Raw genomic sequence first — 56,803 nt, 5'->3', positions numbered from 1 at the left:
CCGTTGCGGCTCCGCTACCAGTACGGACAGAAAACGCCCTGGGCGAAACGCAATACCGGGGAAGGAGCGCAATGCCGTACCGGGACTGACCGCAAGGGTAACGGTATTTGTGCCACGACTTATCAGCAAGGGCATACGCCAGCCCCGCTTAGCTGAGGAAAACATTATGCAGCGTTATATCCGGATCGATCCTGAAGATAACGTCGCCGTCGCGCTGGCTGACCTGGCGGAAGGCGAGGCGCTGGAAGCAAACCGGCACGTAATCGTGTTGCAACAGCCTGTCGCGCGTGGGCACAAGTTCGCCCTTTTACCGCTGGCTGTGGATGAGCCGGTTATAAAATATGGCCTGCCTGTTGGGCATGCCACCCAGGCGATCGCCGCAGGGGAAGGGGTCCATTCTCATAACCTCTGTACCAATCTTGGGGACGTAAATGCCTATCGCTATCGGCCGGATTTCGTCACGCTGCCAAAACCGGCTGGCGATCGCGAAGTGCAGATTTACCGCCGCCGTGACGGCAGGCCCGCCATTCGTAACGAACTCTGGCTCCTGCCAACGGTTGGCTGCGTCAACGGTATAGCAAGGCAAATGGTGGCCCGCTTTATGGCAGAAAGCGAGGGCGCGACAGATATTGACGGCGTTTTCCTCTTCACCCATCCGTATGGCTGCTCGCAGCTGGGAGAAGACCATCTCAATACGCGCACCCTGCTGCAAAATATGGTGCGCCATCCAAATGCCGGCGCGGTACTGGTGATAGGTTTGGGCTGCGAAAACAATCAGATCGATGCTTTTCGCGAGACGCTGGGCGAAGTCGATGCCGATCGCGTCGGCTTTATGACGCTACAGCAGCACGATGATGAAGTAGAAGCCGGGCTGGCTCAACTGCGTCGCCTGTATAAAGCGATGCGCAACGATCGCCGCGAGGCTGGACGGCTAAGCGAGCTGACGTTTGGCCTGGAATGCGGCGGCTCGGATGGCCTTTCCGGCATTACCGCTAACCCCTTGCTGGGGCGTTTCTCAGACGAGGTGATAGCCAACGGCGGCACCACCGTGCTGACGGAAGTGCCTGAAATGTTTGGCGCCGAACAGACCCTGATGAACCGCTGTCGGGACGAAGCAACCTTTCGCAAAACTGTCGATATGATTAACGATTTCAAGCGTTATTTCCTGCAGCACCACCAGCCCGTTTTTGAAAACCCTTCGCCGGGCAACAAAGCGGGCGGCATCACTACCCTGGAGGAAAAGTCGCTGGGCTGCACGCAGAAAGCGGGTCGGAGCCAGGTGGTGGACGTGCTGAAATATGGCGAGCGCGTACGCAAGCCGGGGCTGAATTTACTCAGCGCGCCGGGCAATGATGCCGTGGCGACCAGCGCGCTGGCGGCGGCGGGCTGTCATATGGTGCTGTTCAGTACCGGCAGGGGCACGCCCTACGGCGGCTTTGTGCCCACCGTTAAGCTGGCGACCAACAGCGAACTGGCGGCGAAGAAACCGCACTGGATCGATTTTGATGCCGGGCCTTTGCTTCAGGGCGTGGAGATGACGACGCTACTGGAAAAATTTATCGATCTGCTGGTAGAAATCGCCTGCGGCCGTCAGACCAGAAACGAGCTGAATGATTTTCGCGAACTGGCGATTTTTAAAAGCGGGGTGACTTTATAGCGGGCGCGTAACGCTGCGCGACAGGGCGAGAAACCCCACCCGTTCGGCAGGGCAGGATTTCTCGCTGAGCAGGGCGCCATCTTTTGACGGCGCCGCCGGTTAAGCTTTTTGTTCTACCCGACGCTCTTCGGCCATGCAGGCCGCGGCGGTAAACAGAATATCGGCGGAAGAATTCAGCGCCGTTTCGGCGGAGTCCTGCAGAACGCCGATAATAAAGCCTACGGCTACCACCTGCATCGCCACATCGTTAGGGATGCCGAACATATTGCAGGCGACGGGGATCAGCAGCAGCGAACCGCCCGCCACGCCGGACGCGCCGCAGGCGCAGATGGAGGCCACAAGGCTAAGCAGGATCGAGGTGCCGATATCTACATGGATGCCCAGCGTATTCACCGCCGCCAGCGTCAGCACGGTAATGGTGATGGACGCGCCCGCCATACTGATATTGGCGCCCACGGGGATCGAGACGGAATAGGTGTCTTCATCCAGATTAAGCTTCTTCGCCAGCGCCATATTTACCGGGATATTGGCCGCCGAACTGCGGGTAAAGAAGGCGGTGACGCCGCTTTCCCGCAGGCAGGTAAAGACCAGCGGGTAAGGATTACGGCGGATCTTCCAGTAGACCAGGATGGGGTTGATAACCAGCGCCATCAGCAGCATACAGCCCAACAGCAGGGCAAGCAGATGCGCGTACTGCCACAGCGCCGAAAAGCCGGTAGAGGCCAGAATCGACGCCACAAGGCCGAAAATACCGACAGGAGCGAAGCGGATCACGATACGCACCAGATAAGTCACGGCGTCGGAGGCATCATTCAGGAAAGCGCGCGTGGTGTCGCTGCTGTGGCGGAAAGCGAAGCCCAGGCCAATCGCCCACACCAGGATGCCGATATAGTTGGCATGCATCAGCGCGTCGATCGGGTTGGAAACCATGCTCATCAACAGGCCGTTTAAGACGGCCAGGATACCGGACGGCGGCGTGATTTCATTATTGGCGGCGCTCAGCGTCAGCGTCTGCGGCAGCAAATGGCTGAACGCCACAGCCAGCACGGCGGCAAAAAACGTGCTCAGCAAATACAGTATCACGATAGGGCGGATAGAGGTTTTCTGGCCCTGCTTGTGGTTGGCGATAGAGGAGATCACCAGCACCATGACCAGCAGCGGCGCTACGGCTTTCAGCGCGCTGACAAACAGTGAGCCGAACAGGCTGACGGAAAGCGCGCTCTCTTTGGAAAACCACGCCAGCGCCACGCCAGCGACCAGACCGATCAAGATCTGCGTAACCAGGCCTGCCTGCATCAGACGCTGCAACAGGCCGGGACGATTCTTTTCATTACTCATATAAAAACCAGCTGTAAAAGTGATGGAATGCGCCTCAGCGTCGTGTGCGCTGAACTGACGGCATCGGTGTGTTTGCGCAGGCAGTATAAGGAAATGTGTTGGCAGGGGAAGCGAAAAGTGGCCCGACGGCGGCGGAATATTCTGCCGTCGGGCCTGGCTGTTACGTCAGGGTAAAAGTTATTTCCGCAGCGCTAAACGATCGTTGCGGCGGTTAACCAAAGCGTTAATCAGCAGCGTAATGGCCAGGATACCGCCGACGATGCTCAGCGAAACCGCCACCGGAATATGATAGAAATCGACGATCAGCATCTTGATACCGATAAAAATCAGCACGATCGCCAGACCATATTTCAGCATAGAGAAGCGTTCCGCCACGTTAGCCAGCAGGAAGTACATCGCGCGCAGGCCAAGAATAGCGAACAGGTTAGAGGTCAGGACGATAAAGGGATCGGTAGTAACGGCAAAAATAGCCGGAATGCTGTCCACGGCGAAAATAACGTCGCTCAGCTCGACCATAATCAGCACCAGCAGCAGCGGCGTGGCGTAGAGCAGGCCGTTGCGGCGCACAAAGAACTTTTCGCCTTCCAGGTTATCGGTCATGCGCAGATGGCCACGCAGCCAGCGCACCACCGGCTTATCGCCTACCGCGCCTTCATCGCCGCCTGCCATCGCCATTTTGACGCCGGTAAACAGCAGAAACGCGCCGAACAGGTAGAGGATCCAGCTGAATTCCGACACCAGCCAGCTGCCGGCGAAAATCATGATGGTACGCAGCACGATGGCGCCCAGCACGCCGTAAATCAGCACGCGGCGCTGAAGCGCAGCAGGAACAGAGAAGTAGCTGAACAGCATCAGCCAGACGAAAACGTTATCGACGGCCAGCGCTTTTTCCAGCACGTAACCGGTCAGAAAGGCGAGGGATTGCGTATGGGCGATCTGCGGCCCGACGGTTTCTTTCAGATACCACCACAGCCCGGCGGCGAACAGCAGCGAGAGGCTAATCCAGACCAGCGACCAGAAGGCGGCCTGCTTCATCGACATGGTTTGCGCGCCGCGCCGCCCCTGCATCAGCAGATCGATGGCCAGCATAATCACCACCACGACAGCAAAGCTGCCCCAAAGTAACGGCGTGCCTACAGTATTCATAGTTTTGTCCTGTCAAAAATAAAATGGCCAACGTCGGAAGACGTCAGCCACACTATTTTTGCTGTGAGCAAACCTCGCCTTCCGGCAAGGTCTCACTTACAGTCAGCTTGCTGACTGCCCGGCAACCGGGCGCTTACGCACCGTAATGACGATTGACCGACGAAGAAGTTACTCCCCTTTGCAGCAGTGAAGATAGTGGCCGCGAGCACATTGGTCAATCTTACGCAGAAATATTTAGCAATATTTACACGACGGCCAGCGCATCGGCAGGAAAAACCACGCCGGTCTGACGACGGATCTCCGTCAGCAACGCCGCCGTGATGCGCGTCACGGTCAGGCCCGGATGGTCTACAGCGTGTTCCTCCACCAGCCGGACAAAGGTTTCCGCTTCGTACAGTAACGTATTGATGTGCTGAGGCTGGCTGAGATCCTGCGGCTTCGCGCCGCGCGGTATGAAATGGATCTGCTGGCAGTCGGCCAGCTGCCCGATAACCAACGATCCCGCTTCGCCCTGGATTTCGCCGGGCAGATCGGACTGGCTGACTTTGGAGTGCAGCAGCGTCACGTCGAAACCGTCGTAGCTCATAACCACCGTACCGTGGGCGTCGACGCCGCTCTCCAGTAGCGAAGCCGTGGCGACCACGCGCGCCGGCTCGCCCCACAGGCTGACCGCCGCTGCCAGGCAGTAGTAGCCGATATCCATTATCGAGCCGTTTGACCAGGCCGGATTAAACGTATTCGGGTTCTCTCCCTCCAGATAGCGCTGATAGCGTGATGAATACTGGCAGTAGCGAAACAGCGCCTTGCGCAGCTTGCCGACCTTCGGCAGCGCCTGGCGCAAAATGTGAAAGTTCGGCAGGCTGGCGGTTTTAAACGCTTCGAACAGTACTACCTGATTAGCGCGCGCGCAGGCGATCATCGCTTCCGCTTCGCGAAGGTTAGAGGCAAGCGGCTTCTCGCAAATCACGTGCTTCTTGTGCTGTAAAAACAGCAGCGCCTGCTGACAGTGCAGCGCGTTGGGGCTGGCGATATAAACGGCGTCTACCGCCTCCGACTGCGCCAGCCGATCGAGAGAGGTAAAAAAATGCTCAACGGGATAGTCGCGGCTGAAGGCCTGAGCCTGCTCCAGCGTGCGTGAATAAATGGCGGTAAGCTTCATTTTCCCGGTTTCGTGCGCGGCGTCGACAAACTGACGCGTAATCCAGTTGGTTCCAATAACAGCGAAGCGGATCATAATTTTTCCCGAACGGTTGATTCATTGAGCCGGGCGCCGTGCGCGCCGTAACCTTATCTACCAGCGTAGCAGGCAAAAAAGCGCGGCGGGCGCGCTGACTATTTGATTTTTAACGCTGCCTCTCTCACGATAAGAGCAGGTTAACGGCGGCGAGGTCAAAAAATTCATGTCCACAGGCAGTAAACATGCACTTAACTGGACCAGCCTGCTGGTCGCTATTCCTGTGGGGCTGGCGGCTTCGCTGGTGACGCTGGGTTTCCGCTTGCTGATAGAAGGCATCAATCTGCTGATGTTCGGCAGCCGTCAGGATGTGACCCAGGCTATCGGCGTCTGGCCCTGGTATACGTGGCCGCTGATTGTCGGCGGCGGCGGGGTACTGGCCGGATTTTTTCTGCGCTACGCCACCGCTATTGAACAGAAAGCGACGGTTCGCACCGATTATCTGGAAGTGATCAACGCCAGGCTGGACGCGGTGCCGACCAAAACCTCGCTGTTTCGCGCGCTCTCTTCCATCGCCAGCATCAGCAGCGGCGCGTCCATTGGTAAGGAGGGGCCGATGGTGCAGCTTTCGGCGCTGGTGGGCAGCCTGATGGGCCGCTTCTGCTTCAAAAATCTGCCGCTGAAGAACACGGACGTCGTGGCGATGGCCGCGGCAGCCGGGCTCTCTTCCGTTTATCATGCGCCGCTTGCCTCGGCTATCTTTGTGGCGGAAATCGCGTTCGGCATTTCCGCCTTACAGCGGCTGATCCCGCTGATTATCTCGGCTGGCGTGGCCGTGCTGACCATGTCCGCGCTGGGCTATCGTTCCGCCATCTACCCTTTTGCCCACGCGCAGTTTGCGCTGACGCCGGAAAACATGCTGCTGACGGTGCTGATTGGCCTGCTGGCGGGCCTGGCCGGCTGGACGCTGATTTGGCTGATCGCGCAGAGCCGTAAGCGCTTTAGCCGCGTTAAAAGCCTGCCGCTGCGGCTGGGGCTGGGTGGCGTGATGGTGGGCGTGCTGGCTATCGGCAGCACTAAGGTGCTCGGCAACGGCTATGAGGTGATTGTGGAGATCATGGCCGGCAGCTTTATGCTAAAAGGGCTGATTGCGCTGCTGCTGTTAAAGATGCTGGCCACGGCTATTTCGGTTGGCTCCAACGCTGTCGGCGGGCTGTTTACGCCATCGCTGCTGACCGGCGCGCTGTTGGGCGTGGTGGTTGCCAGCCTGGCCGCGCTGGCCGGGCTGCCGGTGGATAACGTCGTCATTTTCGCCGCTGTGGGCATGGGCGCGGTGCTGGCCTCGGTCAGCCAGGCGCCGCTGATGGCGATGCTGATGGTGCTGGAAATGACGCTAAACAGCAGCCTGCTGTTTCCAACCATGATCGCCTGCGTGCTGGCTTTTATGGTGGTGTACCGTCTGCAATCCAGCAGCACCTATCCGGTTATTCAGCGCCATTTCAGCCGTTCGGACGCCAAGTTCGATTTTGACAACGGCATTATCTCGCAGTTTATCGTTTCCGGCGCGGCGCTACAGCCGCAGGATCCCGTCGGCAAGGCGCTGGCGGTGAGCTCGCTGAAGCGCGAACGTTTCGTCTATGTGATTAACGAAACCGGTCAGTTTATGGGCGCGGTGTCGATCCACGATATTTCGCGCAAGGTGCTGGATAAGGAGATTACGCTGAACTCGCCGATAAGCTGCGTAACGGACGAGAATTTCCCTTATATTTTTGAGAATCAAACCATTACGGAAGGTTGGGAAGCCTTCGCCAGGGTGACGCTGGAGCGTCTGCCGGTGCTGAATAATCCTGTCGAGCGCAAGTTTCTGGGCGCGCTTACCAAAACCAGCCTGATCCAGAAAGCAAAGGACTTTTTATAATGCGACAGCAGGTCGCGGCGAGCACGGAGGCACGTCGCGGCGGCGCTAGCTTTCTCTGCCGCGCAGCGCCTGTTCGGTCAGCCACAGGCGCGTATCAAATTCCAGCTGGTGATACTGTGGCTCCATATGGCAGCAAAGCTGATAAAACGCCTTGTTATGATCTTTCTCTTTAATGTGCGCCAGCTCGTGTACCACGATCATGCGTAAAAATGCCTCCGGCGCCTGTTTAAAAATGGTCGCCACGCGGATTTCCGCCTTCGCCTTCAGCTTGCCGCCCTGCACGCGGGAAATGGCGGTGTGCAGCCCCAGCGCGTGTTTCATTACCTTGATTTTGCTGTCGTAAATCACTTTATTCAGCGGCGGCGCGTTACGCAGGGCCTGATTTTTCAGCGTCAGCGCGTAGTCATATAACGCTTTGTCGCTGGTGATGGCGTGCGTGTCGGGATAGCGTTTTTGCAGCACTTCGCCCAGGCGCTGCTGATCGATTAGCTGCTGCACCTGAGTCAGCAATGACTCCGGATAACCTTGTAAATAGAGTAAAGACACAGGCGCTCCCACATAAATAATGGTCGAAAGCCGGATTTTATCATGCGGACGCCGCGCCGGGGGATCTTTGCGCCGACGGCGTGTGACGTTGCAAGCCTTAAGTCCTTTTCGCATACTGTCGGTTTAGTGAATGATTCGGAGTCATCATGATCGATTACAGAGAGCTGTTCAGCGCGGGCGCGGGCTTTGAGGCTTTTGCCAAAACCGGCCTGGCTGGCGAAATTGCCGCCGTCAAAGAGGCGCGCGCGAAGCTGAACTCGGAAGAGTATGTTTCCAGCGAGCTGAAGGAGCAGGTAAAACAGGTGCGCGGCGCTTATTATCTGCTGACCGCAGCGGAATTGTGGTGTCCGGACTGCCAGCGCAACGTGACCGCGATGCAGTTTATCAGCGAGCTACAGCCGACCATCTCCCAGGCGATTATCAGCAAAAGCCGGGCGGAACGTACGCTGCTGCCCGCGCTGGCGCTGGATAAGGTGCGGATCCCTTTTACCGTGGTGCTGGATGAGAAGTTTGAGCCGATCGGCACTTTTGTGGAAAGACCGGAAAAAGCGATCCACGGCGGTGAAGCCGAGCTACAGGCCTATCGGGAAGGTCGGCTGTTAAACGCAACCATTGAGGACATTCTCGCTATTATTCATCAGCATCAGGCAACCCGCGGCTGACGGCAGCCGCAGGCAGCGCGGATCCGTCAGGAAAAAATCAGCAATTTCAGGCGATAACAAAGTCAGCGCGGCACGGTGGCGACAAAAGAAGAAAAGGTGACAGCGGTCGCAACTCTCGCCTGAACAAGAAAAACATTTACTGTCGGCGCATTTTAGGGGATAACTCGCGGGAATTTTTATCCAGCCGGAGATCCCATGAGCCAATTCGAACTGAGCCACCGCACGCTGACGCTGCACCGTTTTCCCCAGATGCGTGAAGAAAGCCCGTTACAGGCGTGGGACGCCGCCGATGAATATTTGCTGCAACAGGTTGCGGACAAGCCTGCCAACGGCACGACGCTGATCTTTAACGACACCTTTGGCGCGCTGGCCTGTGCGCTGGTGGGCGAAGAACTTTTTAGCATCAGCGACTCGTGGATCAGCCAGCAGGCGACGCGGCAGAACCTGCTGGAAAACGGCATGGACGAAGGCGACGTGCATTTTCTGGACAGCCTGGCCGCGCTGCCCGCCAGCCCGGCCCGCGTGCTTATAAAAATCCCTAAATCCCTTGCGCTGCTGGAGCAACAGCTGCGCGCGCTGCGCCATGTGGTAACGCCGGAAACGCAGGTTATCGCGGCGGGTAAAGCAAAAGATATTCATACCTCGACGCTACAGCTGTTCGAGCGCGTGCTGGGGAAAACCACCACGTCGCTGGCGGTAAAAAAAGCGCGGCTGATCTACTGTACGCCAGCGCTGCCGGAACTGGCCGCAGGCGCGGAAACCTACAGCTGGCCGCTGGACGGCACGCCTTACCACATTCATAACCACGCCAACGTGTTTGCCCGCAGCGGGCTGGACGTCGGCGCGCGTTTCTTTATGGCGCATCTGCCGGATAATATCGACGGTGAAATTGTCGATCTGGGCTGCGGCAACGGCGTAATCGGCCTGATGGCGCTGGAGCAGAATCCCACGGCGGAAGTGCATTTCGTTGATGAATCCTGGATGGCGGTTGCCAGCAGCCGGATGAACGTGGAGGTTAACCGCCCGCAGGACATGGCGCGCAGCCACTTTGCGGTCAATAACTCGCTGGCCGGTTTCCCTTCCGATCGCCTGCATGCGGTGCTTTGCAATCCGCCTTTCCATCAGCAGAACACGCTGACCGATCATATTGCCTGGCAGATGTTCCGCGATGCGCGCCGCTGTCTGCAATACGGCGGCGAGCTGCGCATCGTCGGCAACCGTCATCTCGACTACTATCGCAAAATGAAGAAGCTGTTCGGCAACTGCACCACCGTCGCCTCTAACCAAAAGTTTGTGATCCTGCGTTCGGTAAAACTGCGTTAACGCCGCCTGATCCAGGCATATCGCTGCTGATAGCCATGCTGAAAATGGCCGTTGCGGCGATAGCTCGCCTGTTCTTCCGCCATACAATAGGTGCAGATGCCGCTCAGCTCGATTTGCGCTTCCGGCACGCCTGCGCGCATCGCCATGCGTTTCGCCAGCAGCGGCAGATCGAACCAGACGCCCTGCGTGGTGCCAATCGCCTGCGCTCTTACCGCCTGCGGATTGCGATATTGCCGCGTGGAGTACGCCAGCAACGGCCGCAGGTCGTGCGGGTTTTCCTGACGCATAGCCGCGATGCGATCCTCGCCCAGTTCATAACAGCACGGCCCAATCGACGGGCCAACGGCAAGATACAGGCTGTCCGGCGTTGCACCGCGCTCGCAAAGCCGATGGATAGCCTGAATGAGCACGCCTTTTAGCGCGCCGTTCAGCCCGGCATGAACGGCGGCGACCTGCTTCTGCCGCACGTCGGCGATCAGCACCGGCAGGCAGTCGGCGGTATAGACCGCAACGGGGTACAAATCTGTGGCAATCAGGCCGTCGGCCTCGTGGCTTTTCACCGGCAGCGCTTCGCTGCTCAGCAGGACATTAGCCGTGTGGCGCTGACGATTCATGATGCTTTCCGGCGGCGGCGGCTCGCCAGCGGGCTGAAAAGCATGATCGAGCCAGGCAAGAGAAGAGAGCAGGGTGGAATGGTAAGCGTGCGGCATCGGGCGACCTTTTTAACGGATGTCCTGAGTCCTGACAGCTTAACCTGGCGATGTGAACGGCGGATAACTTTTGTTGCCGCCGCCGGGAAAAGCTTCGCCGCGCTGGTGTGGCTAAATCGTTAATGCCAGCCGCGTGCCCTGGGCGATAGCGCGCCGTGCATCCAGCTCTAACGCGCGATCCGCGCCGCCGATAATGTGCACCGGACGGTCGCCCAGCGCTTCCGCCAGACGACGATCGGACTGCTGGCCCGCGCAGATCACCACGTTATCCACCGCCAGCAGAACCGGCTCGCCCTGATGCAGAATATGCAGGCCGTCATCGTCAATTTTCAGATACTGCACGTCGCCCCACATCTTGACCTGACGCATCTGTAGGCTGGCGCGATGGATCCAGCCGGTGGTTTTGCCAAGGCTGGCGCCGGGTTTGCCTGGCCTGCGCTGAAGCAGCCAGATTTGGCGCTCGCTCTGCGGCGGCTGCGGCGTTGTCAGGCCACCAGGCTGTTGCAGCGTGCGGTCAATGCCCCATTCCTGACAGAAAGCGGCGATGTTCTGACTGGTTGGCTCGCCGTGCTGGGTCAGATACTCGGCAATATCAAAACCAATACCGCCCGCACCGATAATCGCCACGCGCTTGCCCACCGGTTTTTTATCGCGCAGCACCGCCAGATAGCTCAGCACGCTGGGATGGTCGATACCGGGGATTTCCGGCGTGCGCGGCGATACGCCGGTTGCCAGCACCACCTGGTCATATCCGGCCAGATCTTCTGCCGTGACGGCATGATTAAGCCGCAGCGTAACGTTATTCAGCATCAGCTGGCGCGTGTAATAGCGTAGCGTCTCGCTGAACTCCTCTTTGCCCGGAATTTGCCTGGCAAGCGTAAACTGACCACCGATAACGGCTGCCCGATCGAACAGCGTGACGCGATGTCCTCGTGCGGCAGCATTTACCGCAAAAGCCAGTCCGGCCGGCCCGGCACCGACTACGGCCAGGTTTTGCGGCTTTGCCGCGGGCGCGATCGCCATTTCGGTTTCGTGGCAGGCACGCGGATTAACGAGGCAGGAGGTCAGCTTGCCTGCAAATATCTGATCCAGGCACGCCTGGTTGCAGCCGATGCAGGTATTGATTTCATCGCTGCGGCCTTCCTGCGCCTTACGTACAAAGGCCGCATCGGCCAGGAAAGGACGCGCCATCGACACCATATCGGCGCAGCCTTCATCCAGCAAAGCCTGCGCCACGTCCGGATGATTGATGCGGTTAGTGGTAATCAGCGGCACGGTCAGGTGCTGCTTCAGCTGCTTTGTCACCCAGCCGAAAGCGCCGCGCGGAACGGAGGTGGCAATAGTGGGAATGCGCGCCTCGTGCCAGCCTATGCCGGTATTAATCAGCGTCGCGCCCGCTTTTTCTATGGCTTGTGCCAGCCGCACCGTCTGCGGTAGCGTGTTGCCCTGTTCCACCAGGTCGAGCATCGACAGGCGATAGATAATGATAAACGCCTCGCCGACCGCCTGACGAACCGCCCGCACGATTTCCAGCGCGAACCGCATGCGCCGCTGCTCGTCGCCGCCCCATTCGTCGTCGCGCTGATTGGTTCTGGCAGCCAGAAATTGGTTAATCAGGTAGCCTTCTGAACCCATGATTTCCACGCCGTCGTAGCCTGCCTGTTTCGCCAGTGCGGCACAGCGCGCAAAATCAGCGATAAGCGTCAGGATGCTCTCATGACTCAGCACGGCTGGCTTAAAGGGATTGATTGGCGCCTGTAATGCGGACGGCGCAACCAGGCCTGGCTGATAGCTGTAACGACCAGCATGTAAAATCTGCAGCGCAATCTTGCCGCCGGCCTGATGCACGGCTTCGGTGACTACGCGGTGGTGCGCAAGCTGGTCAGGATGGTTGAGGACGGAAGCGCCAGCCGTGACCACGCCTTCCGCCGAGGGAGAAATCCCGCCGGTAACAATCAGCGCCACGCCTGCGGCCGCGCGTTCCGCATAAAAAGCCGCCAGGCGGCGCGGGCCGTCGGGATGCTCCTCCAGCCCGGTATGCATCGATCCCATCAGCACACGGTTTTTTAACTGGGTGAACCCTAAATCCAAAGGCGAAAAAAGTGAGCGGCTCATAGTTGCGATCGTCAAAGTGGTCGGATGAGTTCCACTGTAGCGGCGGCGCCCTGTTTCCGAAAGCGGTGCAGATAAAATTGTGATGTATGCCCGGCTAATTGGATAAAACGGAAGTGGGTGGACCTGGTGTAGTCGTTGGAATGGGTAGAGTGGTTGGACTTGGTGTAGTCGTTGGACCTGGTAGAGTGGTTGGACTTGGTGGACTTGGTGGACTTGGTGGACTTGGTGGACTTGATAGATTTGGTATGGTCGCTGGACTTGGTGGAGTCGTTGGAATTGATGGCTTTGGTGCGGTCGTTAGAGTTAACGGAATCGGTAGATTCGGTAGATTCGGTGGAGGCTGAACTCAGCCGTTGCGCCATCATCGCTGAAGCTTTTAACCTTCAGGTACTTTCATCCTTCTTTTCGTACCAAGTGCATATTATTAAAAACTAAAATTTTACATTTTATAGCGGACCTTTTTATAACGTTCGGATCGCTGTTATTTGATTGACCCCACAGCTGAGTGTTGGCTCCCCGGACGCCGTTGCAGGAATTGCCGAGCCGTCACGCAACTCTGCGTTTTGCCGGTGGGATAACAAGGGAAAAGGGGTAAACTGCGCGGCGGGTGCTCTGGATCTTTCGGTCCCGGGCATGGCAAGGGACAGAAAGAGAAAGGCCCCACCCGATATTATCAAAGTGAGGCCAACCCTTATGTCCAACAACATAAAGGTAGCCTTTTACCCGCTGAAAAGCAACGGAGAAGGAAGCCAATGAAGGCAGCAAAGTTACTCTTTTTGAGCCTGCTCATCTTCTGTGTAACGGTACTGATATTTACATGGATAACGCGCGGCTCGCTGTGTGAACTGCATATCAGACAGGGAGGAACGGAGGTTGTCGCCAGCCTGGCTTACGAATCCGGAAGGTAAGGCGACCCGGCGGCGGGCGTAGTCCCGCCGCCTGTTGCGGCATGATCCACGAGCACCCTTCTTTTTGTACGTTACTCTTTTTTTTAGGGCCATAAATATTGATAAATGGACTTGCGGATTATATTTGTGGCGGCTCTGTTTTAACGGTCAGTACGGTATTTTTTGATCGACCCCACGATCGGGAATGCGATCCGTTGACGCCGTTGCAGGAATTGCCGAGCCGTCACGCAACTCTGCGCTTTGCCGGTGGGATAACAAAGGGAAAGGGGTAAACTGCGCGGCGGGTGCTCTGGATCTTTCGGTCCCGGGCATAGCAAAGGACAGAAAGAGAAAGGCCCCACCCGATATTATCAAAGTGAGGCCAACCCTTATGTCAGACAACATGAAGGTAGCCTTTTACCCGCTGGAAAGCAACGGAGAAGGAAGCTCAGGAGAGGGATGTGTGTCAGGTTGCCTGATTGCCATCAGCATCTCGTTATACCACTGCTGCAAAGAGAGTTTTTTTACGGCACTAAAGCCATATGCGGAAAAAAGCGTGGATAAAAGGGCCGGACGTACGGCCTCACCTTTGTACTGGTATTGCAAAACCAGCACAGCCCTCTATGCTGCGTTAGCAAATTCTTGCTTCAGAGAGCATAAAATGAGATTTCCCGGCCTGACCAAAGGATTTTTTCTCTTAATCCTGCTTATCGTGACCGTCGCTTTTTTCGAGGTGCTGCAACCTTATTATTCTGCTGTGTTGTGGGCAGCGATCCTGGCGGTCATTTTCCATCCGATGAAAAACAAAATCCGCCAGTGGATGGGAGAAAGAAACGGCGCCGCCTCCCTGGTGACCGTGGCGATTATCTGTCTGATCGTTATTACGCCGCTGGCGCTGATCCTCTCGTCGCTGGCGGTTGAGTTCAACATCGTTTACAGCAAAATTCAGGCTAACAGCACGCCGCTACCGACAATGATGACGAATACGGTGCACCATCTTCCGCAATGGGCACAAAATTACCTGGCCGATCATCAGCTGAATACCGTGGGCGGCATTCAGCAGAAGCTTTCTCAGGTTGCGTTGCGGGGCAGCCAGTATCTGGCCGGCAGCGTGTTCCTGATCGGGAAAAGCAGCCTGAGCTTTGCTTTAGGCTTCGGTATCATGCTTTACCTGCTGTTTTTCCTGCTGAAAGACGGCTCCTGGCTGGTCAACATTATTCTGAAATCGCTGCCGCTTTCACGCTATGCAAAACACCATCTGCTGGCGAAGTTCGCTGCGGTGGCCCGCGCCACGGTAAAAGGCACGGTCGTGGTAGCGGTGGTGCAGGGCGCGCTTGGTGGCTTCGCCTTCTACGTGACCGGCATTGATGCCAGCCTGCTGTGGGGCGCGCTGATTGCTTTCCTGTCGCTGGTGCCGGCCGTAGGTTCGGCTATTGTCTGGGTGCCCGCCGCCATCTTCTTTTTCTCTACCGGATTAATTTGGAAAGGCATTTTCCTGGTCGCTTTCTTTGTGGTGATTGTAGGCCTGGTGGATAACTTCCTGCGGCCGTTGCTGGTAGGCAAAGACACTAAGATGCCGGATTATCTGATCCTCATTTCTACGTTAGGCGGAATGGAAATCTACGGCATCAACGGTTTTGTCATTGGCCCGCTGATTGCCGCAATGTTTATTGCCTGCTGGAACCTGCTTTCCGGACGCGATCATGAAGGCAACAGCGAAGAGCTGGACCCAGAGTTTATTGAGGAAGGCAAAACACCGCCCGCCAGCTGATTAAATGCGGCCCTGCGGGGCCGCTTTCATTTCTGCGCTTCTTCAGGCAGCTCACGATAAAATCCCATCCCTATCAGCCTGCCGAACAAAAATGGCAGGAAAGGGCGACGACGCAGCCAAAGCTCCATACGACCGGGCGGCTTGCGTCGAGGCTTTTTCCCCGCCTTGCTAATCATTATTTGCAGCGACTGCGTAGCCCAGGTAGCGAAAGCGCGCCGCCGCTGGACTTTCTCCAGGTCTTTCAAAGTCAGTGAACCCTTTCTCAAAGGTCCTGACAGAAGATTAGCGGTCGCTACGGCATCCTGGATCGCCAGGTTGACCCCCACGCCGCCGATGGGCGACATGGCGTGCGCGGCATCCCCAATACACAGCAGGCCAGGTTTGGCCCACTGCTGCAAACGGTCGATGCGGATCTCCAGCAGCTTAACCCGATCCCAGTCGGCAATTTCCAGCTGGAGTCGCTCAAGGGAAAATGGCGAAGCGCTGGCAACCTGCTGCAGAAAAGCGGAAAGTCCGGTTTCCTGCAAAGCAGTAAAGCTGCCCTGGGTAATCGAATAGCCGCACTGCCAGTAGTCGCCGCGATCAATCATTATAAAATGGTTCTTAGGCCCACGATGGCCCGGCGACCATTCAGGATCGTCGGCTTGTTTAGCCACCTTCATCCACAGAACATCCCGTGGCGAACCGAAACGCTGCACTTCCAGGCCAGCGAGCGCCCGAATAACGGAATGGCGGCCATCGCAGCCAATAACAAGATCGCTGCGGAATTCGCGCGCTTCGCCTTCCACTGTCGCCTTAACGCCTTTGATCTGACCCTGCTCTTCAATTAATGCGTCAACCTTCGCGTTCTGGATCAGCTGAAAACCGGGCAGCTGTAAGGCTTTAGCGTGCAGGAAGTTCAGAAAATCCCACTGCGGCATAAAAGCGATATATTTACAGCGGGTAGGCAGACGAGTGAAGTCCGCCATCGTAGCCGGCTGGCCATCGATCTCGCCGTAGAGCTTTTCTGCTTTTTGGTGCGGCAGCGCCAGAAACTCATCCAGAAAGCCCAGCCGCCAGATAATTTCCAGCGTAGAGGGATGGATGGTATCGCCACGAAAATCCCGTAAAAAATCCCCGTGTTTTTCCAGTACCGTCACAGGAATGCCGTTGCGCGCCAGCAGATAACCTAGCATCAGCCCGGCCGGGCCGGCGCCGACGATGCAGCAGGAAGAAGGGGTAGAGGTATTCATTCAGGACCGTCCGGCTAACTCAATAAATGATAATTGTTATCATTGGTCAGGAAGAAGATCAAACGACATCGGGCCGGACAGCACTAATGTTTCATATTGGTGCTGGCAAAGCTGCGCTGCGGCAGGCCGATACAGGCGGCCGGTTTAGCATAGTCCGGCGGGTTTTAGCGCTATGAGAAAAGGCGTGATTTTTTATTATTAACAGGCTAACCCTTACTTCACTTAATTAGAAATAAGAGCAGTTTTGTAGCGTTTCATCAGCGGTGAGCTTTATTCATATTGAATTACATATAAATTAAAACCTGCATATCGCAGGTTTTAATTTTTTTATTTCACAATACGATAGATTTATTCCGCCGACAACTATATTTAAAATGTCGGGCCGGTTGATTCACTTTTTTTTGCATTATGCTTTTTTTTATTTAGAAAAGGCGCTTCGATAAATCGCCATGAAAGCCATGCGAGCACTAATGAAAGTACACAGGAGAGCAAAAATCTCTCAGGGCCATTTTCAATCCCGAATTTTTCCAGCCTTTTGCCAATGCCAGCATTCATGAGAGTATGAACAAGGTAAAGAGAGAATGATATATCACCTAATCGAACCAAAAAAGAAGGTGTAAATTTTCCAATTTTTTTCTCTGATCCAATTGTAAATATCATGATTAACAGATAAATCCACCCCGAACTTAGAAGGCCATGACTAATAAATCGTCCATCACAGAACATGACAAAAGCTAACGCTAACGAGCATATAAGCAATATGCTCATTATGGTACCGTTAAGACGTTTAATTATCGGGTAAGTATGGCCTACAAGCATTCCGGCAAGAAAAAGAAATATTATTGGATTAGTAATAAGGCCAAAAAATGCTGAATCAGTATGGTAACCTTCTGCTGAAAATGAAAACCCTTTCTCTGCCATTATTGGTAACCCGACTAATGTGAGAGAGAAGTATAAACATGTAGTTAGCCAGCGAAAAGGCGTTATCATTAAAATACCTATAATTAAGTAAAAGTATATTTCATAATTTAGGCTCCACCGAATACCATACATTCCACTATCATCAACATAGAATGGCGCATGGTCAGGATATATTGGTTGGAAAAACAAAGCGCTAATAAAGTTTTGAGTTTTATCCGGGTAGTGGAATGTACTCATTGCGCCAGATAAAAAGAATGTAATTAGAAAAATAATATAGTAAGCGGGAGCTATTCTTAATGCACGTCGCTTCAGGAAATTAAAGGATCCTGTAAAGTCAGGTGCGCTTTTTTTGCCGTCAAGGTAATGACAAAACCACTTATCAGAAAAAAAAGGTCAACGCCTGTAGCTCCCCAGCCAAATAGTTTGTCACCCATGCCTGGCCAGACATCATTGATATTCCAACGGAAATGGAAAAACATGACGCTCAAGGCTGCCAGCCCTCGGAGTGCCTGTAGGCCTTTCAATGTATCTGAATTCATAATAATTACTCTGATGTTTAAGCACAATGCCTGGAATGTGTTAGCAGCTTGTCCTTATATCATCAAGAGTCAGTTGACTCTAGTGGAAGGAGGGGAAAGGTGAGATATGGATCGTCATAACTGGCGTTTGTGCTGCTAAGTTAACCGTATGATGCCTGACAGATGATGCGTTATGTCAATTGACCTGCTTCCAGGATTAGATACAACCTTCAGTTAGTAAGGTCGGTTAGTTTTCCTTCATATTTCTTGTTTCGCCAGCCCGCTGAAAATTCAGCCGCGGCCTGGTAATTTAGCGATGAATGTGGACGACACTCGTTATAATCCTGCCGCCAGTCATTAATCTTTTTCCTGGCGTGAACTATATCGCTGAAGCGGTGCTTATTCAGTGAGTTATCTCTAAATCGCCCGTTAAAACTCTCAATAAAACCGTTCTGGGTCGGCTTGCCCGGCTGTATAAGCCGCAGCTCTACGCCTTGCTCAAAAGCCTATTGATCCAGTAAGCGTGAGTACATTGTGCTGCATGTATTTCCTCTCTTTTGTGATAATTTCGACCATGCTCGGGCATGGTTGCTATGGCTTAATGCTGTTACATGAGAATCTATGAATAAAGACGATTTTGCATGATAAGAAAAACGGGATTTTTGTGCCTGCATTCTGCAAAAGCAAAAACCTATCGCCATTTCATCGCCACTCACAAAGCACAAACAAAAAAGCCACCCTCGAAAGGTGGCTTAATGCCCTGATTTAACAGGAAAATTCTGGTGGCCCCTGCTGGACTTGAACCAGCGACCAAGCGATTATGAGTCGCCTGCTCTAACCACTGAGCTAAGGGGCCTGTGGCGCGGGATTATAAAGTAACTTGCGGATGCAATCCAGCTATCCACCACTGTTTGTCTGTTTTTTAGGCATCAGGTTAAATGTAGAAATGATTGAATAACAAACTATTATCCTGTCACCTGTCACCTGTCACCTGTCACCTGTCACCTGCCACCTGCCACCTGCCACCTGCCACCTGCCACCTGCCACCTGCCACCTGCCACCTGCCACCAGCATCCTGCGCCTGGCTATTCCATTTTCTTCTCTGAATCGGGTTGTTTTTGGTTCAGCAACCTGGCTAATCTGTTCTTTATCCTGTCCGGCAAGCCGTCAACAAAAGCGCGGGCCGTTATGTTCATCCCTTACAGAGACTGACCGTGGCCGATAATCTTTCCTCATCTGAACGCCGTCGGCTAAAAATGGCGGCCTTAATAACCCGGCTGGCGCCAGGCAATGGTTACACCCAATCGGCTTTGGAAGAAGTGCGGCTGCTGCGTTCTGATGTGCCGCTGGAGAGAACGCCGGTGCTGTATGAGCCTTCCATCGTTATCGTCTGCCAGGGACGCAAGCGGGGTTTCCTGGGCGACAACGTTTATATCTACGATGCTCAGCAGTTTCTGGTGGTGGCGGTGCCGTTGCCTTTTATCAGCCAGACAGAGGCCTCAAAGGAAGAACCGATGCTGGCCGTGGCGCTGCGCCTGGATTTACAGGTGCTCGCGGATTTGCTGGTTACGCTGCAACTGCCGTTTGCGGCGGAGGTGGAGCCGGTAAGTATGCTGTCCACGCCGCTTGATGAGCGTCTGGGAGACAGCGTGTTACGCCTGCTTGAAGCGTTGCAGTCGCCGCAGGAGACTCAGGTTCTTGCGCCAGGGCTGCTGCGTGAAATTTACTATCGCGTACTGGTCAGCGAGCAGGGCGCTGCGCTGCGGGCCGCATTAACGAATCAGGGATACTTTGCGCAAATCGCGCGCGCGTTACAGATAATGCAAACCCGCTATCAGCAGCATATGGAAGTAGCCGACCTGGCACGTGAAGTGGGAATGAGCAGCGCGAATTTCCATGCGCGATTTAAGGCCGTCACGCAAAGTTCGCCAATGCAGTATCTCAAGTCTTTGCGCCTGCATCAGGCCAGGCTGTTGATGGTGCGACAGGGATTTTCTGCCGTCGCGGCTTCGGCAGAGACGGGCTATGAAAGCCCGTCGCAGTTCAGCCGGGAGTTTAAGCGCTTTTTTGGCCGAAGCCCGCAGCAGGAGGCGCAGTATATGCAGGAAATATTACGGCTGGAGCCGGCTTGCAGCCTGGCCGGGTCATATCAGTAAGGACTGGCGGTAGGGCGGATCACCAGCTCGCTGACATCCACTTCATCAGGCTGAGCAATAACCCAGGCGATAGCACGGGCGACAGCGTCGGCATCAAGCGCCACGCGCCGAAACGCGTTCATCGCCTCACGAGCGGATGCGTCACTGATCGTCTCCGCCAGTTCAGACGTCACCACGCCAGGGGAAACAACCGTCACCCGTAATTTATCCGTTTCCTGCCGCAGCCCGTCGGAGATCGCCCGTACGGCGAATTTCGTCGCGCAATAAACCGCAGCGGTAGGGGAAACGCTCAAACCGCCAATGGAAGAAATATTGATAATATGGCCGTGCTGCTGCTGTTCCATTACCGGTTGGGCCGCGGCGATGCCGTGCAGGACGCCACGGATATTCACGTCGATCATCTGATTCCACTCATCCACCTTGCGCGCCGACAGGGGCGAAAGCGGCATCACGCCAGCGTTATTAATCATGACGTCCAGCCCGCCAAAATGCTGCTGCGCCGCAGCGACAAAAGCTTCAACTTGTTCCGGGCGGGTAACGTCCAGCGCCATTGAATGCGCTTCGCCGCCTGCCTCGCGGATCTCCTCGACCAGCGCCGTCAGGCGATCCACACGTCGGGCGCCCAGCATGACGCGAGCGCCTTTAGCAGCCAGCAAGCGAGCGGTTGCTTCGCCAATACCGCTGCTGGCACCAGTAATAGCAACGATTTTATTTTTCAGTTCAGACACGGAAACCTCCAATAAGAGAACGGCTGAACGGCATCTCCGTCAGCAGTCATCAGCGTAAGCGGGTTGCCGCGCAGGAAAAATAGCCGTGGCTCTTTAAAGCTTGCCCGATCCTCTGAAACTACGCGTCCGCCGGAATAAAAGGCGGATGGTAAATGGCGGTGCTCCAGTGGCGGCTGCTGGCGTGCTTCTCGGCCAGCCAGCCCTGTTTACGCAGCTGTCGGGCGATCAGTTTATTCATAATGCCGTGCCCGGCCAGCAGCACGTTGCCGCGTGCCGACAGCGCAATCAGCTTTGCGGCTGCCTGCTGCGCCCGCTGTTCCGCCTGCTGATAAGACTCCACCGTTCCGGCATAGCCACCCAGCCACATCAGGCGCAATGCCAACAGCCAGAAGCCCGGAGGAAGATGGGGATAGCCCAGCCGCATCACGGGCAGGGAAACCTCGCTGAACAACGGATCGACGTCAGCCGCTTCCAGCCCCAGCTTCTCCAGCGAGGAGCGTGCGCGGGGCAGCGGGCTGGCTACAATATAGTCCGCCGTGGCGGCAACCTGGCGGCATCTGTCCGGCGGCATATCCTCTACCTGCGACATATCGTACGCCTCGCACCACGCTGCCATAGCCAGCGCGGGCAGACGACCGCCCTGAGGATGATCGGGTTTACCATGGCGCATCAGGATAATAGTCATCGGTTTCCTCAAAGGTAACGTTAAGAACGGCAGCGCGCTGAAAAACCCGGGCCTGCCGATCGTTAACCTGTCATCCGACTGCAATCTGCCAGCGATAGAGTGCAGCCGCTGATGCCAGCGCGAAAAAGCGCAATAATTGTACTTAAGTAAACGCTTTGCATGGTTTTTTGGCAAAAAGCCGCATGCGTAAATTTTAACGTAAATTAACTTTATGATTTAAAACAAATTATATCATCTTTTTTTTTGATGAATGTGAAGAAAGGCTAATTTGTTTCGTCAGGTGGCTTGATTTATCTACGCGCGTAGATACAATGGTGGCGCGTTGAAAATTCACGGTGACGAGGCTTGTTTGTCCAGTGAAGGTCAAATTTACTTTACGTTTTAAACGACTGATACCTTAAATCAGCGGACGCAAAGTAAACAAAACGAAGTCCAACACCAGGGAACCCGTTACTGACCTTTAATCATGGCTCAGCAAAAGCACGTCCTCACTGGCGGATCGCCCACGTAGCAGGTAGCCAGGGAAGGCGATACAGACCTCCTCATATCAGGGAATTTTTCATGTTGACACAAAGCACCCGGCAGGACGCTGTTTCCGCAGCGGATGCGCGTCTGACCACGCCGGAAGGGCGTAAGGATTTCTGGCGGGCGACCTTCTCCTGCTGGCTCGGCACCGCGATGGAATATGCGGACTTCGCGCTTTACGGCCTGGCGGCCGGCATCATTTTCGGCGACGTATTCTTCCCCAACGCCACGCCCACCATGGCGCTGCTGTCGAGCTTTGCCACCTGGTCAGTCGGCTTTATTGCCCGTCCCATCGGCGCACTCTTTTTTGGCTGGCTGGGCGATCGCAAAGGCCGCAAGATAGTGATGGTCACCACCATCATCCTGATGGGCCTCTCTACCACCCTTATTGGCCTCATTCCCGGCTATGCCACTATCGGCTTCTGGGCGCCGGTCTGCCTGGTGATTTTACGCTTTACCCAGGGGTTTGGCGCCGGGGCGGAACTCTCCGGCGGCACGGTGATGCTGGGAGAATATGCGCCAGCCAAAAAGCGTGGTCTGGTCTCCTCGATTATCGCGCTGGGATCGAACAGCGGTACGCTGATCGCTTCGCTGGTCTGGCTGGCCGTGGTGCAGATGGATCAGGCGCAGCTGCAGGCGTGGGGCTGGCGCATTCCCTTTCTGTGCAGCTCGCTGATTGCGCTGCTGGCGCTGTGGATCCGTCGTCACCTGAAAGAAACGCCGGTATTCGAGCGTAAAAACGCAGAGATGCAGGCGGCGCGCGAAGGCAAGCTGGTGATGTATCAGCCCGCCGCTGACCGCAGTTTCTGGCAGCGCAGCCGCTCGTTTCTGGTGATGCTGGGCCTGCGCATCGGCGAAAACGGCCCCTCCTATCTGGCGCAGGGCTTTATGATCGGCTACGTGGTGAAGGTGCTGGCGGTGGATAAATCGGTGGCGACCTCGGCGGTATTTATCGCCTCGCTGCTGGGATTCCTGATTATTCCTTTTGCGGGCTGGCTCTCTGACCGGTTTGGTCGCCGTATCGTCTACCGCTGGTTTTGCCTGCTGCTGATCCTTTACGCTTTTCCGGCTTTTATGCTGCTGGACTCCCGCGAACCGGCTGTCGTGATGGCGGTGATCGTCACGGGCATGGGATTAGCCTCGCTGGGGATTTACGGCGTGCAGGCGGCCTGGGGCGTAGAGCTGTTTGGCGTAAAACACCGCTACACTAAAATGGCGACCGCCAAAGAGCTGGGGTCTATCCTCTCCGGCGGCACGGCACCGCTGGTTGCGGCGGCGCTGCTATCCTGGACCGGCCACTGGTGGGCGATCGCCAGCTATTTTGCCGTGATGGCAGCTATCGGATTTCTGACCACCTTTGTGGCGCCGGAAACCCGGGGTCGCGATCTTAACGCGCCGGAAGATGCCATCTGATATAACGCGGGCGGGTTGCGCCGTCCGTCAGGAAAAAGAGGTGCCACGTTGGCGAGACAAAGTTCTGAGAGGGCGACGCGTGCCGATGTAGCCAGAGAAGCCGGTACCTCCGTCGCGGTGGTCAGCTATGTGATCAATAACGGGCCGAGGCCGGTGGCGGAAGCGACACGGCTGCGCGTGCTGGAGGCGGTGCGGAAAACCGGCTATCGCCCTAACAGCCTGGCCAGAGCGCTGGCGCTGGGCACGACCAAAACCTACGGGCTGGTGGTGCCGGATATCGGCAACGCGTTTATCGCCTCTTTCGCGCACGCCCTGCAACAGGAAGCGTTGAGCAACGGCATGGTGATGCTGCTGGGCGACGCGGGCAACAGCCGCCAGCGCGAGCTGGAGCTGATCAACAATCTGCTCAGCCAGCAGGTTGACGGCCTGTTTTACAACAGCGTCGATCGTCATCCCTATATCGATATTATCCAGGCCAGCGGTACGCCGCTGGTGATGCTCGATCGCGTCGATCCGGCGCTGAACGTCAATATTCTCCGCGTGGACGAGCGCGAGGCGGCACATCAGGTCACCACGCATTTGCTCAGCCACGGCTACCAGCAGGTTGGCATAATCAGCGGCCCGCCGGAGATGTATAACGCGCAGGATCGTCTGGCAGGCTGGCGACAGGCGCTGGCGGATTTCGGCATCCCGGCACGGCCCGAGTGGATTTTCCCGGCAGCCTACACGCGCGAGGGCGGCTACCTGGCAACAAAGAAAATGCTGCGCGGCGGCGCGCTTCCCCGTGCGCTGTTTGCCTCTAACGAGCTACAGGCTATCGGCTGCGTGCGGGCGCTGGCAGAGCAGCGACTCCGCGTGCCGCAGGATATGGCGCTGGTCTGTTTTAACGGGACGGAGCAGTCGGCTTTTCATGTGCCTTCCCTGACGACGGTACGCCAGCCGGTGGATGCGATGGCGAAAAAAGCGCTGGCGATGCTGGCCGCGCCGCAAAGCCAGGTGCAGCTAAGCGAGTTTTCACACCAGCTGCAGATTGGAGAATCCTGCGGCTGTGGCCCTGTTTCCGCTGCGGTGCAGAACTAATGAAAAGAGTAATAATCGACTGCGATCCGGGCAACGGCGTGGTCGGCGCGAACGTGGACGATGGCCTGGCGCTGGCTTTGGCGATCGGCTCGCCCGGCATCTCGCTGGAGATGATCACTATCGTGGCGGGCAATACGCCGAGCCAGACGGGTTTTAACGTGGCAAAGGCGCTGTTAGCCAGGCTTGAGCTGGACGTGCCGGTCTACAAAGGCGCCGACAGGGCGTTAGCGGAGCCGCCGCAACCCTGGCGCGAGGCGCTGGATAACCGCGTCTGGCATACGCAGCTGGCGCACTTTTGGCAGAATGTTCGTCCGCCCCGCGCTTATCAGGCGCCGGACGAAGAGGCCGCCGATGCGATGGGACGGCTGATTTGCGCTAATCCCGGCAAAATCACGCTGGTGGCGATTGGGCCGCTGACCAACGTCGCGCTGGCGCTGGAGCGCTATCCGCAAATGGCGGAAGCCGTGCAGGAAATCGCCATTATGGGCGGCGTGTTTGCGCTGGACGACTTTATCAAAGACACCAATTTTGGTCTGGATCCTGAAGCGGCGCGACGGGTGCTGACCTGCGGCGCCTGTATTACGCTGGTGCCGATGGACGTCACTACCCGCACGATGCTGACCCATGTCGATCTGCAACGGATAACCGCGCCTGATACGCCGCTGGCGAGATTCATTGGTGAAACGCTGCGGCCCTGGCTCGACTATTCCATGCAAACCCGCAGGCTGCCGGGCTGTTGGATCCATGATGCGCTGGTGGTGGCATGGCTGATCGACCAGCGCGTCGCCACGGCGACGGATTATTATGTCGATGTGGAGCTGCGGCCGGGCATGACGCGTGGAAAATCCTGGCGCTATCGTCTGCCGCTACGGGTCGATACGGCCGTGGGCGAGCTGACCGGCGGGCTGGCGCACGTGCTGCAAACGGTGGATAACGCCAGGCTGCTGGTAATGCTGGAGCAGGCGTTGGCAGGGTAGGGGCGTTCAGGCCGCCCCTCTGTGCGCCAGGAAGTCGGCCACGGAAACCACGCGGCTCAGTTCTTCCTGGGTGCGGGCATCGTTCTCTATCTCCCAGATATCAAGGCTGTTCTGAATGTTTAACCAGAACGCGATACTGGTATCAAAGACGGCGGCAAGCCTGAACGCCATATCGGGCGTCAGCTTACGGTTGTTATTCACCAGCGCGCTGACTGAATTGCGATGTACGTTGAGCATCTCTGCTAAATCATTGATTTTCAGATCTAAAGGCTCCAGGTACTCGTACAGCAAAATATCTCCGACGCTGGTGGGTTTGCGTGTAGCCTGTTTCATTAGTTTCTCCAAATCAACGTTGCGCTAACGGTATGTTTTATAACGATGTGGATCCAGATACAGATCGACCGCTTTGCCATCGAGCCACTTAAATATAAGTCTGTACCGTTCGTTAACCCGCAGCGAAGAGTAGCCTTTTAGCGGCGGCCTCAATTCTTCATATCTGTTGCCCGGCGGCGATCGTAAGTCTTTACAGGTGACGGCCGCATTAATCATATCCAGTTTGCGCGCCAGGGCTGACTGAATATCAGCCGGGATAAGACGGTGCGACTTGTTATACAGGAAAAAATCCTCCAACCATTTGTCCCGAAAACTGTCGATATTTCTCAGCATTTTTGCCACCTCCGTGTGACGCCTGGCCAATACTTTATTGCACAACTGCACTGTGCGCAAGTGCAGGTGTGCCTGACGCAAACGGCGCGCTAGCTTTTTGCCCGCTGCCAGCGTAGCGCGTCAATCAGCAGCAGCAGCAGCAGGCTGACGCCCATCACCGGCAGGCTGACCGCCAGCGTCGCGATGCAGACCAGCAGCAAAAAACGCGCGCTCAGGCCGAGTCGCCGCCAGTGATAGATCAGCGTTTCCGCCGGATGGCAGCCCCGGGCAGCGGCAGGGCGCCGCAGCCACCACAGACGATAGCCGAGCACAATCATTATGCAGAGTCCCAGCCCAAACGCTGCCAGGAGCAGCTGGTTCGGCAGGCCAAACAGTACGCCCATATGTGCATCCACGCCCCAGCGGGTCAGCTTTGCCAGCAGGCCGAATTGCGCAAAGGTCACTTTGTCCATCACGCGAAAGCTGGCCGGATCCACCGCGACGCTGTCCACCTTCGTCGGCCAGCGGCGGTCGATCTCGCTGACGATCCAGGCCTTGTCGGCTTTCGTGGTCGGCCGGATTTCTATTTTCTCTGCCCGGATCCCCGCAGCGCGCGCGGCCTGCACCACGCCGTCAAACTGCGCTGGCGTCATCGCCACGGCGGCCGCTTTCGGCATGGCCATGCCCGGCATGTCGTGATGGGCGGATGAGGTCATATGGTGTCCGGCGTGTTCGTCCATCGGGCTGGGTTTATCGGGCAGCAGCGAGGTATTGACGGCAGGCGTCATCCAGCCGAAATGGGCGCGCAGGGCGGAAATATTATCGCCCGCCCAGCGCGACCAGGTCAGGCCGGTGGCGGAGAAGAACAGCAGACCGAGCAGCAGGATCACGCCCAGCGTGCTGTGCCAGTAGCGCTGACGCAGGATCGGCTGACCGCGTCCTTTGGCGCGCTGCTTTGGTCGACCGGCAGCCCACAGCAGCACGCCGCCAAGCGCTGCGACCCACAGCCAGCTGGCGGCCAGCTCGCTGTAGTTTCTGCCGAGGTCGCCCAGCAGCAGATTACGATGCAGATAGTCCAGCCAGGTGCGCAGCGGCAGCACGCCGCTGGTGCCGTAAACCGGCAGCATGCCGCGGATCTCCAGCGTGGCGGGATCGACAAAAACGGCCGTGCTTTCAGAAGGGCCGGAAGTCGGCGTGGTGAACATTACGCGCGTGGTCTCGCCCGGCGCAGGCGCGGGACGCACGGCGGCGATCGGCAGATCGGCACCGACAAAATCCTGCGCCACGCGCACCTGGTCGGCGAGTGGCCTGGCCGGTTCCGCGTTATCGGTAAACAGCTGGTGGCTATAGAGCGCATTTTCCAGCTGCGGCGTCAGCACATAGATCGTGCCGGTCAGGGCGGCGATAAAAATAAAAGGCGCGATAAACAGCCCGATATAAAAATGCAGGCGACGCAGCAGCGGCAGCAGCGCGCCGTGAGTGGTGGCGGCGCGCAAAGGCTGCGCCAGGCTTTTTTCTGACATAGGAATTCCATCCGCCTGAATCCAGGCATAAGCAGGTGACTGTCGCAAAAGCGACGCTTTTTTAGCGGGACGGCTTAGCGGCGCGGCGGCGCGCGGGGATGGAAAAAGTGGGGAACGAAGCGGGCGACAACGGGCCTGAACAGCGGCAGCGCGGGCAGTCTGGCAGCCTGCAGCGACGACCAGAGCGGCGGCAGCCGGGTAAGATCGAGCGGCAGATGGGCCAGCAGCACGCAGTAACCGCAGGCGCTGTCGTCCATTACAGAAAGGGGAGGTTCGCCTTTGGCGCGACCGTTATCTTCCGCTACTGTGGCGCTCTCGCCAGGCATCGCGGACGCGTCGTCGTGTGCCATCCCGGCGTGGCCGATCATAGCGGCATCGGCCATCATCGCCTCATCCATCGCCATGCCCGGCATCATCATGCTGTGCCACGCAGGCGACGCCACCAGCGATTTAGAAATCACCGGCGCGATAAACAGCAGCATGACGGCAAGCAGGCCAAGCCAGGCGGCAAGGCAACTACGCCGCATTTTAATCAGCGAAAGGTTTGGCATATCCTCAACGGCAACGGCAACGGCGCCAGCGAATAAACGGTGGCCAGTGTAGCAAATTCACTCACCTCTGTTGTGAAAAGGTTGCTTACAACCTGAATTAAAGGCTGACAACTGCTTCGGCCTTTAGCAACTTCTTACATGCTATAAACAAATAGTTAACATTTGCGCCGCCTTCCCTGGCGGATTTTGCCGTCTGCAAGACAGGAACTTCATATGCTTGACTGGACTTCTACCCAGCGCAACGTGGCCTTCGCCAGTTTTGCCAGCTGGATGCTGGATGCGTTTGACTTTTTTATTCTGGTTTTCGTGCTGAGCGATATCGCGGCGAATTTTCACGTTGGGGTGGCGGAAGTGTCGCTGGCGATCATGCTGACGCTGGCGGTGCGGCCGATCGGCGCGCTGCTGTTTGGCCGTCTGGCAGAGACCTATGGCCGCCGCCCGATCCTGATGAGCAATATCCTGCTTTTCTCGCTGTTTGAGCTGCTCTCCGCCTGGTCGCCTACGCTTACCACCTTCCTGATTTTGCGCGTGATTTACGGCATTGCGATGGGCGGCGTCTGGGGCGTAGCCTCGTCGCTGGCGATGGAAACCATTCCCGATCGCTCCCGAGGGCTGATGTCCGGCATTTTTCAGGCGGGCTATCCGGCAGGCTATCTGCTGGCCTCGATTATTTTTGGGCTTTGCTATGCGTCTGTTGGCTGGCGCGGCATGTTCCTGATTGGCGCGATGCCGGTGCTGCTGCTGCCGTTTATCTGGTTTAAGGTGCCGGAATCGCCGGTCTGGCTGGCCGCCAGAGCGCAGAAAGAGAGCGTGGCGCTGCTGCCGGTGGTGCGTAAGCACTGGAAGCTGTGCCTCTATCTGGTCGGGCTGATGGCCTGCTTTAACTTTTTCAGCCACGGCACGCAGGATCTCTATCCAACCTTCCTGAAGGTGCAGCACGGCTTCGACCCGCATACCGTCAGCCTGATCGCCATTGCCTACAATATTGCCGCGATGATGGGCGGCGTCTTTTTCGGCTCGCTGTCGGAGAAAATCGGCCGCAAGAAGGCGATCATTATCGCCGCGCTGCTGGCGCTGCCGGTGTTGCCGCTGTGGGCTTTTTCCAGCGGATCGTTCACCATCGGGCTGGGCGCGTTTCTGATGCAGTTTATGGTACAGGGCGCGTGGGGCGTGGTGCCGACCTGGCTGACTGAACTGGTGCCGGCCAATACGCGAGCGATACTGCCGGGCTTCGTTTACCAGCTGGGGAATCTGATAGCGTCGGTCAATGCCACGCTCCAGTCCGGCATTGCTGAAGCGCACGGCAATAATTACGGCCTGGCGATGGCGATAGTGGCCGGAACGGTGGCGGTATTGATTGCGGTTATCGTCGCCTTTGGCAGGGAAACGCAGGGCAAAGTCATTACCCGCCAGGAAAACTAAAACGGCTTCAGCCCGGCGGCTGGCAGACGTCTACCCAGGTGGCGTCGGTCAGCTCCGCCAGCAGCTGGGGAGAAATACGCACCGCGCTGTAGATGGAGCCTGCCGCGGGCAGCACTTCGTCATACTGCCGCAGCGACACATCGCACAGCACCTGCAGCGGCGTTTCCAGGCCGAAAGGGCAGACGCCGCCGACGGGATGGCCCGTCCAGCTCACTACCTCATCGGTGCTGAGCATCCGCGCCTTCGCGCCCAGCACCGCTTTCAGCTTGCGGTTATCCAGTCTTAAATCACCGCAGGTCACGATCAATATCACCCTGTCTTTTACCTTCAGCGACAGCGTTTTGGCTATCTGCCCCGGCTTGACGTAGTGGGCACGCGCCGCCTGCGCCACCGTGGCGGTACTCTCCGCCAGCTCAATAATGCCGATATCGGGCGCGCGCTCGGCAAAGAACTGCCGTACAGACTCCAGGCTCATGCTCCAGCTCCTTAACGTTCGGGGCGATAAAGCTGCCACAGAGCGGCCCGGCTGTAAACGGGCAGGAAAAAATTGAGACCTTTCGGGGCGGGAAGGGCGGTCAGACGGGCTTGAGCGTGCAGTTGCCGCAGCGCTCTACGTCAGGCAGACGATAGCGCTGGCAGCAGGTGCGGCGCTGCATCTCGCCGTCTCGCGGCAGCATGGTGCGGTAAAAAGGATTGTCGGCGCCATCGGCGAGCGAGCGCGAGAAGAAAAATGCGTGCTCCAGCTCGGCGCGCAGGCTCTCGCCCAGCAATGGCGCCAGCTCGCCCAGGAACCAGTGCACCGCGAAGCCGGTATTGCTCCAGATTAGCTTGCCGTTGATATCGCCGTGCCGTTCAATTCCGTTTACGATCGGGATCAGGCAGCGCTGGATCAGGCGATCCATCCGGCGACGCGGGCTGAGGTAGCGCGCCTCTTCATCTTCCTGCACGTCGATCCAGAAGGCGGCGGGGCGGCCGGTTTCATGAAACTCAACGTGAATATGTTCCGGCGAGCAGTCCAGCGCGCGGTTTTCCAGCAGCAGCGCCATCATCAGCGGCGGCAGGAGCAGACCCAGATACCACTGCGCCCAGAGCGATTGCAGCGGTTTGTTTTCCCTTTCCTGGTCGCCGTGAGCGCGATAAATAAAATCGCCGTAGCGCGCGTTGAGCCGGGCGAACGCCTCCGGCTGCGACCACTGCTCCAGCGTCAAACAGCCGGCAGGCGCCGCTTCGTTCAGCCTGATTGTCTCCAGAAAGTAAGCGCGATGCTCGCTGAACAGCGCACGTAGCGAGCCGGCCAGCGGGCGATGGCTCTGGAGAAAGATAAGCGGAGAAACCGCTGAATCTGGGGCCTGACGACGAAGTGTGCTCATGGGTTATCCGGCATCAATCTAAGTGGGAAAACAAATGATAATCGTTCTTGATTGTATCTGAGGCCTGGCGGACAAACAAGCGCCATTTTTTCCGTCGCCCGGACGCCAAAAAGCACGGTATTTTCTGAATAAAGTAATTTGTATTAATGTCGCAGGCGGGAAAAAATCGTGCGGTAACGATTCCGCAAGTTTTGTCCGGCCATTAATTTGATTTTAGGCTGGCCGGATACAGAAAATAATTACTCAGTATATGAATAATAAAAACTCGTAGCGGAATTTACCTTAAAGACGCATAAAGGAATTCTGAAAAAAAACGTCTCCGGCAGGTTGGCTCTTTTTAATGAATATAAATCAAATAAGACTGGTGCAGGGGAGGGGATATTAAGGCAAATTTATTTCACCGACCCGAATTGTTCAGGCCGGTGAAAGCATTAAAGCGTGTTAGCAGGTTTGTTCAGATCGTGTTGACTAAGCGCTTCCCAGGAAAGAATAGTATTCCGTCCCCGATTTTTCGCCAGATAGAGCGCGCGATCGGCATTGGCGACCGCGCTGTCAAAATCCTCATCGATTATTGGGGCAAAGCCCGCGCTGAGGGTAACGTGTGTGGCGACGCGCTCGTTAAACAGATGCGGGATCTCCAGCTCGTGCACGTACTGACGAATACGCTCCGACAGCTTCATCGCGATGGCGTCGTTAACGTTGGTCAGCAGCACCAGGAACTCCTCGCCGCCGTAGCGCGCCACGATATCGCGGGAACGCACGGCGTCGCGGATGGCGATTGAGACGCGTGCCAGCGCCTGGTCGCCCATCGCGTGCCCATAGTTATCGTTGTAGGCTTTAAAATGATCGATATCCAGCAGCAGAACAAAATGGTTACCTGCATGATTATCAAATATATTTTTCAGCCGGTTCATCAAGCCCCGCCGGTTATACAGGCCGGTTAACGGGTCGAGCATGCTCAGATCGCTCCAGGCTTCTTTCTCTTCGTAGAGCTGGCTGACCAGGCGTCGGGTAAAGCGATCCCGCCGTCTTTGCAGGATATGGTTCAGCGTAAAGCCCACCAGCGGCAGCAGGATAGTGAAGGCGATAATCGCCGTATTCTGGCCGCGATCCAGCACGACCACCGCCACCGAAGGCGGCGCGGTATGCAGACAAAATGCCAGCAGATTATCGTTCAACGCAATGGCCGCGATAAAAAAGGCGCAGAACAGGCTGAGCAGCAAAAAACTGTTATCAAAATAGAAAATTAATTCAAATGTCAGGACAATTTGCCAGGCCCAGAGCAGACCGGTGGTTACCGCCGCGATATTTAATAGCGGAAATTTCCCTCTGGGACGCAAAAATGTCCATAACAATAACAGCCCGCTGAGCAAAGCAATAATCAGCGTGGGCGCGCCGGTTTTTTCTTTTCTGCTGTAAATATAAAATAAAGACGCTGCTGTGTTTAAAAAGAGAAATAGCATCAGCGAAAACCGATATTTGCTGTGAAGCAATTCATTATAGCTTTGTAATTTCATTCTTTTCTACTCATGACTGCCTGAATAGCGCACGGCCTGGCCTGAAAAAAGGACCATGCCGGGAAGAGTCTGCTGTTGTTATTATATGGATTTAATAATAGTAAGGCGCCGACAATTTAACACTTAATAACTCTGGTGTCATCATCGGGCGTAAAGACACGTCAAGAAATCTTGCTGCAAAATGATAGGAGTTCTTATATGCTATTGGGAATCATTATCATTAGTGGCGCGAGCAAAGCGATGCAGACCGCCGTAAAAGCCGCTTGCGGCACAGGGGGAACAGGCTGGATGGCAGGAAACAAACTGGAAAGTGCCTGGGGAGCGCTGCTTCCTTGCGCGATTATGCCGCTGATTACGTTACTGAATCTCTCTTTCAACCAGTGGCGGCTGGTAATGGTGGCCGCGCTACTGGCGACGGTAGTCATGCTTTATCACAAACGGCTGCGCCACTATCTGCTGCTGCCTTCTTGCCTGGCGCTGGCGGGCGGGATGATAGCGATCTCGGTTAATTTCGGCGCGCTGATAAAATAGCGGCCTGCGATAAAGCCAGCAGCGGAATCAGTCATACGCCTGCCGACGCGGCTAGCCAGCACGACGGGGAACCATAGCGGCGGGAGCATAGCAATCCGCTGCGGCAAAGCGTTATGCAGCGGCGAGGCGATCTCGTGAACGATAAAGCGTTATGCAGCGGCGCGGAGATCTCGTGAACGATAAAACGTTATGCAGCGGCGAGGCGATCTCGTGAACGATAAAGCGTTATGCCGCAGTCTGGCGATGCCGTAGACGACAAATCCCATGCAGTGACCTGGCGATCCCCTGGAAGATCAAGCCGTGCAGCAGCATGGCGATGTTATAGACGGCAAATTACCGCATAGTCAGCGCGTACGGAAGCATAACGGCAAAGCAGGTATCGGCATCAGAAGCAAAAACAGATATTGAAAGCAGAGAAGGTAAAAACAGAAAAGGGGTAATGCGAGAGGATAAAAGCGCAGAAAAGAGCGTTCAACGTGGTGCGAAGAGAGGGACTTGAACCCTCACGTCCGTAAGAACACTAACACCTGAAGCTAGCGCGTCTACCAATTCCGCCACCTTCGCATCGTGTTGAACTTTTTACTCATATCACCGCATTGGTGCGAAGAGAGGGACTTGAACCCTCACGTCCGTAAGAACACTAACACCTGAAGCTAGCGCGTCTACCAATTCCGCCACCTTCGCGCAGATGCTGCGTAATATGAATAACGTGGTTTTTGGTGCGAAGAGAGGGACTTGAACCCTCACGTCCGTAAGGACACTAACACCTGAAGCTAGCGCGTCTACCAATTCCGCCACCTTCGCGTACCGTCAACATAACAACGTTATATTGCAACCACGGAGGCGCATTCTAGAGATTTTCCCCGACACGTCAACAGTTATTTAACGCGGCTGCGGCGATCGCTGCAAAAAGCGTCATCGGGTTGCGGCGGGCAGCGCAATCAGTGCGCAAAAAGCGGTATCTGGCTGGTGAGCATTGCAACCAGTGCGCAAAAAGCGGCATCTGGCAGAGAGGAAGACGGCAGGGAGCGAGCAAAAAGCGGCATCTGGCAGAGAGGAAGATGGCAGGCAGCGCGCAAAAAGGAGAAAGGGCCGCGTCCCGCACCGAAAAAGGTGCGGGACGGAGTGGATTAGCGCTTCGCTTTGGCCGCGCGTGACCAGACGGCGCGATAGACTTTAAAGCGGCCCGTCTGCGCCAGCACTTCGTGGCTGCCGAAGGTTTCATCCAGCACCTGCGCATAAGGCAGGAAGGCGTTGGCGACAATACGCAGCTCGCCGCCCATATTCAGATGCTTCGCTGCGCCACGGATCAGCGTCTGTGCCGCGTCCAGGCTGGTCTGCATGCCGTCATGGAACGGTGGGTTGGAAATAATCAGATCGAAACGCCCCTGCACGTCGGAATAGACGTTGCTGGCAAAGACCTCGCCTTCCAGCTCGTTGGCGGCCAGCGTGGCTTTACTCGCTTCTACCGCTGCGGCATTAACGTCGGTCAGCGTCAGGCGAACCTTCGGCGAGAAGCGCGCCAGCATAGCGGAAAGCACGCCCGCGCCGCAGCCGATATCCAGCACTTTGCCTTTCATATGCGGCGTCAGCGTGGACAGCAGCAGGTTGCTGCCCGCATCCAGGCCGTCGCGGCTGAACACGCCCGGCAGCGTTTTGATGGTCAGATCGCCCAGCTCGTAATCGTTCCAGTACGCCTTAGCGTTAAATTCTGGCTGCGCATCCAGCCACCCGTGATAAAGTCCGCAGCGTCGCGCGCTGTCGATCTTGTTCAGGGTGGCCCAGCCTTCCACGATATCCGTGGCGCTGCGCACGCCGCTGCGGTTTTCGCCGACGATAAACAGCTCGCTGCCGACCGGCAGTAAAGAGAGCAGGTTTTCCAGCTGGAACAGCGCTTCCGGCTTGTTTTTTGGCCAGAAGTAGACCAGCGTGTCGCAATCGGCGACCATTTCCGGCGTCGCCACCAGACCATAAAAGGCATTTTCACCCATCATGCGGCTGAGGATCTGCCAGTGATGATATTGCTGGGTATGTACCCGGCTCAGCGCGGTATCCAGTTGGGCGGGCAGGTCATCCTGCAGATCGCCAGCAAACAGCACGCGGCGTTGAGTAAATTCATCACTGTGGCGCAGTATCACTTCACTGGCCGGGGTAAATGCGGACATCGGTGGCTCCTTACAAATCAGAGCGGCGATTATAGTGGTTTGTTGGCGCAGATTCGATGGGTTTGCTAGCATAGCGTCGCAATTGGGCGACCAGACGGGAAAAATGATGTCTTCCAGACGTGACTGGTTATTACAGCAGATGGGTATTACGCAGTATACGCTGCGGCGTCCGCGCGCCCTGCACGGCGAAGTCTCTATTTCGCTGCCGGAACAGACCCGGCTGATCATCGTGGCGGAAACGCCGCCGCCGTTAACCGATCCGCTGATCCGCGACGTGCTGGCCGCGCTGCTGATGCGCGAGCATGAGGTGATGGCGCTGACGCCGGAGCAGCTGGCTATGCTGCCTGACGACACGCGCTGCCCCAGCTGGTGCCTGGGCATGGCCGGGCCGGTCGCGATCGACGGCGCTCAACTCGCTTCGCCCGTACTGGCGGAGCTTTACCATAATGCCGACGCCAAACGCGCGCTCTGGCAGCAGATCACCCACTATGAATCCGATTTCTTTACTGACGCCGCAAGATCTTGACCGCGCTTTCGCCATTGAGCAGCGCAGCCACGCTTTTCCCTGGAGTGAAAAAACCTTTGCCAGCAACCAGGGCGAACGCTATCTGAATTACCGGCTGGATGTCGGGACGGAAATGGCGGCCTTCGCTATTACGCAAATCGTGCTGGATGAGGCCACGCTGTTCAACCTCGCGGTCGATCCGGCTTTCCAGCGTCGCGGCCTTGGCCGGACGCTGCTGCAACATCTGATCGGCGAACTGGAACAGCGCGGCGTGCTGACCCTGTGGCTGGAAGTTCGCGCCTCGAATCGGGCTGCCATCGCGCTTTATCAGCAGCTCGATTTCAATGAGGTATCGGTACGCCGCAACTATTACCCCACCGCCGAGGGGAAAGAAGATGCCATTATCATGGCGCTAACTATTTAAGGGTAACGAATGCTTAAAGAGTGGGACTGGATATTGTTTGACGCTGACGACACGCTGTTTCACTTTGATGCGTACGCCGGATTGCAGCGTCTGTTTCAGCAGTATGACGTGGTGTTCTCACCGGATGATTATCAGCAATACCAGTCGGTTAACAAGCCGCTGTGGGTGGAGTATCAGAACGGCGCTATCACTGCGCTTCAGCTACAGCACCAGCGTTTCCAGGGCTGGGCCGACAGGCTGAACGTCACGCCGCTCGATCTCAACAACGGTTTTCTGAGCGCGATGGCCGAGCTTTGCCTGCCGCTGACCGGCGCGGTGAATTTGCTCAACCGCCTGAAGGGTAAAGTAAAGATGGGCATCATCACCAACGGCTTTACCGCCCTGCAACAAACCCGCCTGGAGCGCACCGGATTTCTGGACTATTTCGACCTGCTGGTGATCTCCGAACAGGTCGGCCACGCCAAGCCGCATCCGGCTATCTTCAATCACGCGCTGGAAAAGATGGGCAATCCTTCGCGCGAGCGGGTGATGATGGTAGGCGACAACCCCGATTCCGACATTCTGGGCGGAATGCGCGCCGGGCTGGCGACCTGCTGGCTGAACGCCGATAACCGCCCTTTGCCCGACGGCATAGCGCCCACCTGGCAGGTCGCCACGCTACAGGAACTCGAAGAGATTCTGATTGCTTAAGTTTGCCCTGTGCGCAGTAAAAACCTCTCAATTTTTCTTTAGTCAGCGTAAGTAACTGGGTGGGACGGAAATAATCGTCTCATCCGATACTTTATCTTTTTTATTTTCTCCCCGAAATTACCTTCCTCCCCTGTATTAAAGTTCAGTGCCAGTGCGGACTGTGTCTATATAATATTTGGTTATTTAAATCCTGTTTTTTAGTAGCTAAATGCAATTGGAAGATGAAGAAAACATCATCAAAGAGGGGCGCTTTCGGGAAAATGTGCGCCAGAACGGTCAAATTTTGTTTATTTTTTTTACATTAGCAAGGCTAAAGCTTTGCCGGGGCGGGGCGTAACGTTGAATAATTGGAAAGACTCTGTAAACTTGCCGAAAAAAGGGGGTATTAATCCCTGGGTTTTATACGGGCAGCCTGCTTCAGCACTGGCCCGTGCGGTAGCTATGGTGGCGCAGAATAATGGACTAATCCATTCATTTATCTGACGTTATTGCCTTTTTTGTCCGCATAATTGCTGCGGATAATCAATAAAGAAAATCTGAAAAAACGGTTATCTGAACGGTTAACTTCCAGCCGGATTGAGCGCGGCAGGCCGCAAAAAATTGCTGAATGTCCAGCTTTAAATGGTGCTATAACACGGCCAGCGCCTGTTTTAATCGTCGGCTTGCTTAATAATTAATCCGCTAACCAGACGTTGCTCTCCCGCTGGCGGGTAAACAGAAACGCTTCGGTTGTGTTAACTATTGTACTAATCGGGCGCGGCGGGGGCTGTTTTTCCACGTGGTGCGGCCAGCCAATAGCAGACTTTTGCTTCAGGCCTGTCCGGGCCGCTTCCCGTCGCGCTTTCGCGCACGCCTTTTTAAACAGAAATCATGAGGACCCGGGTGAAAATTCGAATTGCACTAAGCCTGCTTTTTGTTCTGACTGTGGCGGGATGTAAGGCGCCGCCGCCGCCAATGACCGACGATACGATCGTTTCCAGCACCGTTGACGGCGTGAAGCTGACCTATCGTCATGCGGTGCAGCCGCCGCTCTCCTTCACCCCGGTGAACGAGGAGTATCGGGCGCTTTACGCCGCTTCGGTGATGACGCGTCCTGACTTCGGCGGCAAGCTGGTCAGCCATCTGGAAAACGGCAAGCCCTATACCGTGCTTGGCTCGGTGGAGAACAACTGGTTCGCCATCGCCGAAAGCGGAGAAGAGCAGCTGATTGGTTACGTGCCGCTGCGCGCCGTGGTGAAAAGCGACCTTTACGATAAAACCGTAAAAGCCGATGCCCGCCGCAAACGCGTTCGCGCGCCGACGAAAAAGACCTGCGTTGCGGTGGATGGCGACAGCAAAGCCTGCCAGAACAGCAACAGCGGAACCTGGGTAATCGACTAATCCGGTAGCTAATAATCCAGTAGCTAATAATCATGAACAGAAACGTTTTGCGCCTGAGCTTTCAGGCGCTTTTCCTGATGGCATTCAGCGTGCTGACAGGCTGCACTTCGCACAGCGTACCTTCTCACTACAGCCTGGCGTTCAGGCACCCTTCGCAGATTAATCACGGCGCGCCGCTTAAGGTGCGCGTATTGCTGCTGCGGTCCGACGCCGATTTCCTGTCCGCCGATTTTTATTCGCTGCAAAACAAAACGGGCGCCCTGCTGGGCGGCGCGTTGCTGAACAGCGAACAACTCTTCCTGATGCCCGGAAAAAGCGCCGACACCCTGAGCGGGCCGTTGCCGGCCGAGGCTCGCTATATAGGCGTGCTTGCAGAATACCAGTCGCTCGACGGCAAAAAGTGGCGCCTTGCGCTGCCGTTGCCGTCCGGCGCGGACGCCAGCACGATCTGGCAGCAGACGGACAGCCTGCTGCAGGCCACCCTCATCGCTAACGACAGCGGACTCCTTGCCGTCAGTCACTGACGCCAGCCTGAAAACGGAAGCCTTATGAACAAAGCAGAAAAAGTGGTCTGGACCGAAGGCATGTTCCTGCGCCCGCATCATTTTCAGCAGGCGGAAAGCTATCAGCAAAGCCTGCTGAATCAGTGGGGCCAGGCGCAGCGGCCCTATATGTGGGGCTTTCTCGACTACGAAATTGACGAGGCGCTGCTGCGCCAGGGCAAAGTCGCCCTCAGTTCGGCCAGCGGCCTGCTGCCCGACGGCACCTTCTTCTCGTTTCGTGACGGCAAAAACGGCCCGCCGCCGCTGGCGATACCGGACGGTCAGGGCAGCGAAAAAGTGCTGCTGGCGCTGCCCGCGCGTCGCAACGGCCGCGACGAGGTAATTTTCAGCGAAACCGCCGACTCGCTGGCGCGCTATATCACGTTTGAGCAAGAGGTGGACGACTGCAACGCGCTATCGGTCAGCCCGGCCGCCGTGCAGTTTGGCAAGCTGCGCCTGCGCCTGATGCTGGAAAGCGAGCTGAGCGCCGAATGGACGGCGATGGCCGTGATAAAAGTGTTGGAGAAGCGCAGCAATCAGGTGCGGCTGGAAAGCGGCTATATTCCACCGATGCTGAACTGCGGCGCCAGCCCGCAGCTTAGCGACTACCTCAACGATATGCCGGGCCTGTTGCAGCAGCGCAGCCAGCAGATCGGCCAGCGGCTCCAGCAGCCGGGGCGTTTCAATACTGCGGATATGGTCGACTTTATGCTGCTGGCGCTGGTTAACCACCATCTGGGCCACGTCAGCCACCTGAAAAACCTGCCGCTGCTGCACCCGGAAACGCTGTTCGCCAGCTGGCTGGCGTTTGCCTGCGAGCTGGCGACCTACACGCCGCAGCGTTTCCCGGACGCTTCGCTGCCGGTTTACGACCATGACGATTTGGCTCGCTGCTTTGGCAGGCTGATGCTGATGCTGCGTCAGGGGCTGTCGCAGGTGCTGGAAGAAAATGCCGTGCAGCTGCCGTTGACCGAACGCTCGCACGGCCTGAACGTGGCGACGGTGCCAACCAGCTCGATGGTGCGCGAGTTCGGCTTTGTGCTGGCGGTGCGCGCCAGCGTGCCCGCCGATACGCTGCTGACCCACTTCCCCGCGCAGATGAAAGTCGCGCCGGTGACAAAAATCCGCGATCTGGTGCAGCTACAGCTGCCGGGCATGATCCTGCGCCCGATGTCGGTCGCGCCGCCGCAGATCCCGTGGCACGCCGGCTACAGCTATTTCGAACTGGATAAGGGCAGCGAGCTTTGGCAGGAAATGGAAAAGTCCGGCACCTTCGCGCTTCATCTGGCCGGTGATTTTCCCGGCCTCGCCATGGAATTCTGGGCCATTCGTAGTCATTCCGCCTGACGTCAGGAGCAAGAGACATGCAGCAACGACAGGCCGCCGCACAGGGCGACATTTTTTCGGGCGCGAGCAGCGTTAACCCGCTGGTTGCGGCGGCAAATCCCCTACTGAATGCAATCCCGCAGATCCGCCACTCGGTGACGCACGCCGATCCTGGCGGTCTGCGCCAGCGTCTGATCGATGAAATCCGCCAGTTTGAAATGCACTGCCAGCGCGCCGGGCTGCCTTACGAGGTGATTATTGGCGCGCGCTACTGCCTGTGCACCGCTATCGACGAAGCGGCGGCGCTGACGCCGTGGGGCAGCGCCGCCTGGCCGGGGCAGGGCCTGCTGGTGACCTTTCATAATGAAACCTGGGGCGGCGAGAAGTTTTTCCAGCTGCTGGCCAAGCTGTCGCAGAATCCGCGCGAACAGATTGCGCTGCTGGAGCTGATTAACTACTGCCTGCAGCTGGGATTTGAAGGGCGCTATCGCGTGCTGGATAACGGCCGTTCGCAGCTGGAGACGATCAAAAGCCGCCTGCTGCAAATGATCCGTTCGGTGCGTGGCGGCTATCCGCCGCCGCTGTCGCCACATCCGGAAGATCATCCGGTCACGCGCAGGCTGTGGCGTCCGGTTGTGCCGCTGTGGGCCTGCGCCGCGCTGGTGGGCCTGCTGGCCTGTCTGCTCTACATTCTGCTGAACTGGCGGCTGAGCGATGCGACCAGTCCGGTGCTGGCCTCGGTCTATCAGACCTCGCTGCCGGAAGTAACCATTCACAATCCCGCGCCGCCCGCGCCCGCTGCGCTGAACCTGAAAGCCTTCCTGAAGCCGGAAATCGACGAGGGGCTGGTGTCGGTGAAAGACGAAGCGGATCAAAGCGTGGTGACGCTGAAAGGCGATGGCCTGTTTACCTCCGGCTCCACAACCGTGCGCGGCCGCTATGAAGAGGTGCTGGATCGCATTGCTCAGGCGATGAACAACGTCAGCGGCCGCATTCTGGTGATTGGCTACAGCGACAACGTGCCGATCCGCAGCGCCCGCTTCGCCTCTAATTACGAGCTGTCGCTGGCAAGAGCGAAATCGGTGCAGGAACGGCTACAGCAGACGCTGAGCCAGCCCGCGCGCGTGAAGGCGGAAGGGCGCGGTGAAACCAATCCGCTGGTACCGAACACCACCGCCGCCAACCGGGCGCGCAATCGCCGTGTGGATATCACGCTGCTGGTTTCCCCTGACAACACCCGCGCGGAACTGACGTCGCAGCAAGGAAATTAACGGATGATGAATATTCTGTTTGCCATTATGACCAACCGGCTGATGTGGGGCTTTCTCGGCATTACCGCGCTGTCATTCATTATCTGGGTGATCGGGCCGGTTTTCTCTATCGTCGACTCGCGGCCGCTGGAGCCGGAAGTCAATCGCCAGATCAGTATCGCGCTGCTTTATATCGCCTGGGGCCTGAGCAACGTGGTGCCGCGTCTTTACAACGCCTGGCTGAACCGCAAGCTGATGGGCAGTTTGAATCCGGCCACGGAGGAGGACGATCCGAACGTCAAGCGTTTGACCAGCGAAGATCGCGTGCTGGCGGAGCGCTTTACCGAAGCCGCCGAGCTGTTGAAAAAAGCGCATTTCAGCCGCGCGGGCAACCGTCGCTGGACGCAGCGCTTCAGCCGTCAGTATCTTTACCAGCTGCCGTGGTATGTGATTATCGGCGCGCCCGGCGCGGGGAAAACCACCGCGCTGGCGAATTCCGGCCTGCAATTTCCGCTGGCCGACCGCTTCGGCAAAGCCGCGCTGCGCGGTATCGGCGGCACGCGCAACTGCGACTGGTGGTTTACCAACGAGGCGGTGCTGCTGGATACGGCGGGCCGCTACACCACGCAGGAGAGCGAGCGGCAGCAGGACGCCAGCGAGTGGAGCAAATTTATCGATCTGCTGCGCAAGTATCGCGGGCGCCAGCCGGTCAACGGCGTGATCGTCACCGTCAGCGTCTCTGATCTGATGACCCAGTCTGCGGAAGCCTCGCGTCAGCAGGCGCTGTCGCTGCGCCAGCGCTTGATGGAGCTGCACGAACAGCTGGGCATTCGCTTTCCGGTTTACGTGCTGGTAACCAAAACCGATCTGCTGAAAGGCTTTAACGCCTATTTCAGCAAGTTCGATAAGGCGCAGCGCGATCAGGTCTGGGGCTTCACCTTTCCGTGGGAGCGTGCGAAACAGGCCGATTTCGATCTGCCCGGCGCTTTCACGCAGGAATACGCGCTGCTGCAACAGCGGCTGGACGCGGGCCTGCCGGATACGCTGATCCAGGAAAGCGATGCCCAAACCCGTGCGGAAAGCTATCTGTTCCCGCAGGAGTTCGCGGCGCTGCGTCCGCTGCTTAACGACTATCTGGAGACGGTATTCAGCCGTTCCAACTTCGAAACGCAGTTTTCGCCGCGCGGCATCTACTTCGCCAGCGGCACCCAGGAAGGCCTGCCGTTTGATCGGGTAATGGGCGAGCTGAGCCGCACGCTTCAGCTGCCAGAGTCCGACAGCGGCAACAGCGGCGCCTGGGATAAGGTGGATAAGGCCGCGCCTATTCCCGGCAACAAAGGTCAGAGCTTCTTCTTAAAGGATCTGCTGCAGAACGTGATCTTTCAGGAAGCGGGCCTGGCGGGTAGCAACCGCTGGTGGGAGCTGCGTAACCGCGCGGTGCTCTGGTCCGGCTACGTGCTGCTGCTGGGTGCGCTGATCGTCGCCACGCTGCTGTGGAGCACAAGCTACCGCAACAACAAGGCCTGGCTGACGGAAGTGCAGGCGAAGGTGCCGGAAATCAACGCGCTGGGCCAGAATTTGCAGACGGCCGATCTCTGGTCGCTGCTGCCTTACCTGAACGGCGTGCTGCATCTGCCGGACAGCGCCGATTTTGACCTTAACGATCCGCCGATTACGCGCCGCATGGGGCTGTACCGTGGCGAAGAGGTCAGCGACGCCACCCAGGCGCTTTACCAGAAAGCGCTGAAGCAGCTGGTGATGCCGCAGGTGGCGCAGCTTATTACCAGCTGGCTGCGCGCGGATAACGGCAGCGACGCGGACTACAGCTATGAAGCGCTGAAAGCTTACCAGATGCTCTATCAGCCGAAGCACTACGACGGCAAGTTCCTGCATGCCTGGGTAATGCTGAATATCGCGCGCAGCCAGCCGCAGAACATCACCCAGGCGCAGATCAAACAGCTCGACTGGCATCTGGCGCAGCTGCTGGAGACGCAGATCCAGGCGTCGCCTTACGCAAAGGATGACGCCCTGGTAAAGCGCGAGCAGGCGCTCATCAATCAGATGCCGCTGTCGCAGCGCGTCTACGGTCGACTGAAGCGCCTGCTGGAGCGGGACGACAGCCTGAAACCGGTTTCCCTGGCGCTGATGGGCGGCCCGCAGAGCGAGCTGGTCTTTTCCCGCAAAAGCGGCAAGGCGATTAGCGAAGGCATTCCGGGCCTGTTTACGCCAGAGGGCTACTGGAACAGCTTCGATAAAAATATCGCTGCCGTCACCAAATCGCTGCACGACGACGATCGCTGGGTGCTGAGCGAGACGGTGCAGAGCGAAACGCAGCAGCAGATCGATTACGCCGTGCGCCAGCGCTATATGAGCGACTATATGCGCCAGTGGGACGGGCTGTTGCAGGATATCCAGCTGAACAACAGCGCGGATCTGTCGCAGCGCATTAACGCGGCGCGTCTGCTTTCCGGCAATAACTCGCCGCTGCGCAAGCTGGTGATTAATCTCAGTCACTACCTGGTGCTGGATAAGGCCGCGCCGGAAGCGGGCAAGGAAGAGGCGAGCAAGGAGGGCGCCAGCAGCACGCTGGATGCGCTGTTCCACGCGCGTCAGGCGGCCACGGCAGCCAGCCAGCAGCAGCAGACGCCGGAGCAGTCAGTAACCGCTCACTTTGCTCCTGTTACCGAGCTGGCGCAGCCGCTGGAGAAGGGCGGTAAAACCATCGCCTTTGACGATTTCCTGCATCAGATTGACGATCTCTATCGCTACCTCACCGCCGTGCAGGACGCGGCCAACAGCGGAACGCCGCCGCCGACCGGCGAAGCCATCAGCCGTTTGCAGGCCAGCGCAGGGCGGTTACCCGGCTCGTTGCAGACCATGTTTACCAGCATGGCGGTGGGCGCCAGCAGCGATACGCAGCGCCGCGATTTAGACAATATCCGCAAGCGCATCAACGTTGAGGTCGGCAGCTTCTGTCGCCAGGCGATTGCCGGACGCTATCCGCTGTCGCATTCGGCACGGGCGGAAGTGACGCCGGACGATCTGGCGCGCATGTTCGCGCCGGGCAGCGGGCTGATGGACAGCTTTTTCCGCGACAACCTGGCAAACAAGGTTGATACCACCCAGGCCAGCTGGCGCTTTATGCCCGGCATTGACGGCAAAACGCTGCCGGGCGGCGAAAGCGTGTTGCGGCCTTTTCAGCAGGCGCAGAGCATTCGCGACGCCTTTTTCGCCAACGGCGCGACCACGCCTTCTTACCGCGTGACGGTGCGCACCGGCCAGATGGATAACGATATTCTGACCATGACGCTGGATGTGGACGGGCAGCTGCTGCAATACAGCCACGGCCCGCAGGCGGTACAGCTGATGAGCTGGCCTGGCCCCGGCACCACCAGCCAGGTGCGCATGCAGCTTGGCCTCGCCAACGGCACCACGGCAACGCTGGTCACCAACGGCGCCTGGGCGCTGAACCGGTTCTTCGACCGCGCGCAGCTCTCCGCAGGCGGCAGCAGCCTTAGCCGTCAGGCCTCTTTTAACGTCAGCGGCCACCACGTGACGCTGGAATTTACGCCGAACAGCATTCGTAACCCGTTCCAGCTGCCCGGTTTCGCCTGCCCATGAGCCGGGAGAACAACATGAGTCAGACGCCCGCACTCTGCTGGTATGGAAAGCTGCCGAGCGGCGGCGATTTTTTAAAGCGTCGTTTCCCGGACGCGCTGCTGGCGCAGTGGTCGCACTGGTTTCAGGTCGGGCTGCTGCATCGCCAGGAAAACACCGAGGGCGAACGGCAGTTTGCCGACGCGCCGGTCTGGAACTTTGTGGTGCCGCCGATGCTGGGCAGCCAGCAGATCCAGATGGGCTGCCTGGTGCCCTCGCGCGACAGCGTTGGCCGGCTTTATCCGCTTTGCGCGCTGATAACCTTTTCGCCGCAGAGCTGGACGCAGGCGCAGCTGGCGCTGGCGGGTGACTGGTATCAGCAGCTGGGCCGCATCCTGCTGAACGCCGTACGTGAAGGTTGGTCGTCGGCACAGCTCGACGGCACGCTGCTGGCGCTGAACCTGCCGCAGCCGCAGCAGTCGGCCATTCTTGACGCTATCGGCTATCAGGAACAGCGGGCGACGCTGAGCTGGCGACGCGCTTCCGACTGTTTCGATCCGCAGCACTACACCAGCTTCTGGTGGACGAATCAGGCCGACGGCAAGCCGCTTTATACCCACGTGCACAGCGGCAACTTCACCGGCCAGCTGTTTTCGATGCTGTTCGATCCGGCCGCTGGCGCAAAGCCTGGCCGCCACGGTCTTTATCCGCCGATGTTCGAGTAAGGAACTGCCATGAATCTTGACGAGCTACTAGCCCCCATCAGCAGCGATCGGCCGTGCGGGGAAAACCTGGAATATGACGCCGACTATATGGCGATGGAGCAGGCCAGCGCGGGCAAAGCCGAGCAGCAGTTTGGCGACACCATCATTCCCGCTGAACCGGCGGACTGGAACAAGGTGGCGAAGCTGGCGGGCAGCCTGCTGACGCGCAGCAAAGATCTGCGCGTGATGCTGGCGCTGACCCAGGCCTGGACCCAGCTGCGAGGCTTAAGCGGCTACGCCGACGGCTTACAGCTGATCAAGCAGTCGCTGCTGCTCTACTGGGAGCCACTGTGGCCGGTACTGACCGAAGACGGCGACTACGATCCCTTTTACCGCATCAACGCGCTGGCGGCTTTAGGTGATAAGTCAGCGCTTACTACGGCTTTGCGCCAGTCGCTGCTGCTGCGTAACGCCGCCGATCAGCTTTCTCTGCGCGACGCCTGTGCGCTGCTGGACGGCAGCAAAAGCGAGTGCGACGAGTTTCCCGGCGGTCGCGCAAGGCTGCTGGACGAGCTGGCCCGGAGCGAACAACCGGGCATTGTCGCTATTCGCAGCATAAGTGAGCGGTTACAAACCATTCGTGAAACGCTGATGGAGCACCTGGGCGAAAGCGGCGTGCCGGAAATGGCGCAGCTGTTGAAAACGGTCAATACCGTCGCGCAGGCCTGTGAAATGACCGACGTCAGCGCTCTGCTCCCGCAGGCCGCCAGCGAAGAGGCGGAAAGCGCCCCGACGCAGCAGCCGGCCAGGACGACGCAGACCGACTGGCGCAGCGTGCAGCCCGCATCGCGCGCCGATGCGCAGCTGATGCTGGAAAAGGTGAAACAGTATTTTGTGCAGCACGAACCCAGCCATCCGGCGCCGCTGATGATCGACCGCGTACAGCGCATGATCGAGATGGACTTTATGAGCATTATCCGCGACCTGGCGCCGGACGGCGTGCATCAGCTGGAAAACATTTTCGGGCGTCACGACTGAGGCGTCCTGACTAATCGCGCATACCAATGGAGAACATTATGGCTAGTAAATCCAGCGGGCAGAAATTTATCGCCCGTAACCGCGCGCCGCGCGTACAGATCGAGTATGACGTGGAGATCTACGGCGCAGAACGCAAAATCGAACTGCCTTTTGTGATGGGCGTGATGGCCGATCTGGTCGGCAAGCCGGTCGATAACCTGCCGTCGGTCGACGAACGCAAATTTATGGATATCGACGTCGATAACTTTGACGAGCGCATGAAGGCGCTGAAGCCGCGCGTGGCTTTCCAGGCGCAAAACACGCTGACCGGCGAAGGCAATCTGAACATCGATCTGACCTTCAACAGCATGGAAGATTTTTCGCCGGACGCGGTGGCACGCAACGTCGAGCCGCTGAACAAGCTGCTGGATGCGCGTACCCAGCTTTCCAACCTGCTGACCTATATGGACGGCAAAAACGGCGCGGAAGAGCTGATTGCCAAAATCCTTAAGGATCCGACGCTGCTGCAATCTCTCAGCCACCTGCCAAAGCAGGATGACGCGGCTAAAGAAGGAGAGCAGTAATGACCAATCCTTCCCAGCTTGAGCAGCAGGGCCAGCAGGCCTGGAGCCAGGATGAATTCAGCTCGCTGCTGAACAAAGAGTTCCGCCCGAAAACCGACTCTGCGCGCACGGCGGTGGAAAGCGCGGTGAAAACCCTGGCGCAGCAGGCGCTGGAAAACACCGTTACCGCTTCTGACGACGCTTACCGTACCATTCAGGCGCTGATTGCCGAGATTGACGAGAAGCTGTCTAAGCAGGTCAACCAGATTATTCATCACGAAGATTTCCAGCAGCTGGAAGGCGCCTGGCGCGGCCTGAGCCATCTGGTGAATAACACCGAAACCGACGAGATGCTGAAAATCCGCTTTATGAGCATCTCGAAGAAAGAGCTGGGCCGCACGCTGAAGCGCTACAAAGGCGTTGGCTGGGATCAAAGCCCGATCTTCAAGAAAATCTACGAAGAAGAGTATGGTCAGTTCGGCGGCGAGCCGTTCGGCTGCCTGGTAGGCGACTACTACTTCGATCACAGCCCGCAGGACGTGGAGCTGCTGGGCGAGATGGCGCGTATCGGCGCGGCTTCGCACTGTCCGTTTATCACCGGCACCGCGCCGGAAGTGATGCAGATGGAGTCCTGGCAGGAGCTGGCGAACCCGCGCGACCTGACCAAAATCTTCCAGAACAGCGAGTATGCTGCCTGGCGCAGCCTGCGTGAATCGGAAGATGCGCGCTACCTGGGCCTGGTGATGCCGCGCTTCCTGTCGCGTCTGCCTTACGGCATCCGCAGCAACCCGGTCGACAGCTTCGACTTTGAGGAAGAAACCGAGGGCGCGAACCACGGCAACTACACCTGGGCGAACGCCGCTTACGCAATGGCGGCCAACATCAACCGCTCTTTCAAAGAGTTTGGCTGGTGTACGGCGATCCGTGGCGTGGAATCCGGCGGCGCGGTGGAAAATCTGCCTTGCCACACTTTCCCGAGCGACGACGGCGGCGTGGACATGAAGTGCCCGACCGAAATCGCCATCAGCGACCGTCGCGAGGCCGAGCTGGCGAAAAATGGCTTTATGCCGCTGGTACACCGCAAAAACTCCGATTTCGCCGCCTTTATCGGCGCGCAGTCGTTGCAGAAGCCGACCGAGTATCACGATCCGGACGCCACCGCCAACGCACGTCTGGCCGCGCGCCTGCCGTACCTGTTCGCCTGCTGCCGCTTTGCGCATTATCTGAAGTGCATCGTGCGCGACAAGATCGGTTCCTTCCGCGAGCGTGAAGAGATGGAGCGCTGGCTGAACGACTGGGTGATGAACTACGTGGATGGCGATCCGGCCAACTCCTCGCAGGAAACCAAATCCCGCAAGCCGCTGGCTTCCGCCGAGGTGCTGGTGGAAGAGCTGGAAGATAATCCGGGCTATTACGCCGCAAAATTCTTCCTGCGTCCGCACTACCAGCTGGAAGGCCTGACCGTGTCGCTGCGTCTGGTCTCTAAGCTGCCTTCGCTGAAAAGCGATGATGCTTAAAGGCTGAAGGGAGAGCTTACCGCTGGATGCTGGCAGAAGGTAAGGCGGCTCCCTTTATAAGCTGATTAATTAAAGCTAAAGCGGTCAACGTGCTTTTTTGGCCGCTTTCCTTATCAAAAAACAGAAGCCCAGGCAGAGCGCGGTGAACAGCAGTTCCCCCGAAAGAAAGCCTGAGGCGTTTATATCAAAATTTTCATAGCGGGCTACCAGCCAGATGCCGCTGGCAAGCGTGAACAGAGCATAGATGGACAGCGCTAAAAAAATAACGCTGAGTAATGACAAAAAAGTTTTTTTCATTATTTAACGCTGACCTTTTAAGTGAAGCGCCATGTGATAAGTCTCTAATTTATATCTGCCAATGCTATCTGTAAATTTAATTTATTCCGCTGTGATTTCCTCTTCCCGGAAAAAATAAATTTACGTCCTGGCGACGGGTTAAAAGATTTCTGTACGGTCGGCTGCAAGATCGTCGGAAAAAAGACAAAAAGCATGCCTTTTTGTCTGTCGCTGCTTTGTCAAAAGCAAAATTGTCCATCAAAAAAGAGTAGAAAATAATGGCTATTGATATGTTTATGAAGGTAGACGGTGTAACCGGCGAGTCGAAAGACTCTAACCATAAAGGCTGGACCGATATCACTTCTTTCTCCTGGGGCGCCTCTCAGCCGGGCAATATGTCTGTTGGCGGCGGCGGCGGTGCCGGTAAAGTTAACTTTAACGACCTGCACGTTAGCGCGTTGATTGACAAATCTACTACGGCATTGCTGAAAAACTGCGCAAGCGGCAAGCACATCGCCAAAGTTGAGCTGTCCGTATGCAAAGCTGGCGGCACTCAGGTTGAATACACCCGCATTACGCTGGAAGACGTGCTGGTGACGAACGTGCAGTACGTTGGTGCTGATAACGGCGACACCGTAGGCATGAGCTACTCCTTCCAGGCTTCCAAAGTGAAGCAGCAGTACTGGGAGCAGAGTTCTTCCGGCGGTAAAGGCGCAGAAAGCAGCGCTGGCTGGAATATCAAAGAAAATAAAGAAGCTTAATTATCATTGCCCATTCCCAATTATTTAGGGGTGGGCATTTGCCTTTTAATGAATAATATATTGGCTGAGTTTTTGAGTGTAGAGCTATTAATTATGGAAATATATTCATCAGTAGGAATGCATGGCATCAATAAATATGATGATGTAAAAAAGATTCAGAGCCTTTTAGTAAATAAAGGATATCACCTTAGAATTGATGGCCACTGTGGTAAAAATACTGTTAAAGCAATACGTAAATATCAAAGCCATTTTATTTCTCATCCAGATGCATTAATTGAAGTAGGTGGTGTGACTTTCAGGCATCTTATTGCAGGCTCGTTGGGAAGTAGACCTGATCCTCAGTTGCCTCCTATACAAAATAAAGCTTTTATCGGTGACGGTCCAGGGGTGAAGTATCATCCATCAGGCATGAAACTTAGCGCTAAAGGCTTAGCTTTATTAAAGGACTATGAGCAATTCCGGGCGATGCCTTATGATGATCAGACTGGGAAACCGATAACCGAATTTTGTAAAGGCGCGACGGTTGGATATGGAGTTCTTTTAAGCAATAGAACATTTTTACAATATAAAAATGGAATAACACTTGCAGAGGCAACTTCTTTGCTTGCCGTAAAACTAATTGATTTTGAAGCGACAGTTAAACGTGTAATTACTGTTAATCTGAGTCAAAATGAATATGATGCACTTGTAATTTTTTGTTACAATATTGGGAAGGAGCTAAAAGGGTTCCCGAGTACAACAGTTGCTAAGATAGTTAATGGTGAAGCTAATGGCGATCTTGACGCTGCATGGATGTTATGGAATAAAAGCCAGGGCAAGGTAAATAAAGGTGTAATAAATCGCCGTAAAACTGAATTACGTGTTTATCATAATTCAGTTTACGTAAGGGTCTATTAATTTATACAGGATAAAAATGAAAAAGGTTATGGTTTTTGTTTTATTTTCCTCAGCTGTTGCAGGATGGTCTTCCTTTTCTAATGCAGAAGATACAATGACATTTCATGGAGATAAATATACGGCAAAAATAACATCGCATTGCGCTGAAGGAAATCTTTCTTGTGATAATGTAACTTTTGATTCAAAAAGTAATAAAACGGGGAAGGGGATTATTTTAAAAGGTAATACAGTGAATGTTAACTGCCCTGAAGTATGCGATTTTGCAGGTTATGAATTTAATAATGGTGCCTATAAATACTACTTTGTATCAGGGAACAATAATATTTGGGATCTTGATATATTAAAGAACGGTAAGGTAATCTCATCAGATAAAGGTAGGATGGAATAGATTATATCGATATCTATTTCTTTTTAAATTACGCGAGATTTTTCTGTATTTTTTATTATATTAATCTGGTTTTTTATTTACTTGTCAAAGTTAAGCGAGCTGGTCTTTCTGGAGGCCAGTGAGAAAATAGCATTCAGTTATGTAGGGTAGGTTGTCGCGAATTATTTTACGAACTATCATCATAAATAAAATATTAATAATTATAGGAAGATTCAGATCCCTTATCTTATTCATCCTAAATACTTTACATTAGAAGGAGTAGATAATAATAAAAAATGTTGATCCTTGAACAGCAGTATAGCGTCATCCTTATCTCGGCGATTAGAGGAATTATGGCCGATTTTTCATCAAAGGATGACTAAAAATCTAACCCCGTGTTGATAGCCAGGTCCGTTTATTTCCATTTGGGTTTTACTATAGTGTAGGGGCGCGCATCTTAAAATATGTAGCGCAGGGAAAAGTGTGATATTCTTTACTGAAAAAAGCATTTAAGGATTTTTATGGATAAAATATTTATATTTATCCTCTATAGTTTTTTTCTATTTTTTGCAAATTAATCTTTTGCTGAAGATGCATGCCATAATCCATAATCCATAATCCATAAGCTGAAGGTGAAGTTTTAAAATATTCCGCTAAGAAAAAGATGGGGTAGAGGCTTTATTGAATAAGCAATTCGCGGAAGCGAAAGAAATTATTGAACACGCATACAGATCGCACGAGGTATTAGGGAGGCAATATTTTGGTGTTCTCCTTGAAGGCCAACGTGGCTGGCTAAAGTACAGAGAAGCTCAGTGTAAACTCAAAACCTTTACTGCTGAAGAAAGCACGCCCGCCAATGCTATTGCAACTAACAAATATATTGCAAAGCTTGACCATGAACGTGCTGAAAATCTCAAAAAAATTCCCTACAAATTATTATGGCGAATATAAACTTCATTCTCACCTTTCAGGTTATAAGACTATCGTTTTTAAGGCAAAACATGCTGTCTGACAGACTACGACCAGAAGCAGCAGGATAGAATATTAAAAATAATGAAAATCTTAAAACTAACTCTTTTTGTTCTCTTTCCAGGGATAAGTTTTTACGCCACGGCCACCAGCACAGCGGAGTCAGCAGTTATACAGGTTGAAAATACCGTTGAGAAAAACAAGCTGGTGACGGACGCCAACTGCGTTAACTACCTGCTAACGGCAGACGCTGAACCTGGTCTGGATCTGATCGACGTAGTGGAAAAGCACGGCGGCGATTGTCCGGGCGATCCCGAGACGCAGCACAGATTATTCAGCGTTTATGTCGATCAGAAAACCAGGCAGATGATCAGCGATAAAGACGATCCGGCAGAGGGCGATTTCACCTTTTTACCACCTGCCGAATAAATGTCGGTGAATGTTCTCTCTTCACCTTGATCCGCTATAAAAATATAAATTTAAGCCACATGTGATTTTCTTACGTAGGTTGCCTGAGCAGAAAGATACTGCGCTAAAAATCAGATTAAGGTGATAACTATCTGTTTAGCGTAATCGCCTGACTGGTTATGTATTTAATACGTCAAAGCAATAATTTATATATCGCTATGCCTTAATTTTTTACCGGAACTCAGCATGAAACGCCTTTTACTCTCTCTTGCCTTATTAACCAACATCGCCGTCGCCAGCCCGCATCTGGCCACGACAGATGCAGATACGTTTGCGCCTGAACTGGCGCAAAAAGCCCTGTCGCTGGATATCGCTGGCGCAGAGCCGTTCGGCCAGCAGACCTTTGCCGTACGGGATAGCGGCCATTTACTGGGCGTGATGGTGCCGGGCAAAGGTCTGCTGCGGGCCGATATGAACGCCTGCTTTATTGGCTGGTCGCGCGATGGTGAAAGCCTGACAAACCTGGTGCCGACCATTGGCTTCAATCGTTTTAACGGCGAAGCGTGCGAAGACGTGAAAGGCGTGGGCGTGATTTCCTCGCCTGGCGACCGTGAGGTAAAAATCGCTGTGATTTATACCGCCACCACGCTGGTAGAAACCTCGCTGGTTGCGGTGGTGCTGGCGTACGATCCCCAGTCCCGCTCGCTGCTGGTCGATAATGCGCTGTCGCAAAGAGTGAATAATGCGTCAATAGACAGCGTGCCGAAAATTCGTCGCTTTTATGCGGCGCATCCTGCCAATACGGCCACCTTTGACAGCAAAAAATATCTGGCCCGTATTACGGCCTGGTGCGAAGAAGGCAATGTTGACTGCAATGACGTCACGCTGGACTCCAGAAGCAAGCTCAATGGGAAAGGCATATTGCTGCAGGGCAAAACCGTTAATGTGCACTGCCCGGACGTGTGTGATTTTCGCGGCTACGTTTTTGAGAACAGCGGTTACAGCTATTCCTTTATTCCCAATGATTTTAACCGCTGGACAATGGAGATCTTTAAAGGCGACCAGGTGACAGACAGCGTCGAAGGCACGATGCGCTGACGAAACCGTCGCCCTGTTTAAAGCTGTCGGGATAGCGCAATCCATGCCGGGCAGCAATCAGTTTCAACGCCCGCCGGGTCTACCGGCGCGGCCCGAACGCCGAAATCCAACGCAGGAAAACGTGATGCGATTTACGATAATAGCGACCAAAGCTGGCCAGCAGCCGCCGCAGAGCAGCTGCGACTTTCTGCCGCCGGGCGGCACTATCGGCCGTGGCGCCGACAACAACCTGGTGCTGCCGGACGATGACCGCACCATTTCCCGTCTGCAGGCCATTGTACATATCACGGCCGACGGCGAATGCCGCATTACCAATCGCGGCAACGTGACGCTGGTGCACCTGAACGATATTCCGCTGGAGCGGGGTCGGCAGGTGGATCTGCAGGATGGCGACATCCTTAGCATTGATGAGTACCGTTTACAGGTCAGCGAACTCAACGTGGCGGCGCAGCCCGTGGCAAGACCCGCGCCGGTTGCCCGACCGGCCGCGCCGCCGCAGGAAAGCGCGCCTGCCGCCATTCCCAGTGAAATCTGGGATAGCCTGGCGCAGGAATTTTCTATCAGCGACAACCTGTCCAGCCGCAGTAGGCCCGCGCCAGCCGGATCGGATCCTCTGACGGAAAAAGCGCAGGATCGTAACCCGGTCGATCCGCTGGCGCAGTTTGCCGATAAGCCAGCGCCGCAGCTGGATCGTCGGGATCGCACGCCTGACTCTCTGTTCAGCAGCGAGTCGCTGTTCGATCGGCAAAGCATTTTTGACGACAGCACGCCGGGTACGCTGACGCAGCCGCAGCAGGACAAAAAGCAGCAGCTGGATCCGATGGCGCTGTTCGGTAGCGGCAACAGCACACCCGCCGACGGCGACGATCCGCTGGGGCTGATGATGGGCAACGCCGTCCCGCTGACGCCGGTGGATGAACCGCAGCAGAAGCGGCCACAGACTGCGTTTGTGCCGCCGGCACCAAAGGCGCTGGACAGCCAGCCGCAGACGACCAGCAGGCCAACAAGCAATCCGCAGACGGCTAACGATCTCAGCAAGTCACCGCTGTTTGATACAAACCCGCAGGCCGCTGACGATCTCAGCAAGTCGCCGCTGTTTGATACAAACCCGCAGGCCGCTGACGATCTCAGCAAGTCGCCGCTGTTTGATACAAACCCGCAGACGGCTGACGATCTCAGCAAGTCACCGCTGTTTGGCGAAAACCCGCAGGCCGCTGACGATCTCAGCAAGTCACCGTTGTTTGATACAAACCCGCAGGCCGCTGACGATCTCAGCAAGTCGCCGCTGTTTGCTGAACTGCCGCAAAGCGATACGGATCGCGGCCAGCCTCCGCATTTTGCTGAAAACCCGGCGAGCGACGCCGATTTCAGCGAGCCCACCGCCGCCGCGCGGCCGCCGCAGCAGGAGTACGGCGGCATCACGCTGCCGACGCCGCAGGCCGTTGCGCGCAGCACTACGCCGCCGCCAAAAGGCCGTCTGCGCATCGATCCGGTCGCCAATACGGCTTCGCAACAGCACAGCGCTTCCGGCGACGGTCAGCGGCTGGACGGCGAGCTGCTGGAGGCGCTGATCGGCGGCATGGGGCTGAACGATCTACAGCCGACGCCGCGCTTTGACCGCGACGCGATGCAGGAGCTGGGCCAAATGCTCAGCATGTTCTCGCAGGGAACGGTGGCGCTGCTCTCCTCCCGCTCGATCCTCAAGCGCGGCGTAAAAGCGGAAATGACGGTGATCCTCGACGAGGCCAACAACCCGTTTAAGCTGCTGCCTTCCGGTAAATCGGTGCTGATGCAGATGTTCGGCAGCCGGATGCCGGGTTTTATGCCGCCTAAGCAGTCGGTGCGCGATGCGCTGGTCGATTTACAGGCGCATCAGCTGGGCATGATCGCCGGGATCCGCGCGATTATCGCTTCGATGCTGCAATCTTTTAACCCGCAGCAGCTGGAAGAAGAAGCGCGCGAAGAGGGCGCCATCTCTCGCCTGTCGCTGCCCAACAGCCGTAAAGCCGCGCTGTGGGAGCACTTCGCCAAACGCTACGGTGAAACGGCGGGCGAAATTGAGGATGACTTCCACACGCTGTTTGGCGAAGCCTTCCTGCACGCCTACGACATGGAAGTGAACCAGTACAAAGATTCTCAAATCAGATCGGAAGAATGATGAATATCACCATTGCCTCTATGTCGCACCAGGGCGCTCGCGAAAGCAACCAGGATCAGACCGGCGAGCGCATCGGCGAACGCTCGGCCTGCTTCGTGGTCTGCGACGGGGTGGCGGGGCTGCCCGGCGGCGACGTCGCGGCGGCGCTGGCGCGCGATACCATTCTCCAGCGCTTTGACGGCGAGCGACACCTGGACGCACAAAGTATTCGCCGCTACGTTAACGACGCCAACCACGCAATTCGCCAGCAGCAGGCGATCGGCGACCATAAGCGCATGGGCACCACCCTGGTGAGCTTGTTTATCGATCGCGATTTCGACCTGGCCTACTGGGCGCACGCGGGCGACAGCCGCCTTTATCTGTTCCGACGCGGCTACCTTTATCACGTCACCACCGATCACAGCCTGGTGCAGCAGATGAAGGACGCCGGTCACCAGACCGAAGGCATCAACGGCAATCTGCTCTATTTTGCGCTCGGCATGGGCGATGAGGAGCGCGACGCCAGCTACAGCGACGTGGTCGAGATCGAAGACGGCGACGCCTTCCTGCTTTGCACCGACGGGTTCTGGCACGGGCTTTCGCAGGAAAACATGCAGGAGTCGCTGCATATGGTGAATACGCCGGACGAATGGCTGACGCTGATGCAGCAGGTTATCCGCAAAAACGAGCGGCAGGCCGCCGCCAGCCAGGACAATTACAGCGCCGTCGCCGTCTGGGTCGGCGATCCGCAGGACACCACGCTGCTGCATTCGCTGGAAGCCGCAGCGCAGTTTTTCCCTCTTCGTGATTAAAATAAGGCTTTAACCCACATGAAATATTGGCTAACGGGTGTCACCCTGCTGATTGCATCCGGTGCCTGGGCACAGGATTACCGCGTCGTCACCGCTAAATCGCTGCAAATGGATGTCTGGCTCGATAACGTTAAAGATCAGAAGCCTGCCAGCTGGTGCAAGCGCGATGTTGCGCTGCGCATCGTGGCCAACGGTGATAAAGATCCGGCGAAGGTAAACGAGCTGCTGCCGCAGGTCGCGGGCCTGATGTCGCACAGCTGCGCGAAAATAGCCACGTTTCAATGGCAGCTGACCGACAGCAACGGCAAAGCGCTGGCGCACGGCAGCGCCGCTAAAGCGCAGGGCTGGCAAAGCAAA

At 56.4% G+C, this 56,803-nt stretch carries 53 protein-coding genes, 4 tRNA genes and 1 pseudogene (1 of these 58 only partly in view); 33 read left to right on the top strand and 25 right to left on the bottom strand.

All coding sequences use genetic code 11. The features are described 5' to 3' along the window. Positions 1-166: 166 nt before the first annotated feature. Positions 167-1,657: a UxaA family hydrolase gene (locus ACA373_RS15435; RefSeq protein ID WP_370734774.1), complete on the top strand. Its 1,491-nt coding sequence runs from the start codon at positions 167-169 to the stop codon at positions 1,655-1,657. A 99-nt stretch (positions 1,658-1,756) separates the two neighbouring features. On the opposite strand, the gene sstT is transcribed toward ACA373_RS15435, so the two are convergent. From sstT to ACA373_RS15420, 3 genes are all read right to left on the bottom strand, one after another. Then, positions 1,757-2,995, bottom strand: a complete 1,239-nt coding sequence (gene sstT, locus ACA373_RS15430; protein WP_253455753.1) for a serine/threonine transporter SstT — start codon at positions 2,993-2,995, stop codon at positions 1,757-1,759. 177 nt (positions 2,996-3,172) lie between these two features. After that, positions 3,173-4,141: a TerC family protein gene (locus tag ACA373_RS15425; protein ID WP_253455751.1), complete on the bottom strand. Its 969-nt coding sequence runs from the start codon at positions 4,139-4,141 to the stop codon at positions 3,173-3,175. Between the two features lie 244 nt (positions 4,142-4,385). Then, complete coding sequence (locus ACA373_RS15420; protein ID WP_370734773.1) at positions 4,386-5,375, bottom strand: Gfo/Idh/MocA family protein; 990 nt, start codon at positions 5,373-5,375, stop codon at positions 4,386-4,388. Positions 5,376-5,541: 166 nt separating this feature from the next. On the opposite strand from ACA373_RS15420, the gene ACA373_RS15415 reads away from it, so the two are divergent. Beyond that, complete coding sequence (locus ACA373_RS15415; protein WP_301252947.1) at positions 5,542-7,233, top strand: chloride channel protein; 1,692 nt, start codon at positions 5,542-5,544, stop codon at positions 7,231-7,233. Positions 7,234-7,278: 45 nt separating this feature from the next. On the opposite strand, the gene ACA373_RS15410 is transcribed toward ACA373_RS15415, so the two are convergent. Further along, a complete protein-coding gene (locus ACA373_RS15410) occupies positions 7,279-7,779 on the bottom strand; it encodes a M48 family metallopeptidase (RefSeq protein ID WP_253455745.1) in 501 nt (166 codons plus the stop codon). A gap of 146 nt (positions 7,780-7,925) precedes the next feature. Between ACA373_RS15410 and ACA373_RS15405 the strand changes: the two genes are divergently transcribed. Together ACA373_RS15405 and rlmG are read left to right on the top strand one after the other, a co-directional pair. Beyond that, entirely contained in the window at positions 7,926-8,441 is a 516-nt protein-coding gene (locus ACA373_RS15405) for a thioredoxin family protein (RefSeq protein ID WP_253455743.1), read from the top strand. Positions 8,442-8,636: 195 nt separating this feature from the next. Continuing rightward, positions 8,637-9,764, top strand: coding sequence for a 23S rRNA (guanine(1835)-N(2))-methyltransferase RlmG (rlmG, locus tag ACA373_RS15400; protein ID WP_253455741.1), 1,128 nt, complete (start codon positions 8,637-8,639; stop codon positions 9,762-9,764). On the opposite strand, the gene ACA373_RS15395 is transcribed toward rlmG, so the two are convergent. Beyond that, a complete protein-coding gene (locus ACA373_RS15395) occupies positions 9,761-10,474 on the bottom strand; it encodes a polyphenol oxidase family protein (RefSeq protein ID WP_301252952.1) in 714 nt (237 codons plus the stop codon). The genes rlmG and ACA373_RS15395 overlap by 4 nt on opposite strands. A 111-nt stretch (positions 10,475-10,585) precedes the next feature. Beyond that, on the bottom strand, positions 10,586-12,589 hold the full coding sequence (locus ACA373_RS15390; RefSeq protein ID WP_370734772.1) for an FAD-dependent oxidoreductase: 2,004 nt from the start codon (positions 12,587-12,589) through the stop codon (positions 10,586-10,588). Between the two features lie 752 nt (positions 12,590-13,341). On the opposite strand from ACA373_RS15390, the gene ACA373_RS15385 reads away from it, so the two are divergent. Together ACA373_RS15385 and ACA373_RS15380 are read left to right on the top strand one after the other, a co-directional pair. Then, complete coding sequence (locus ACA373_RS15385) at positions 13,342-13,497, top strand: Hok/Gef family protein (protein WP_253455735.1); 156 nt, start codon at positions 13,342-13,344, stop codon at positions 13,495-13,497. Positions 13,498-14,137: 640 nt separating this feature from the next. Continuing rightward, entirely contained in the window at positions 14,138-15,247 is a 1,110-nt protein-coding gene (locus ACA373_RS15380; protein WP_253455732.1) for an AI-2E family transporter, read from the top strand. Between the two features lie 26 nt (positions 15,248-15,273). Here ACA373_RS15380 and ACA373_RS15375 read toward each other — a convergent pair whose 3' ends face one another. The 5 genes and pseudogenes from ACA373_RS15375 to ACA373_RS15355 all read right to left on the bottom strand — a co-directional run bounded on the left by ACA373_RS15375 (position 15,274) and on the right by ACA373_RS15355 (position 18,774). Then, entirely contained in the window at positions 15,274-16,479 is a 1,206-nt protein-coding gene (locus tag ACA373_RS15375) for an FAD-dependent oxidoreductase (RefSeq protein ID WP_370734771.1), read from the bottom strand. A 369-nt stretch (positions 16,480-16,848) separates the two neighbouring features. Beyond that, complete coding sequence (locus tag ACA373_RS15370) at positions 16,849-17,670, bottom strand: acyltransferase family protein (RefSeq protein ID WP_370734834.1); 822 nt, start codon at positions 17,668-17,670, stop codon at positions 16,849-16,851. Positions 17,671-17,708: 38 nt separating this feature from the next. Further along, positions 17,709-17,939, bottom strand: a complete 231-nt coding sequence (locus tag ACA373_RS15365; protein ID WP_370734770.1) for an acyltransferase family protein — start codon at positions 17,937-17,939, stop codon at positions 17,709-17,711. Between the two features lie 209 nt (positions 17,940-18,148). Then, a pseudogene (locus ACA373_RS15360) lies at positions 18,149-18,424 on the bottom strand (transposase); the annotation flags it as partial. Positions 18,425-18,698: 274 nt separating this feature from the next. Then, positions 18,699-18,774: transfer RNA gene (locus ACA373_RS15355), tRNA-Ile, on the bottom strand. 400 nt (positions 18,775-19,174) lie between these two features. On the opposite strand from ACA373_RS15355, the gene ACA373_RS15350 reads away from it, so the two are divergent. Next, on the top strand, positions 19,175-20,074 hold the full coding sequence (locus ACA373_RS15350) for an AraC family transcriptional regulator (protein WP_253461134.1): 900 nt from the start codon (positions 19,175-19,177) through the stop codon (positions 20,072-20,074). Here the strand turns inward: ACA373_RS15350 and ACA373_RS15345 are convergent. Together ACA373_RS15345 and ACA373_RS15340 are read right to left on the bottom strand one after the other, a co-directional pair. Further along, complete coding sequence (locus tag ACA373_RS15345; protein ID WP_370734769.1) at positions 20,068-20,802, bottom strand: SDR family oxidoreductase; 735 nt, start codon at positions 20,800-20,802, stop codon at positions 20,068-20,070. The two genes, ACA373_RS15350 and ACA373_RS15345, sit on opposite strands and share 7 nt — an antisense overlap. A 118-nt stretch (positions 20,803-20,920) precedes the next feature. Next, positions 20,921-21,487, bottom strand: coding sequence for a histidine phosphatase family protein (locus ACA373_RS15340; RefSeq protein WP_253455565.1), 567 nt, complete (start codon positions 21,485-21,487; stop codon positions 20,921-20,923). A 561-nt stretch (positions 21,488-22,048) separates the two neighbouring features. On the opposite strand from ACA373_RS15340, the gene ACA373_RS15335 reads away from it, so the two are divergent. The 3 genes from ACA373_RS15335 to ACA373_RS15325 are packed head-to-tail and all read left to right on the top strand — an operon-like array spanning position 22,049 to position 25,482. After that, positions 22,049-23,425 (top strand): MFS transporter, encoded by a 1,377-nt coding sequence (locus tag ACA373_RS15335; protein WP_253455562.1) that lies wholly within the window; start codon positions 22,049-22,051, stop codon positions 23,423-23,425. Between the two features lie 48 nt (positions 23,426-23,473). Then, positions 23,474-24,505: a LacI family DNA-binding transcriptional regulator gene (locus tag ACA373_RS15330; RefSeq protein WP_370734768.1), complete on the top strand. Its 1,032-nt coding sequence runs from the start codon at positions 23,474-23,476 to the stop codon at positions 24,503-24,505. Then, complete coding sequence (locus ACA373_RS15325; RefSeq protein WP_370734767.1) at positions 24,505-25,482, top strand: nucleoside hydrolase; 978 nt, start codon at positions 24,505-24,507, stop codon at positions 25,480-25,482. Before ACA373_RS15330 ends, ACA373_RS15325 begins: the two co-directional genes overlap by 1 nt. A 6-nt stretch (positions 25,483-25,488) precedes the next feature. Here ACA373_RS15325 and ACA373_RS15320 read toward each other — a convergent pair whose 3' ends face one another. The 4 genes from ACA373_RS15320 to ACA373_RS15305 all read right to left on the bottom strand — a co-directional run bounded on the left by ACA373_RS15320 (position 25,489) and on the right by ACA373_RS15305 (position 28,201). Then, positions 25,489-25,815 (bottom strand): HigA family addiction module antitoxin, encoded by a 327-nt coding sequence (locus tag ACA373_RS15320; RefSeq protein WP_253455553.1) that lies wholly within the window; start codon positions 25,813-25,815, stop codon positions 25,489-25,491. Between the two features lie 24 nt (positions 25,816-25,839). Next, positions 25,840-26,148, bottom strand: coding sequence for a type II toxin-antitoxin system RelE/ParE family toxin (locus ACA373_RS15315; RefSeq protein ID WP_253455550.1), 309 nt, complete (start codon positions 26,146-26,148; stop codon positions 25,840-25,842). A gap of 89 nt (positions 26,149-26,237) precedes the next feature. Further along, positions 26,238-27,650 carry a PepSY-associated TM helix domain-containing protein gene (locus ACA373_RS15310; RefSeq protein ID WP_370734766.1) on the bottom strand — a complete coding sequence of 471 codons (1,413 nt, stop codon included), beginning with the start codon at positions 27,648-27,650 and terminating at the stop codon, positions 26,238-26,240. 74 nt (positions 27,651-27,724) lie between these two features. Continuing rightward, positions 27,725-28,201 (bottom strand): DUF2946 domain-containing protein, encoded by a 477-nt coding sequence (locus ACA373_RS15305; protein WP_370734765.1) that lies wholly within the window; start codon positions 28,199-28,201, stop codon positions 27,725-27,727. A 213-nt stretch (positions 28,202-28,414) separates the two neighbouring features. Between ACA373_RS15305 and ACA373_RS15300 the strand changes: the two genes are divergently transcribed. Further along, positions 28,415-29,623 (top strand): MFS transporter, encoded by a 1,209-nt coding sequence (locus ACA373_RS15300; RefSeq protein ID WP_253455542.1) that lies wholly within the window; start codon positions 28,415-28,417, stop codon positions 29,621-29,623. 7 nt (positions 29,624-29,630) lie between these two features. Here ACA373_RS15300 and ACA373_RS15295 read toward each other — a convergent pair whose 3' ends face one another. From ACA373_RS15295 to ACA373_RS15285, 3 genes are all read right to left on the bottom strand, one after another. After that, positions 29,631-30,098 (bottom strand): YbaK/EbsC family protein, encoded by a 468-nt coding sequence (locus ACA373_RS15295; RefSeq protein ID WP_253455539.1) that lies wholly within the window; start codon positions 30,096-30,098, stop codon positions 29,631-29,633. Positions 30,099-30,198: 100 nt separating this feature from the next. Then, positions 30,199-30,993: a siderophore-iron reductase FhuF gene (gene fhuF / locus ACA373_RS15290; RefSeq protein WP_301253067.1), complete on the bottom strand. Its 795-nt coding sequence runs from the start codon at positions 30,991-30,993 to the stop codon at positions 30,199-30,201. Positions 30,994-31,424: 431 nt separating this feature from the next. After that, positions 31,425-32,510: a GGDEF domain-containing protein gene (locus tag ACA373_RS15285; protein ID WP_253455534.1), complete on the bottom strand. Its 1,086-nt coding sequence runs from the start codon at positions 32,508-32,510 to the stop codon at positions 31,425-31,427. A gap of 240 nt (positions 32,511-32,750) precedes the next feature. Between ACA373_RS15285 and ACA373_RS15280 the strand changes: the two genes are divergently transcribed. Further along, a complete protein-coding gene (locus ACA373_RS15280; RefSeq protein WP_253461132.1) occupies positions 32,751-33,041 on the top strand; it encodes a DUF1435 domain-containing protein in 291 nt (96 codons plus the stop codon). 477 nt (positions 33,042-33,518) lie between these two features. Here the strand turns inward: ACA373_RS15280 and ACA373_RS15275 are convergent. The 4 genes from ACA373_RS15275 to rsmC all read right to left on the bottom strand — a co-directional run bounded on the left by ACA373_RS15275 (position 33,519) and on the right by rsmC (position 35,206). Next, positions 33,519-33,605, bottom strand: a tRNA-Leu gene (locus tag ACA373_RS15275). Between the two features lie 33 nt (positions 33,606-33,638). Next, a tRNA-Leu gene (locus ACA373_RS15270) sits at positions 33,639-33,725 on the bottom strand. 33 nt (positions 33,726-33,758) lie between these two features. Then, positions 33,759-33,845 (bottom strand) — tRNA-Leu (locus ACA373_RS15265). A 326-nt stretch (positions 33,846-34,171) separates the two neighbouring features. Then, a complete protein-coding gene (rsmC, locus tag ACA373_RS15260; protein ID WP_370734764.1) occupies positions 34,172-35,206 on the bottom strand; it encodes a 16S rRNA (guanine(1207)-N(2))-methyltransferase RsmC in 1,035 nt (344 codons plus the stop codon). Between the two features lie 106 nt (positions 35,207-35,312). Between rsmC and ACA373_RS15255 the strand changes: the two genes are divergently transcribed. From ACA373_RS15255 to tssC, 12 genes are all read left to right on the top strand, one after another. Next, complete coding sequence (locus ACA373_RS15255; protein WP_370734763.1) at positions 35,313-35,732, top strand: DNA polymerase III subunit psi; 420 nt, start codon at positions 35,313-35,315, stop codon at positions 35,730-35,732. Continuing rightward, positions 35,695-36,135, top strand: a complete 441-nt coding sequence (rimI, locus tag ACA373_RS15250; RefSeq protein WP_253455529.1) for a ribosomal protein S18-alanine N-acetyltransferase — start codon at positions 35,695-35,697, stop codon at positions 36,133-36,135. Before ACA373_RS15255 ends, rimI begins: the two co-directional genes overlap by 38 nt. A 9-nt stretch (positions 36,136-36,144) precedes the next feature. Next, positions 36,145-36,825, top strand: coding sequence for a pyrimidine 5'-nucleotidase (gene yjjG, locus ACA373_RS15245; protein WP_253455527.1), 681 nt, complete (start codon positions 36,145-36,147; stop codon positions 36,823-36,825). 882 nt (positions 36,826-37,707) lie between these two features. Then, a complete protein-coding gene (locus ACA373_RS15240; RefSeq protein ID WP_253455525.1) occupies positions 37,708-38,205 on the top strand; it encodes an SH3 domain-containing protein in 498 nt (165 codons plus the stop codon). A 32-nt stretch (positions 38,206-38,237) separates the two neighbouring features. Beyond that, positions 38,238-38,729, top strand: a complete 492-nt coding sequence (gene tssJ / locus ACA373_RS15235) for a type VI secretion system lipoprotein TssJ (RefSeq protein WP_301253429.1) — start codon at positions 38,238-38,240, stop codon at positions 38,727-38,729. 24 nt (positions 38,730-38,753) lie between these two features. Beyond that, entirely contained in the window at positions 38,754-40,094 is a 1,341-nt protein-coding gene (tssK, locus tag ACA373_RS15230; RefSeq protein WP_370734762.1) for a type VI secretion system baseplate subunit TssK, read from the top strand. 17 nt (positions 40,095-40,111) lie between these two features. Beyond that, on the top strand, positions 40,112-41,344 hold the full coding sequence (locus ACA373_RS15225) for a DotU family type VI secretion system protein (protein ID WP_253455519.1): 1,233 nt from the start codon (positions 40,112-40,114) through the stop codon (positions 41,342-41,344). Between the two features lie 3 nt (positions 41,345-41,347). After that, on the top strand, positions 41,348-44,944 hold the full coding sequence (gene tssM / locus ACA373_RS15220) for a type VI secretion system membrane subunit TssM (RefSeq protein WP_370734761.1): 3,597 nt from the start codon (positions 41,348-41,350) through the stop codon (positions 44,942-44,944). Positions 44,945-44,958: 14 nt separating this feature from the next. Beyond that, positions 44,959-45,645 (top strand): type VI secretion system-associated protein TagF, encoded by a 687-nt coding sequence (gene tagF / locus ACA373_RS15215; protein WP_253455515.1) that lies wholly within the window; start codon positions 44,959-44,961, stop codon positions 45,643-45,645. A gap of 9 nt (positions 45,646-45,654) precedes the next feature. Next, complete coding sequence (gene tssA / locus ACA373_RS15210) at positions 45,655-46,662, top strand: type VI secretion system protein TssA (protein WP_301253426.1); 1,008 nt, start codon at positions 45,655-45,657, stop codon at positions 46,660-46,662. Between the two features lie 26 nt (positions 46,663-46,688). After that, complete coding sequence (gene tssB / locus ACA373_RS15205; RefSeq protein WP_253455511.1) at positions 46,689-47,225, top strand: type VI secretion system contractile sheath small subunit; 537 nt, start codon at positions 46,689-46,691, stop codon at positions 47,223-47,225. Beyond that, positions 47,225-48,721, top strand: coding sequence for a type VI secretion system contractile sheath large subunit (gene tssC, locus ACA373_RS15200; RefSeq protein ID WP_253455508.1), 1,497 nt, complete (start codon positions 47,225-47,227; stop codon positions 48,719-48,721). The genes tssB and tssC overlap by 1 nt, the downstream gene beginning before the upstream one ends. A gap of 84 nt (positions 48,722-48,805) precedes the next feature. On the opposite strand, the gene ACA373_RS15195 is transcribed toward tssC, so the two are convergent. Beyond that, complete coding sequence (locus ACA373_RS15195; protein WP_253455506.1) at positions 48,806-49,018, bottom strand: hypothetical protein; 213 nt, start codon at positions 49,016-49,018, stop codon at positions 48,806-48,808. 257 nt (positions 49,019-49,275) lie between these two features. On the opposite strand from ACA373_RS15195, the gene ACA373_RS15190 reads away from it, so the two are divergent. From ACA373_RS15190 to ACA373_RS15150, 9 genes are all read left to right on the top strand, one after another. After that, positions 49,276-49,758, top strand: a complete 483-nt coding sequence (locus tag ACA373_RS15190) for a type VI secretion system tube protein Hcp (protein WP_301253425.1) — start codon at positions 49,276-49,278, stop codon at positions 49,756-49,758. 48 nt (positions 49,759-49,806) lie between these two features. Further along, the gene (locus ACA373_RS15185; RefSeq protein ID WP_301253424.1) at positions 49,807-50,655 is read left to right on the top strand and encodes a glycoside hydrolase family protein; all 849 of its coding nucleotides are present in this window, start codon (positions 49,807-49,809) and stop codon (positions 50,653-50,655) included. 16 nt (positions 50,656-50,671) lie between these two features. Continuing rightward, entirely contained in the window at positions 50,672-51,043 is a 372-nt protein-coding gene (locus ACA373_RS15180) for a hypothetical protein (protein ID WP_301253423.1), read from the top strand. 660 nt (positions 51,044-51,703) lie between these two features. Beyond that, on the top strand, positions 51,704-51,973 hold the full coding sequence (locus ACA373_RS15175; RefSeq protein ID WP_301253422.1) for a lysozyme inhibitor LprI family protein: 270 nt from the start codon (positions 51,704-51,706) through the stop codon (positions 51,971-51,973). 102 nt (positions 51,974-52,075) lie between these two features. Beyond that, positions 52,076-52,420 carry a hypothetical protein gene (locus tag ACA373_RS15170; protein WP_301253421.1) on the top strand — a complete coding sequence of 115 codons (345 nt, stop codon included), beginning with the start codon at positions 52,076-52,078 and terminating at the stop codon, positions 52,418-52,420. A 225-nt stretch (positions 52,421-52,645) separates the two neighbouring features. Further along, positions 52,646-53,497, top strand: coding sequence for a hypothetical protein (locus ACA373_RS15165; protein ID WP_370734759.1), 852 nt, complete (start codon positions 52,646-52,648; stop codon positions 53,495-53,497). 124 nt (positions 53,498-53,621) lie between these two features. After that, positions 53,622-55,655 (top strand): type VI secretion system-associated FHA domain protein TagH, encoded by a 2,034-nt coding sequence (tagH, locus tag ACA373_RS15160; protein ID WP_370734758.1) that lies wholly within the window; start codon positions 53,622-53,624, stop codon positions 55,653-55,655. Then, positions 55,655-56,446, top strand: a complete 792-nt coding sequence (locus ACA373_RS15155; protein ID WP_301730212.1) for a PP2C family serine/threonine-protein phosphatase — start codon at positions 55,655-55,657, stop codon at positions 56,444-56,446. The genes tagH and ACA373_RS15155 overlap by 1 nt, the downstream gene beginning before the upstream one ends. Before the next feature lie 18 nt (positions 56,447-56,464). After that, on the top strand, positions 56,465-56,803 hold the start of the coding sequence (locus ACA373_RS15150; RefSeq protein ID WP_370734757.1) for a hypothetical protein. Its footprint extends 678 nt past the window's final position; the window shows 339 of its 1,017 coding nt (coding positions 1-339); it begins with the start codon at positions 56,465-56,467; its stop codon lies off the right edge, out of view.

The organism is Erwinia sp. STN24, assembly GCF_041320675.1.
Lineage (GTDB): Bacteria > Pseudomonadota > Gammaproteobacteria > Enterobacterales > Enterobacteriaceae > Erwinia > Erwinia aeris.
The sequence above is the reverse complement of the archived record's forward strand: the minus strand, read 5'-3'. Positions and strand labels throughout refer to the sequence as shown.

Coding starts and splice junctions, on each gene's coding strand:
- ACA373_RS15325 (WP_370734767.1), top strand. CDS start 24,505: ATGAAAAGAGTAATAATCGACTGCGATCCGGGCAACGGCGTGGTCGGC.
- ACA373_RS15380 (WP_253455732.1), top strand. CDS start 14,138: ATGAGATTTCCCGGCCTGACCAAAGGATTTTTTCTCTTAATCCTGCTT.
- ACA373_RS15420 (WP_370734773.1), bottom strand. CDS start 5,375: ATGATCCGCTTCGCTGTTATTGGAACCAACTGGATTACGCGTCAGTTT.
- tssJ (WP_301253429.1), top strand. CDS start 38,238: ATGAACAGAAACGTTTTGCGCCTGAGCTTTCAGGCGCTTTTCCTGATG.
- ACA373_RS15195 (WP_253455506.1), bottom strand. CDS start 49,018: ATGAAAAAAACTTTTTTGTCATTACTCAGCGTTATTTTTTTAGCGCTG.
- ACA373_RS15365 (WP_370734770.1), bottom strand. CDS start 17,939: ATGAATTCAGATACATTGAAAGGCCTACAGGCACTCCGAGGGCTGGCA.
- ACA373_RS15180 (WP_301253423.1), top strand. CDS start 50,672: ATGAAAAAGGTTATGGTTTTTGTTTTATTTTCCTCAGCTGTTGCAGGA.
- ACA373_RS15335 (WP_253455562.1), top strand. CDS start 22,049: ATGTTGACACAAAGCACCCGGCAGGACGCTGTTTCCGCAGCGGATGCG.
- ACA373_RS15350 (WP_253461134.1), top strand. CDS start 19,175: ATGGCGGCCTTAATAACCCGGCTGGCGCCAGGCAATGGTTACACCCAA.
- tssA (WP_301253426.1), top strand. CDS start 45,655: ATGAATCTTGACGAGCTACTAGCCCCCATCAGCAGCGATCGGCCGTGC.
- ACA373_RS15425 (WP_253455751.1), bottom strand. CDS start 4,141: ATGAATACTGTAGGCACGCCGTTACTTTGGGGCAGCTTTGCTGTCGTG.
- ACA373_RS15155 (WP_301730212.1), top strand. CDS start 55,655: ATGAATATCACCATTGCCTCTATGTCGCACCAGGGCGCTCGCGAAAGC.
- tssM (WP_370734761.1), top strand. CDS start 41,348: ATGATGAATATTCTGTTTGCCATTATGACCAACCGGCTGATGTGGGGC.
- ACA373_RS15315 (WP_253455550.1), bottom strand. CDS start 26,148: ATGCTGAGAAATATCGACAGTTTTCGGGACAAATGGTTGGAGGATTTT.
- ACA373_RS15300 (WP_253455542.1), top strand. CDS start 28,415: ATGCTTGACTGGACTTCTACCCAGCGCAACGTGGCCTTCGCCAGTTTT.
- ACA373_RS15285 (WP_253455534.1), bottom strand. CDS start 32,510: ATGAAATTACAAAGCTATAATGAATTGCTTCACAGCAAATATCGGTTT.
- ACA373_RS15395 (WP_301252952.1), bottom strand. CDS start 10,474: ATGCCGCACGCTTACCATTCCACCCTGCTCTCTTCTCTTGCCTGGCTC.
- ACA373_RS15190 (WP_301253425.1), top strand. CDS start 49,276: ATGGCTATTGATATGTTTATGAAGGTAGACGGTGTAACCGGCGAGTCG.
- ACA373_RS15415 (WP_301252947.1), top strand. CDS start 5,542: ATGTCCACAGGCAGTAAACATGCACTTAACTGGACCAGCCTGCTGGTC.
- ACA373_RS15310 (WP_370734766.1), bottom strand. CDS start 27,650: ATGTCAGAAAAAAGCCTGGCGCAGCCTTTGCGCGCCGCCACCACTCAC.
- ACA373_RS15225 (WP_253455519.1), top strand. CDS start 40,112: ATGCAGCAACGACAGGCCGCCGCACAGGGCGACATTTTTTCGGGCGCG.
- ACA373_RS15340 (WP_253455565.1), bottom strand. CDS start 21,487: ATGACTATTATCCTGATGCGCCATGGTAAACCCGATCATCCTCAGGGC.
- ACA373_RS15185 (WP_301253424.1), top strand. CDS start 49,807: ATGAATAATATATTGGCTGAGTTTTTGAGTGTAGAGCTATTAATTATG.
- tagH (WP_370734758.1), top strand. CDS start 53,622: ATGCGATTTACGATAATAGCGACCAAAGCTGGCCAGCAGCCGCCGCAG.
- ACA373_RS15170 (WP_301253421.1), top strand. CDS start 52,076: ATGAAAATCTTAAAACTAACTCTTTTTGTTCTCTTTCCAGGGATAAGT.
- ACA373_RS15295 (WP_253455539.1), bottom strand. CDS start 30,098: ATGAGCCTGGAGTCTGTACGGCAGTTCTTTGCCGAGCGCGCGCCCGAT.
- rsmC (WP_370734764.1), bottom strand. CDS start 35,206: ATGTCCGCATTTACCCCGGCCAGTGAAGTGATACTGCGCCACAGTGAT.
- ACA373_RS15375 (WP_370734771.1), bottom strand. CDS start 16,479: ATGAATACCTCTACCCCTTCTTCCTGCTGCATCGTCGGCGCCGGCCCG.
- ACA373_RS15390 (WP_370734772.1), bottom strand. CDS start 12,589: ATGAGCCGCTCACTTTTTTCGCCTTTGGATTTAGGGTTCACCCAGTTA.
- rlmG (WP_253455741.1), top strand. CDS start 8,637: ATGAGCCAATTCGAACTGAGCCACCGCACGCTGACGCTGCACCGTTTT.
- sstT (WP_253455753.1), bottom strand. CDS start 2,995: ATGAGTAATGAAAAGAATCGTCCCGGCCTGTTGCAGCGTCTGATGCAG.
- ACA373_RS15255 (WP_370734763.1), top strand. CDS start 35,313: ATGTCTTCCAGACGTGACTGGTTATTACAGCAGATGGGTATTACGCAG.
- ACA373_RS15405 (WP_253455743.1), top strand. CDS start 7,926: ATGATCGATTACAGAGAGCTGTTCAGCGCGGGCGCGGGCTTTGAGGCT.
- rimI (WP_253455529.1), top strand. CDS start 35,695: ATGAATCCGATTTCTTTACTGACGCCGCAAGATCTTGACCGCGCTTTC.
- ACA373_RS15385 (WP_253455735.1), top strand. CDS start 13,342: ATGAAGGCAGCAAAGTTACTCTTTTTGAGCCTGCTCATCTTCTGTGTA.
- yjjG (WP_253455527.1), top strand. CDS start 36,145: ATGCTTAAAGAGTGGGACTGGATATTGTTTGACGCTGACGACACGCTG.
- tssB (WP_253455511.1), top strand. CDS start 46,689: ATGGAGAACATTATGGCTAGTAAATCCAGCGGGCAGAAATTTATCGCC.
- ACA373_RS15165 (WP_370734759.1), top strand. CDS start 52,646: ATGAAACGCCTTTTACTCTCTCTTGCCTTATTAACCAACATCGCCGTC.
- tssC (WP_253455508.1), top strand. CDS start 47,225: ATGACCAATCCTTCCCAGCTTGAGCAGCAGGGCCAGCAGGCCTGGAGC.
- tagF (WP_253455515.1), top strand. CDS start 44,959: ATGAGTCAGACGCCCGCACTCTGCTGGTATGGAAAGCTGCCGAGCGGC.
- fhuF (WP_301253067.1), bottom strand. CDS start 30,993: ATGAGCACACTTCGTCGTCAGGCCCCAGATTCAGCGGTTTCTCCGCTT.
- ACA373_RS15320 (WP_253455553.1), bottom strand. CDS start 25,815: ATGAAACAGGCTACACGCAAACCCACCAGCGTCGGAGATATTTTGCTG.
- ACA373_RS15280 (WP_253461132.1), top strand. CDS start 32,751: ATGCAGACCGCCGTAAAAGCCGCTTGCGGCACAGGGGGAACAGGCTGG.
- tssK (WP_370734762.1), top strand. CDS start 38,754: ATGAACAAAGCAGAAAAAGTGGTCTGGACCGAAGGCATGTTCCTGCGC.
- ACA373_RS15305 (WP_370734765.1), bottom strand. CDS start 28,201: ATGCCAAACCTTTCGCTGATTAAAATGCGGCGTAGTTGCCTTGCCGCC.
- ACA373_RS15435 (WP_370734774.1), top strand. CDS start 167: ATGCAGCGTTATATCCGGATCGATCCTGAAGATAACGTCGCCGTCGCG.